This window comes from Corynebacterium glutamicum ATCC 13032, assembly GCF_000011325.1.
GTDB classification, from domain to species: domain Bacteria; phylum Actinomycetota; class Actinomycetes; order Mycobacteriales; family Mycobacteriaceae; genus Corynebacterium; species Corynebacterium glutamicum.
Window position 1 is genome coordinate 574390 of sequence record NC_003450.3, and the last position, 57671, is coordinate 632060.

The following is a 57671-nucleotide window of genomic DNA, read 5'->3' on the forward strand; positions in this document are numbered from 1 at the left end:
TCAGATGGCTGCAGAGAACGCTGCCCGCAAGGCAATGGATCACGGCATGAAGAAGGTTGACGTTTTCGTCAAGGGCCCAGGATCAGGCCGCGAGACTGCAATCCGTTCCCTTCAGGCTGCAGGCCTGGAGATCGGTTCAATCTCCGACGTGACCCCACAGCCACACAACGGCTGCCGTCCACCAAAGCGTCGTCGCGTTTAATAGGGAAGGAAAGGTAATACAAAATGGCTCGTTATACCGGCCCAGCAACCCGTAAATCCCGTCGTCTGCGCGTCGACCTTGTTGGTGGAGACATGGCGTTTGAGCGCCGTCCTTACCCTCCAGGACAGGCAGGCCGTGCACGCATCAAGGAGTCCGAGTACCTGCTGCAGCTCCAGGAGAAGCAGAAGGCTCGTTTCATCTACGGCGTCATGGAAAAGCAGTTCCGTCGTTACTACGCCGAGGCTAACCGTCGCGCAGGCAAGACCGGTGAGAACCTGGTCGTCCTGCTCGAGTCCCGCCTCGACAACGTCGTGTACCGCGCAGGTCTGGCAAACACCCGTCGCCAGGCTCGTCAGCTTGTTTCCCACGGTCACTTCACCGTGAACGGCAAGGCAATCGACGTTCCATCTTTCCGCGTTTCTCAGTACGACATCATCAATGTTCGTGAGAAGTCCCAGAAGATGAACTGGTTCGAAGAGGCTCAGGACAACCTGGCCGACGCAGTCGTCCCAGCTTGGCTCCAGGTCGTTCCTGAGAACCTTCGTATCCTCGTGCACCAGCTCCCAGAGCGCGCACAGATCGATATCCCACTGCAAGAGCAGCTCATCGTCGAGTTCTACTCGAAGTAGTTTTTGCTTACCCGGCTGCCCCGGGTGCACAGGAATCTTTCGATTTTCCAAACATCCTTCATGGTTTTAGAAACCTTTACCGACGTCAAATAGCGGTCGTCACTCAAGGAGAGTTCAATGCTCATTTCACAGCGCCCAACCATCACCGAGGAATTTGTTAATAACGCACGTTCCCGGTTTGTCATCGAGCCACTGGAGCCAGGTTTTGGCTACACCCTCGGTAACTCCCTGCGCCGTACCCTGCTGTCCTCCATTCCTGGAGCAGCAGTAACCAGCGTCAAGATTGACGGTGTACTCCACGAGTTCACCACCATCAGCGGTGTTAAGGAAGATGTCTCTGACATCATCTTGAACATCAAGGGATTGGTTTTGTCTTCTGATTCCGATGAGCCAGTTGTTATGCAGCTGGTCAAGGAAGGCCCAGGAGTTGTAACTGCAGGTGACATTCAGCCACCAGCAGGCGTGGAGATCCACAACCCGGATCTGCACATTGCAACCCTGAACGAGACCGCCAAGATTGAGATCGAGCTCATCGTCGAGCGTGGACGTGGCTACGTTCCCGCAACTGTTACTGCAACCGGTGGAGAGATCGGCCGCATTCCGGTCGATCAGATCTACTCCCCAGTACTGAAGGTCAGCTACAAGGTTGAAGCTACTCGTGTTGAGCAGCGCACCGACTTTGACAAGCTGGTCATCGACGTTGAGACCAAGAACTCTATTACCGCACGTGACGCCCTGGCGTCGGCAGGTAAGACCCTGGTTGAGCTGTTCGGCCTCGCACGCGAGCTGAACATCGCAGCCGAGGGCATCGAGATCGGACCATCTCCTCAGGAGACCGAGTACATCGCTGCCTACAGCATGCCAATCGAGGATCTGGACTTCTCTGTCCGTTCCTACAACTGCCTCAAGCGCGAAGACATCCACACCGTGGGTGAACTCGCAGAGCGCGCTGAGTCCGATTTGCTGGATATCCGCAACTTCGGACAGAAGTCGATCAACGAGGTAAAGATCAAGCTTGCTGGCCTGGGTCTGACCCTGAAGGATGCTCCTGAAGACTTCGATCCTTCAACTCTTGAAGGTTATGACGCCGAAACTGGTGGCTACATCGATGTCGAGGCGGAAGATTCCGAGTAAGTCGCATGGTCCAATTCATGGGCCGCGCTAAATCAACGTACAAGGAGTACATCTAATGCCTACCCCTAAGAAGGGCGCCCGCCTCGGCGGATCCGCAAGCCACCAGAAGAAGATCCTCTCTAACCTGGCTGCATCTCTGTTCGAGCATGGCGCAATCAAGACCACCGATGCTAAGGCAAAGGCTCTGCGTCCATACGCTGAGAAGCTGATCACCAAGGCTAAGTCCGGTTCCGTTGCAGATCGTCGTAACGTTCTCGCACTGGTTCCTAACAAGGAAATCGTGGCTTACCTGTTCAACGAACTTGCTCCTAAGTTCGAGAACCGTCCAGGTGGTTACACCCGCATCATCAAGCTGGAGAACCGTAAGGGCGACAACGCTCCTATGTCCCAGATCTCCCTCGTTCTCGAGGAGACCGTCTCCGCAGAAGCATCCCGCGCAACCCGCGCATCTGCTTCCAAGAAGGCTGCTGAAGAGGCTGAGACCGAAGAGGTAGTCGAGGCTCCAGCTGAGGAGACCGCAACCGAAGAGGCTGCAGAAGAGAAGTAAATTTCTCTAACTCCGCATAGAATGCCCGCAGTGAACATTGTTTACTGCGGGCATTTTACGTATCTGCACCCCGCCCGGCTGCGCTGAGCAGCCGTAAAGCGTGGGGCGTGACGTCGAAAAGCAAAAAATGAAAGGCAGACATGGACAATTCAACGGTGCGAATCCGGCTGGATCTAGCGTATGACGGCACGGATTTTCATGGCTGGGCGAAGCAGGGGACCAGCGATCTACGCACCGTGCAAAAAGTGTTGGAAGACAATTTGAGCATGGTGCTGCGTGAGACTGTTGAATTGACTGTGGCCGGGCGAACCGATGCGGGGGTGCATGCGGCGGGCCAGGTGGCGCACTTTGATATTCCGGCACACGCTTTAGAGCAGCGCAGTATTGATGGCGATCCAAGCAAGTTGGTTCGGCGCTTGGGTCGGTTGCTGCCCGATGATATTCGGGTGCATGGCGTACGTTTTGCCGAGCCCGGGTTTGATGCGCGATTTTCCGCGATGCGCAGGCACTACGTTTATCGCATTACGACGCATCCCGCCGGCGCGCTGCCTACGCGCCGCCACGACACGGCGCAGTGGCCAAAACCTGTCGAACTAGAGCGGATGCAATTAGCCGCCGATGCACTGCTGGGGCTGCATGATTTTGTGGCGTTTTGCAAAGCTAAGCCACATGCGACGACGGTGCGTGAACTACAAAAATTTGCGTGGAAAGACGTCTCCACTGACATCGAACCGCAGGTGTATGAAGCACACGTGGTGGCCGATGCTTTTTGCTGGTCGATGGTGCGCTCGCTGGTCGGCTCCTGCATGGCCGTGGGCGAAGGACGCCGCGGATCAGGGTTTACTGCAGAATTGCTTGATGCAAGCGAACGCAGCCCCATGGTTCCAGTAGCACCTGCGAAAGGTTTGAGCTTGGTTGGCGTGGATTATCCTTCCGCTGATAAGTTACAGGAAAGAGCGCTGGAAACCCGAGCTGTTCGCGAGTTTCCGGACGCGTCCGCGAGCCTAAAACTAGATGATGAGTAAAAGGGACTAAACTCGTCTCTCGTATCTTTCAGTCATTTATGTCTGATAAGCAGGCGCGTGCGCCACACAATTGGCACAATCACAAGAAAGTGAAGTGGGAACCTAGATGCTGACGACACTATGGATTGCGGTGTTGGTATTTACCGTTCCAGGATTGGTCGTCTCGTGGGTTTCTGGCCTTAAAGTGCCCTGGGCTATCGCAGCCTCCATCCCAGCCACCTTCGGTATTTACGGCCTGTCCGCCTGGTTGCTGGGCTTGTGGGAGATGCGTTTTGATCTCCATTCTGTAGTTATTTCCACATTGGTTTTCGCTGCGGTTGCTTTGGTATGGCGCTTGTTTTTTGTCGGTGGTTGGCTTGTACGTCGGCGTAAAGCACGTATCCGCAGGCAGACGCTCGCGGATGAAGAGCGGGCAGAAAATGCTGAGGTATCTGCAGGGGAGCCTGCCGAATCGAGCACAAACGAAGCAGCCGAATCTGAATCTGAAACCTCGGAGCGTCGCGGAATCTGGCGCGTGATCTTTGATTACATGCGCGACGGTGGCATCTTGGATCACCGTTGGCTGCTGCCTGCCGCAGGTGCTATCACTGGTGCGTGGCTGATCATTGATCGTGCCGTTGATCTGCTCTTGAGCACCGAGCATGGTTTGGGCGATATCGTCCAAGGCTGGGATGTCCATTGGCATGCTTCGACTGTCCGTTTTATAGATGAGACCGGCATTGCGTCATCCACGATGATGGGGCAGCTGCGCAATATTGAAACGCAGCAAGATCTGTTCTACCCAAGCGCATGGCATGCTGGTGCATGGGTGCTGTCGGATGTCGGAAATCTGACGATTGTTGAAGCCACCAACCTCACTGGCATTGTGCTGTCCGGATTGTTGCTGCCGTTAGCTGTTGCACTGATTGCATGGCGGATGATCAACAATCGTGGACTGACCGCGCAGATTGGTGCGGGCTTTGCTGGACTGATCACCATTGCCTCTCCGGTACTGTTCTGGGTTGGTAACTACGTGGGTGCGTGGCCTTATGTTGCTGCGATCGGTGCTTCAGGTGTGGTGCTTGCGCTGTTTATGTCCACTCCGTCTGTGCCGGTAAGAATCTTTGCCGCAGCATTGGCGTTCATGGGTATGTTCCAGCTGCATCCAGCCCCATCCACCATCGTGATCATGGTGTTGCTGCTGTGGTGGCTGCTCAAACTCGTGGTGGTTCCAAGCCAGAAAGTGAAGGGCTGGAAGGCGGGCATCGGTATCCGTTTGAAGGATGTCGGCATCCTGGCCATCACGGGCATCATCGGTGTGCTCTTCATGCTGCCTCAGGTGATTTCAGGTTCCGAACAAACCGAAGATGTGCTGTCATATTCTGCTGAGGAACAAGTCACCCGCAGCGAGTCCTGGTTGGTGTCTATTTTCATGGAGACCCGCCATGTTGATTTCTTCGGAAATATTGACATCGTCCCAGTGCTGGTATTCGCAGCAATCGGTGGCGTGGTTGCTTTGGTGTGGCGCGGAAACTTGTGGGCGCCGGTGTTTTACTTCGCCAGCGTTGCGTTGACCGCTAACTCGCTGAAGCCTTTTGAAGAGCCGTGGGGTGATTGGCTCAACATCGTGGGCGGTCTGCATTACTCCACAGGACACCGTTTGATCATGCCTGTCGCCATGTTCACTTTTGCTGCCGCAGGTATCGGCGCTGCCGCAGTGATCCGTTTGATCTGCTTGGGACCAATAAAGAAGTTCACCACTGTTTCCGGTGTTGTTTCTGTGGTGATGGCTCTTGTTGTGGCTGTGCCATTGCAGACTTGGGCGAAGGATTTTGTAGAGGAAGGATCCGAAACCACAATCCTTGCGCCACACAATGATGAACGTATGGTGAGCAACAACGACTTGGCTGCCTGGGACTGGTTAATCCAACAGCCAGGTGGAGCTGACATGAACATCATGGGTGACCCCGCAGATGGTAACGGCTGGATGTATGCCTACAACGGCTTGCACTCCGTGGCCCGCCACTATGCATGGCCAGCAGCAGGCGAAGGCTCTGCCACCGCGATGCTGTTCTGGTGGCCTCAACTTCTAGGTGTGGGCACCGATGAAAACCCAGATCAAGTCAACGATGTGGATCAGGCTGCTCGTGATCTCAACGTCGGCTACTTCATGATCAGTCCGTGGACGTTCTGGGATTTCCAGATCCCCAACTTCCGCCAGATCGATCTGCTGTGGCAAACCCCAGGCGTGACACCGGTGTACAAGAAGGGCGACTCGGTGATCTTCGCAGTCAACGATATGTTCACTGACGCCGAACTGGATCAGATGCGTGCACCTGGTAATTCTCCAGAACCACTGCCAGAGCTTCCTACCTTGGGCGAGCTTGGGTTGGCTGAAACTGAAGACGAGGTAGATCAGACTTATTACCATCGTCCAACGGTTCCTGCTGGTGTGAACTCAGAGATGCCTTCAGCCGAAACTCTGTATGCACCGGATCCAACGAAGCCGCATACGGTCCCTAACTAATCACAAAGAGTATTCAGTAAATCGACCGCAGTCGGTGAATCCTAGTTTGCGATAAACGGGCTCACCATCTTCGGAAGCTTGCAACACGGCGGTGTCACACCCTGCGTTACGTGCGGTATGCAACGTGGCTAAGGTGATGGCTCCGCCGTAGCCACGCCGGCGTTTGTGCTCAAGGGTGGAGATATTGTAGATTCCAACTACGCTCGCGTGTATGAATGCTTCCGCAGAACACACTGCGCGGTTGCCCGCATAACCCACCAGATAAAGTGCGGGCGAGTTCTTTCTCAGTGCGTATTCAGCTGCTTCGGTATAGAAACGCTGCACAGTTTCGGCGGGTGGATTCCAATTCGCAGAAAGAACTGCAGCGTAATCTGCCAGCTCTTCGGGAGATTTAACCACCCGGATCTCTAAGCCCTCAGCGCAAGCTTCGGGCAGCGGTTCGGTTAAGTCTTTCCACATGCCTGTTTCTGTTTCGGAGGCATTTCATTGGGCCTCAACGAGCAGCTCTCCGATATTTCTAGGGCTGGATGCGGGGCCGACCCACCAGGAAAACGGACGGAGTGCATGTTCTACAAAAGCGGTGGTTTCAGCAATCCGCGCAGCTGCAATCTCAGGGGTAAAGCGTGCGCCCGCAATAATGTTGAACGTGTCATCGTCGAGGCTACTGTCTGCGATGAGCAGGCCATCGGTGTGCGTGATTGTTGCGGATGCAAGATGCCGGTGGAGATGGCAGAAATGCTCCGCTAAGTTCTCTTCGATTGCGCGTTGTAATTTACCGAGGTCCTTCATAAAACTTCATTTTAGGTATCACAAAGGTGCCATAAGTCGCACCCTTTGTTAGACTGCAAAACTCGCCTTTTGGTTCCCTCAAAAGCAAATCTGAGAATCTTCCCACTTTCACTAGTCTTATCCCGGACCAGCGCACTACAGTTCCTGGATTAGGGGATGTAAAGATCTAAAGCTGGGGGAATACATGGCTGAAGGCATGTTGATGCCCACGACATCGGCGCAGGTGTCGGGGCATAAATTTCTGGTGCGGCGCATCGAACATGGGTTGGTGATGGGCGATGTGCGCATGATTCATGATCCACTTGGTAGGCGCCGGCGGGCGTTGGTGTTTGGGGTGGTGGCGTGCGTGATGTTGGCGGTGGGATCATTGGCGTTGGCTATTTTTCGACCCGCGAAGGATCCGGCCGATGCGCCGTTGATCCGCTCTGAATCCGGCGCGCTCTTTGTGCAGCTGGATGGGTCGGTGCATCCGGTGGCTAATGTGGCCTCGGCTCGGTTGATTGTGGGGGAGCCGGTGGATCCGGTGAACGCCAGCGATGCGATCATCGCGGGCATGCCGCGCGGAGTGCCGGTGGGGGTTCCTGATGCGCCGGGGCTTTTCAGCAGCACCGAAGAACCCGAGCAAGATTGGTTTGTGTGCCAGGATGTCGGCACTGGGGATCTACACATTACGGTTCCTAGGGGCGGACTAGGGCCCACCCTGATTGCGGAAGGAAATGGGTGGCTGGGGGCGTCGAAAAGCGAAACCGGCGAGGTCACCTGGAACCTGATTACCGCGGACGGGCGCCGCGAACTGCCGGCGTGGGGCAGCGAACATGGGCGCATTATGCGCCGCCACCTGGGGATTTCCGAGGACACCCCGCGCGTATACCTGACCACTGAGCTGCTCAACGCGATCCCCGAGCACGACGCGGTCCGCTTCCCAGCCCCGCTGCCCGAGCTTGTCGACGCCTCCACCCGCAACTGGTTACGGCTCGACGGGGCGCTCGCCGAAATCACGCCGCTACAGCGCGGGTTGCTTATCGACGCCGGTTCCGGTGTTTTCCCCGACCCCACCGCGCTTCTTGGTGTGCATGAAGAAACAGCCAACACCTTGACGCTGCCCGAGCAAACAGTTTCTTGGCAAGATCTGGACGGTGGTTTTGCCTGCGCGGATGGTGAAGGCCAGATCGGTTTCCTGGAAACTCTGGAATCGGGGGTGGCGCTATCTGGTGATTCCAGGGCGAAAAGTTTCAGCACAAACGCTGGTGGGGCAGTGGGCGTGGACAGTGGCTTTGGCTACTATGTGGTCTCTGATTTTGGGCTGATGCACCCTGTTTCTACTGGTGAATCGATGGTTGCCCTAGGAATCACTGACGTGCAGGTCGTGCCGTGGAGCGTGCTGCGATTGTTGCCGCAGGGAAGTGAATTAGCAAAAGAGACAGCGCTCGCGCCCACCTATTAAGGAGTATGGTGGCCTTACATGAGCGGATTAGTTGACCCGGATAGTACTTTTTTAAAGACCATCGGAAAACTGAGCAACAGCTTGTCCATTGGTCGTGGAGTAGATCAAAAAGAGGTAATCCCCAAAGGCTGGAACGCCCATTGGGAGGCAATTACAAAGCTTAAGAGAAGCTTTGACGCGATTCCTGCTGGGGAGCGGGTGCGTTTAGCTAAGAAAACCTCCAACCTGTTCCGTGGACGCTCCGATGCAGGTCACGGCCTAGATGTGGCAGCGCTTGGGGGAGTGATTGCCATTGATCCGGTCAATGCCACCGCCGATGTACAGGGCATGTGCACGTATGAAGACCTGGTAGATGCCACTTTAAGTTATGGTCTGATGCCGTTGGTTGTGCCTCAACTGAAAACCATCACGCTTGGTGGCGCAGTGACCGGAATGGGCGTGGAATCCACATCCTTCCGCAACGGTTTGCCACACGAATCAGTGCTGGAGATGGATATTTTTACCGGCACTGGTGAGATCGTGACTTGCTCGCCCACAGAAAATGTCGACCTTTACAGAGGTTTTCCCAACTCTTATGGTTCGCTGGGATACGCGGTGCGGCTAAAAATTGAGCTGGAACCAGTGCAAGATTACGTCCAGCTGCGCCACGTGCGCTTCAACGATTTAGAGTCTTTGACCAAAGCGATTGAGGAAGTCGCGTCTTCTCTGGAGTTTGATAACCAACCCGTCGATTACCTTGACGGCGTGGTGTTTTCACCCACGGAAGCCTACTTAGTTCTTGGCACGCAAACCTCACAACCTGGCCCCACCAGCGATTACACCAGGGATTTAAGCTACTACCGCTCCCTGCAACACCCAGAGGGCATCACCTATGACCGCCTGACAATCCGCGATTACATCTGGCGCTGGGACACCGACTGGTTCTGGTGTTCACGCGCATTCGGCACCCAAAACCCCGTGGTGCGCAAACTCTGGCCCAGGGATCTGCTGCGCTCGAGTTTCTATTGGAAGATCATCGGCTGGGATCGAAAATACTCCATCGCTGATCGCCTGGAAGAGCGCAAAGGCCGCCCGGCTAGGGAACGGGTGGTCCAAGACGTGGAAGTTACGATTGATAAACTGCCAGAATTTTTGAAATGGTTCTTTGAAAGCAGCGACATCGAGCCGCTGTGGCTGTGCCCGATCAAGCTTCGGGAGGTACCAGGTAGTTCGGTTGGTGCTGGAGAAATTTTGAGCTCCGCTGAAGCAATCGACTCCGGTGCTGCTGAACACCCTTGGCCGCTGTATCCCTTGAAGAAGGACGTGCTGTGGGTCAACATCGGATTCTGGTCCTCAGTGCCGGTTGATCTGATGGGCTCCGATGCACCAGAGGGAGCATTTAACAGAGAAATCGAACGCGTCATGGCAGAGCTAGGCGGACATAAATCGCTGTACTCCGAAGCGTTCTACACCAGGGAAGACTTTGAAAAACTTTATGGCGGAACCATCCCGGCGCTGCTAAAAAAGCAGTGGGATCCCCACAGCCGATTCCCCGGTTTGTATGAAAAGACAGTAAAAGGCGCCTAGGATCGCTCACTGTAGGTAGAGGCTTGTGGTCACTACTTGTGGCCACATTTTAAAAAAATGCACAAGAAGAGAAAGCAAAGCATTATGAGTAACGCCGTAGCGCAGGACCTCATGACCATCGCCGACATCGTCGAGGCCACGACCACTGCACCCATCCCATTCCACATCACTGCCTTCGATGGAAGCTTCACTGGCCCTGAAGATGCTCCCTACCAGCTGTTTGTTGCCAACACGGATGCAGTATCCTACATCGCAACAGCGCCAGGAGATTTGGGTTTGGCACGTGCCTACCTCATGGGAGACCTCATCGTGGAAGGTGAGCATCCCGGCCATCCTTATGGGATCTTTGATGCGTTGAAGGAGTTCTACCGCTGCTTCAAACGCCCAGATGCATCCACCACCTTGCAGATCATGTGGACTCTGCGGAAAATGAATGCCTTAAAATTCCAGGAAATTCCACCAATGGAACAAGCCCCTGCATGGCGTAAAGCACTGATCAACGGGCTAGCATCCAGGCACTCGAAATCCCGCGACAAGAAAGCCATTAGCTACCACTACGACGTGGGCAATGAGTTCTACTCCCTGTTTTTAGATGATTCCATGACCTATACCTGCGCGTATTATCCAACGCCAGAATCAAGTTTGGAAGAAGCCCAAGAAAACAAATACCGCCTCATCTTTGAAAAACTGCGTCTGAAAGAAGGCGATCGCCTCCTAGACGTGGGATGCGGTTGGGGAGGCATGGTCCGCTACGCCGCCAAACACGGTGTGAAAGCCATCGGAGTTACGCTGTCTGAACAGCAATATGAGTGGGGTCAAGCAGAGATCAAACGCCAAGGTTTGGAAGACCTCGCGGAAATTCGCTTCATGGATTACCGCGATGTTCCAGAAACTGGATTCGATGCGATCTCAGCAATCGGCATCATTGAACACATCGGTGTGAACAACTATCCCGACTACTTTGAATTGCTCAGCAGCAAACTCAAAACAGGCGGACTGATGCTCAACCACAGCATCACCTACCCAGACAACCGCCCCCGCCACGCAGGTGCATTTATTGATCGCTACATTTTCCCCGACGGTGAACTCACTGGCTCTGGCACCCTGATCAAGCACATGCAGGACAACGGTTTCGAAGTGCTGCACGAAGAAAACCTCCGCTTTGATTACCAACGCACCCTGCACGCGTGGTGCGAAAACCTCAAAGAAAATTGGGAGGAAGCAGTTGAACTCGCCGGTGAACCCACTGCACGACTCTTTGGCCTGTACATGGCAGGTTCGGAATGGGGATTTGCCCACAACATCGTCCAGCTGCACCAAGTACTGGGTGTGAAACTCGATGAGCAGGGAAGTCGCGGAGAAGTTCCTGAAAGAATGTGGTGGACTATCTAAAGAAACAATGTTTCTTTTTAAGGTTCCCTAGGGGCAGGAGTTAATTGTAGGTAAACTCGACTAGCAATTAGCGACTGTCCCATTTCCCACCTGCTTTTGCGGATTTCAACACTTTCAGGATGCATCTGTAACTATGCCCATGCCACACCCCATGTTTATCGATGTCTCCTTCCCACCCGCGGAGACCTGTAGTTAACCCATGGGCACGATGCGAGAAATGGTCAGTGACCGCATTGACCGACTACAAGAAGCACACGCGCGATCAAAGCAGAAGAAGTTCGGCTTCTTAGTTCGGCCAGGCACCCTGATCCTTGGATGGTTGGTCACGATCATCGGTCTGATCACCATTCCACTTCCCGGCCAAGGCTGGCTGACCACCTTCATTGGTGTGGGCATTTTGTCTCTGGAGCTTAAATGGGCGAAGAACCTCCTGGCCTGGGGAGTGCATCAGTATGATCGCTTCTTCACCTGGTACGGCAAGAAATCATTCCGCTTCCGCATGGCGATGTTGGCACTGATGATTCTGCTGATTTGGGTGGTGTTCATCGTGACATTTTGGTTGATGTGGCACGCCGGAACTATCCCGTGGGCAGATGAGTTCTTCACCTGGCTTGGGTTGAGCCGCTAGCAACTATTCGCTTTGAAGGCGATCCATTAATTCGGAGCGCCTGGAAAAGATCTCATCCAAGGCATGCGATACAGATTCCTGAGTCGTTTGTGTAGTTGGTTTGGGCTCTTGCGGTTGATGGGATTCTGAACGGTGCCTCATAGATTAAGTGATAACACTTGAGCTAGCTTTTTGAAAGGCCGAGTGATGATGAATTCGGCGTAGTCCCATCAGCACAGCTAACACTGCGAGCAACCCAACAATGATTGCGGTAACTAGGATGCCCCGCTCCCGTGGAGAATCATCCGGCGGCGTGGGAACACTTAGTGCGATCTCATGAACCAGGGGAGTGGTGGGATAGATTTCTTGAGTAAGTGCCAGGTAGGGATCAATAGCGCCTCTTGCAGGGTCGATGCTGTTGAAGATTCGTGCACGAATTTCATAGGGTGTGGCAAAGGGAAAATGCTGGCGAAGCAGTGCAGCTGTGGCGCTGACAACTGGAGCGGCAAAACTGGTGCCCTCGAAGGGGCTTTCGCCAGCGGTGGTGATCATGTGGCTGGCGAAGCCGTCGCCACGCGGTGATAGACCAGCCTGAATGTGGCTTGGTGCAGAGAGGATTTGTTGGTTGCCAGGCATGGAATATTCTGCAAGCGTGTGAGAATCAAAACGTGCCGACACAGAGAGCACAGTGTCTGAATGTGCAGGATAAACGGTAGATCCAACTGGACAATCCTGCCCGAGGTTTCCTGCTGCTGCCACCACTATCACCCCTTGAAGTTCTGCTCTGTTAAGAGCATCCGTCAGAGGCTGGAACGATGCGGCCTCGTCGGGTGATTGGGGCAAACAGGACACCACGGAAATATTGATCACGTGGGCACCGGAATCGAGAGCTCGGTGGATGGATTCCGCCAGGGTGCTCAGCGTTCCGACGTTGGAATCTTCACGAGTACGCACATATGAGCTGGTTTGTTTAATGGAGATGATTCCGGAATCTGGGGCGACACCGATATAAGGATCGGAGCTGCCGTCATATGGCCAGCCGGTGCCGGGGTTTCCTTGGGAGGCGATGATTCCGGCGACGATGGTGCCGTGGCCGTCGCAATCGATAAGTTCACCTGGCACATCGGGGCTTTGGTGGGCGCCCACGAAATCACCGCCGGGAATTAAGTGGGGCAGACGTGGATGCAGGGATACTCCGGTGTCGATGACTGCCACCATCACACCGGCGCCAGTTGCTAGTTGGTGAGCTTGGGATAATGACTGCGAAAGGTGTTCATCTAAAACTGCGGAGGAAGGATCGGCGATCGCTACCTCGGGGCAAGCGAGAGCTTCTACTTCCTGTGCCCTCGTCGCTGGAGTGGAAGCCAACATAAACAGAGCGGCCAAGCTAACCGCGATGAGTCTGCGCATCTTATCCACCGAATCCAATATCAAGACCGCGCAGCATTCCAAATACATCCAGCAAATGCAGTGCGAGTGGCAGACTAGCTGCAAGACACAGTGATTCCAACCTTTCAAGCCACACAATGGTGGTGGGTTCCAGCGTGGGGACTGTACTGATCCACAATGCCACGCTGACCAGCACAGCGATGATAACCACAGAACCGATCAGTGCAATTAGTGAACCTGATCGGCTTGCGGATAACGCCATGGAAATGAAACCAAGGGCAGATAACCCCATCAATGTCCACGTGGGAATTGGTGCTTGATGACGATTAGCGTGAAGCAGCGAAGCCACCGCGATGCATAAACTAAAAACGGTGGTTGTCCAGGTGCCCGGGGTAACCGACAACAACGCCAAAGGCCCGCTCAAAACGCCAAGGCCAAGGATCTGGGCGTCGAAAAGCGTCTTTGTTGTTTTTATTCTTTTCTCGGGATCAGTCATGGTGAGGTCGCTGACGGAGAGATCTTCGCCGGCGGTGGGAAGCGATGGGACGCGCAGGCCTGCTAGCGATGCTGCGATTTTCGGGGCGAAGCACATGGTGATGGTGGAAGCGGTGACCGTGATCGCTGCTGGACCGCTGAAATCTTCGGTAGCTTTGAGCTTCCACAGAGTGGTGGTTGCTGCAAGGACTAAGAGACCGAGCCCCAATGTGGACAGTGTTGCCACCAGAAGAATTGCTGGACGATACACCACATGAACCAGCAGCGAACTGGCAAGAATAGTGCACGCGCCAGCGAAAATCGTCCAGGTAAGCGCGCCGGGAGAAGTCCCAGAAGTGCCTGCAACCAGCACTGATACCGCTCCGCCTGCGCCCAAGATCAGGGTAATCGGCAGGACGTTTCGAAGGATCGGGGTGTGCGCGGGTGGGAGCCACAGAAGCAGTAGAGCGCAGATTGCGACGAAGATTCCCATGCGGCCGGGCACAATAATTCCGGAGGCAGCAGGACTTGTCATTAACACGGCAGCCCCGATGAGCCCCGCGAAAGTCATCAATTCCACGAGGTGCCCGGCGCGGTTCGTGGAAGAAAACTCCACCAACGCTTCGGCGACATCACGCAACACGGGGGCTTCCAAGTCCCTTTCGGGTGAAAGGACCACCACGCTGCCTTGTTCCACTTGTGTTTCTGCAAGCGGAATCCCGCAATCAATGGGACTTCCCGCAGCAGTGTGAGCCACCCACGGCCTGGAAATCCGGGGTGCATCGGTGAGTTCTAAAATTTCATCCAAAATGTCCGCCAGACTCGAACCTGCAGGTAGCGCCACATCAGCCACAGCAGCGGGCGCATCGCCAACGGTGAGATCTATGCGGATGCTCACGCGCAGCGCATTATCGATTGCCAAAATAACCAACCCCCAAAATTGTCCCCCAACAAATGTGTCTTTGAGTATGCCAGCAAAAGGGGACGGGGAGCAGCGTTGGTGAGAATTCCCCTAATTTCACATTCAAGGGAACCTTTTGGCCGTTTTTCCAGTCAAACACTTATTGACAGCCTTTTCTTTTTTAGATGACTTTCTAAAAAGCACGACACTAGGCAAGACAAGAAGAACTCGGGGGAGTTAGAAAATGACAACATCAGTGGAGCGACAAGAACAATCACCAACTGGTTACATCGTGGAACCGGTGACGTGGCCAGAACGCGATCCGGCGCCACCGCTGCCAACGGAGCCGCTGATCGCTGAAGCTGTGCCACAAGCGGTACGTCCAGCGCCGAAACCACTGCTCAAAGTATTGATGCCTGTGATCATGGTGGCCATGGTGGCCATGGTGCTGGCGATGGTGGCGCTGATGATCCTTACCAGTGGGCAGTTAAATCCTATGGTCTTGATTTTTCCAATGATGATGGGTATGAGCGTCCTGATGATGTTCGCCCCACCTGAAGGTGACGATACTGATGAGGTTCGGCGCACCTATTTACGTCACCTGGGTGCATTGCGGGCGAAAGCGACAGATCACGCGGCGATGCAGCGCAGGCATGAATGGCACAGGCATCCTGATCCAGCAACCTTGTGGTCCACGTTGGGGACTCGGCGGATGTGGGAGCGCACCCAAGATGATCAAGATTGTTTGGAAATCCGTTTTGGTTTGGGCGTGACCAGGCTTGATCCGGCTATTAACGTGAGTGATTCGGGTGCGCCGGAGGATCTTGATCCGGTATGTGCGGTGTCGTTGCGTCACACCATTCGGGATGTGGGGTCGGTGCAGAGCATGCCGGTGTCGGTTCAGTTGCAGGCGTTTCGATTCATTGGGCTCAACGGTGCGGGCGCACATGATCTGGCGCGGGCGCTGGTTGTGCAGTTGTTGTACCACCACGGACCGGAGGTGGTGGGTATCAAAGCGATCGGGGAGTCGGGTTGGGAGTGGCTGAAATGGGTACCGCACACCCGCGATCCGGAGAAGGCAGCCTTTCGGATTTTGCTGGTGGATTCCGTGTTGACCAACGGCACCGAAAGCTTCATTGATGACCCCCAATGGACCACGATCATCAACGTTGGCGCGCAGACCAGCACCGCATTGGGCCAGCTGGCAGAGGATGAAGGGCTGCTGTTGCACGTCGATAAGCGTCTGCATGTGGCTACCGCGCACGGCGCGGAGGAGCTGGGCACGCCGGATGCGGTTAGCGCTGAGCTTGCGGAGGTTTTTGGCCGCCGTTTGACTGCTTTTCGACGCACAACCACAGCACACGCGGCGAGCTCTGGTGAATTGCTGTCCCTTTTGGGGATTGATGACGTGGAGCATTTAACTCCAGAAACCTTATGGATGAACAAGCGCACGCAGCCTAAAACTCGTTTGGCGGTGCCCTTGGGTTTGAACGCGTCCGGTCGGCCGATGGTACTGGATCTGAAGGAATCGGCGCACGGCGGAATGGGACCACATGGGCTGTGCATCGGCGCTACTGGCAGCGGAAAATCCGAACTTTTAAGAACACTTGTTCTAGGTTTGACGATCACCCATTCGCCTGAGGAATTGAATCTGGTGTTGGTGGATTTTAAAGGTGGCGCCACCTTTTTGGGCTTCGAGCAGCTGCCTCACACGTCCGCGGTGATCACCAACTTGGAGGAAGAGTCCGTGCTGGTGGAGCGCATGCATGATGCGATTTCGGGTGAGATGAACCGCAGGCAAGAAGCCCTTCGGCAGGCAGGTGGCTGCGCCAATGTGGATGAATACAACCAGCGTGATGGTGTGAAACCGATGCCCGCGCTGCTCATTGTGATCGATGAATTCTCGGAGTTGCTTGGCCAACATCCCGATTTCGCAGACCTATTCGTCGCCGTCGGACGCTTGGGCCGTTCCTTACACATCCATTTGTTGCTCGCTAGCCAACGTCTGGAAGAGGGGCGGTTGCGCGGATTGGATTCCCACTTGTCCTACCGGATCGGCTTAAAAACCTTTTCCGCATCCGAATCGCGCCAGGTATTAGGCATCACTGACGCATATCAATTACCCAGCCAACCCGGCGCAGGTTTCCTCAAATCCGACGTCGACACCGTCACCCGCTTCCAAGCAAGTTATGTATCCGGCCCCATCATGCGTCGCCATCACCTCGCACCAACGCAGTCCCGGGTGCGCCTTTTTACCAGCTGGGAGGAACCCAAAGAGGAGGTGATTGTCGAGCAAAGCACCGAGACGCTTATCGACGCCGTGGTTGCGCGCGCCATCAGCGCCGCGAAGTTGCGGGGGTTAAGCGCTCATCGCATCTGGTTGCCACCGTTGCCGGCAGAAGTTTCGATTGGTGCTTTGGCTGATGATGTCGGTGAGCTAAGCGCCGTGATCGGGATGATCGATAGACCCTATCAACAGCGACAAGATCCATTGCTGATTGATTTTTCTCTCAACGGTGGAAGCGGACACTGGGCTATTTGTGGTGGGCCCCAAACCGGAAAGTCCACGGCATTGCGCAGCATCGTGATCTCCATGGCAGCAACGCATAGCACAGAAAACATCCGCTTTTACGTGCTGGATTTATCTGGAACCTCCCTGGAAAATCTCTCCCGGCTGCCTCATGTTGCAGGCGTGGCAGGACGCAAAGATCCAGAGAAAGTCCGCCGAGTTGTCGATGAAGTACGAGGCCTGATCAACCACCCTGAACAACGCCACACCTTCCTTATTGTGGACGGCTGGCACACCATCACCCAAGAATTCGACGAGCTTTTCGACGCCTTCGTAGACATCGCCGCCAACGGCCTTGCCTCGCGGGTGCATTTAGTTTTAAGCACTCAACGCTGGAGTTCCATCCGCCCCGCGGTCCGCGATCTGGTGACTGGCAGAATCGAATTGAAACTCGGCGAAGCCATGGATTCGGTGATTGATCGTAAAGCTCAGCTTCGGATCCCGTCGAAACCTGGGCGTGGCCTCAACCTGGATAAAGAACACATCCTTATTGCTCATGCGTCTGGCCAAGACATCGCCCAGGTATGCGTCATGGCCGATGGGCAAGGATGGCAGCAGGTCCCACAATTAAGCGTGCTGCCTGCGCATATCCTGCTTCACGAGCTTGAGCTTTCTGCGACACCTGGCATCCCGATTGCACGGGGAGGTGCTGAACTATCCACGCTGACGTGGGATCCAGAATCCAGCCGCCACCTTCTAGCTTTTGGTTCTCAAGGTTGTGGCAAATCCTCGCTGATCCGCACGATTGTCACGGGTCTGACAATTGTGGGGCGGGAGAAAGCACGCTTGGTATTTTTCGACCTTCGACGCACCCACCTAGGCCTGGTCCCCGAAGACATGTTGGCTGCTTATTGTGCTACTTCCACAGCAGTCCACAACACCATCAAAGACATGGTGGCTACGCTATCCGCCAGACTTCCAGGACCTGATATCACCGCCCAAGAACTCCGCGATCGTTCCTGGTGGCAGGGGCCCGACATTTATTTAGTTATCGATGATTATGATTTGCTCCCCGCCGGCACCCTGCACCCGCTGCGCGAGATCATCCCGCATGCAAGAGACGTAGGCCTGCACATCGTGCTCACCCGCAAAGCCGGTGGCGCCTCGCGTGCGCTCTACGATCCGGTCATGTCCGAGATCAAGGACCAATCACCGCACGTCGTGCTTTTCGACGCCGACCGCGACGAAGGCGCTATCCTAGGCATCAAACCCACAGCACAACCACCAGGACGTGCCACGATGTCCATCCGTGGTGAAAACATCGGTGTTGCACAGATGGCACGCATAGGTGATGACTCATGAGCACCCAAACAATCACCATCACAGTCCTAGAAACCGCCACCATCTTTGACGGCCCTGAAACCATCTACCGCTATGACCTGGCTGCCGAAGGCATCCTTGATGGATGGGCTCACTCTGCTGTGCTGGATCAAGTGAAACAAATAGCAGGTGAAAACTGGCCGACTGTTGAGATCGTGGTGGATGGCACCGACAACGTAGTCAATGCACTCACCTCCATGTTTGCTTCCAAAGGCGTGACCTGCGGTGGGGTTGGAGTAGAAGCACCTCCCGTTGCGGAGGAACCACCGAAAATTAAACGGCCCACGAGTGGAAAACAAGTCCGCCAGTTCTACGGCATCAAGCCACTACACCTGTTGTTGGTCAGCATATTGGTTGGTTCTATTGCTGGTATTTGGGTGATTTCGGGTTTCACTGGGCCAGTGGACTCACGGCCGGTAGATAAGGTGGCGGAGATTTCAACGCAGGGGGAGACGTCGATAAGCAATCAACCCCAACCCCAGCCCACCGTGCTCGTGACCGAGGACCTGCTTATTGAGGCGCCATTTGGTTTTGAAATGCGAAGCGACGAACAGTCGCGCTACCTGGAAGGCCCCGACCCGAATCTGCGCATCCACGTGGGCGTCGATCCGCTGCACGGCGCGGACGCCGCGCTGGTTGCCGAAGAGCTGCGCCGCCTGATCACCGAGGATCCTTCGCTGGAGGAAATTCCCGCAGGGGAGTGGGGCGAGAAAACCACCATCGACTACCGCGAAACACCCGGCGATGGCTCTCATGTGCTGTGGGTGACCTGGTTTGACACCGACCGACAACTCAACGTTGGGTGCCATAGCAAAGCCGCCGAAACCCTTGTTCACAAGGCACAATGCCGAAATGTGATTGAGCATCTGACGCTGAAATGATGCCGGTTTCTATCCGGAATAGGGCCGGAATAAAAAAGTTTTGAAAAATAGGGAACCAAAACGCGACTTTCACAGTCCAACATAAATAGGAAAGGCAAAAAGCTTTTCCGGGGGAACACCAGAGAAACTGGTGAACTTTAAAATCATTTCGTTCGAGGAGGGGCGAACCAATGTCAAATCTTTTCAGGACAGAATCCGATGTGATGCTCGCGACGGCGAGCCAGGTAGACGACATTAACGATCAAGTTCAGGGCGAACTGAGCCGACTTCGCGGAGTTGTTGATTCCGTACGCGGCAGCTGGGCCGGCCAAGCACAGGTCAGCTTCGACTCCCTGATGAACCGCTGGAACTCATCAGCACGCCAACTGCAGGAAGCACTGGCGTCCATCTCTGACAACATCCGCCACAACGCGCGCAGCTTCGAAAACACTGAAGCCGACAACTCCCAGGCATTCAACGCTGTCGGTGCTGGCGACGGCGCTGGACTCCCACTGTAAAACTCTCAAAGAAGAATAAGGAACCAAGAACATGGACATGATCCGCTATGAATTCGGTGCCATCCAAGGTGCCGCAACCGACATCAACTCCACCTCAGGTCGAATCAACTCTCTACTTGATGGCCTGAAATCTCAACTGCAGCCGATGGTAGCCAGCTGGGAGGGCGAATCCAGCGAAGCATACAGCGAGGCGCAGCTGAAGTGGGACCGCGCAGCAGCAGAACTCAACACCATCCTTGCCACCATCTCCAACACCGTTGCCCAAGGCGCTGAACGTATGTCTGATGTGAACCGCCGCGCAGCAGCAAGCTGGGGTGCATAAGGGCTAGTTGTAAAGGCTGGCTTTGATTGCTAGCGGGGTTGCTGCACTTTTTAAAAAGGCAAAAAATAGCGAAAACACACCCCAGGTTTTTCCCGTAACCCCGCTAGGCTATGCAATTTCGGTTTAACCCAGTTTTTCAAAGAAGGTCACTAGCTTTTCCGCTGGTCACCTTCTTTTTGGTTTTTCAACGCAGAGATAGTACACTTTACTCTTTGTGTGTGGAGTCAAACCTCCCCTTTAAGGGGTGCGCTTGGACAGCAGGACAAATTCGGGTCACCACCGGCCGCCGAATTTAGCTTCCTTCCGAACATATTCCTGGCTGGCAGTTCTAGACCGACTAATTCAAGGAGTCATTGTGTCTACTTACCACCCGAAGAGCGGTGACATCACCCGTAAGTGGTACGTCATCGACGCCACTGACGTGGTTCTGGGTCGCCTGGCAACCCACGCCGCTGACCTACTTCGCGGCAAGGGCAAGCCTTTGTACGCACCTAACGTTGACTGCGGCGACCACGTAATCGTGATCAACGCTGACAAGGTTGCAGTTACCTCCAACAAGCGCGAGCGCGAAATGCGTTACCGCCACTCCGGTTACCCTGGTGGCCTGAAGTCCATGACCCTGGGTCGTTCCCTGGATCTGCACCCAGAGCGCACCATCGAGGATTCCATCGTCGGCATGATGCCACACAACAAGCTCACTGCTGCTTCCGCAAAGAAGCTGCACGTTTTCTCCGGCTCCGAGCACCCATACGCTGCTCAGAAGCCTGAGGCCTACGAGATCAAGAAGGTGGCCCAGTAATGTCAGAGCCTATCCAGAACGAGAACGTAGAGAGCAACGTCGCAGACGCTGCTGACATCGCTGCAGCAACCGCTGCAACCGAGGAGTTCACCAACACCATCGGCGATGCAATTGCTACTGCTTCCGAAGAAGAGACCATCGAGGCTGCACCAGTAGTACTCGACGGCCCAATCCAGACCGTTGGTCGCCGTAAGCGCGCCATCGTTCGCGTCCGCCTTGTAGCTGGCTCCGGCGAGTTCAAGTGCAACGGTCGCACCCTGGAAGAGTACTTCCCTAACAAGCTGCACCAGCAGCTGATCAAGGCTCCTTTGGTCCTCCTGGACCGCGAGAACCAGTTCGACATCGTTGCAACCCTGAAGGGTGGTGGCCCAACCGGACAGGCTGGCGCATTCCGCCTCGCAATTGCACGTGCACTGAACGCATACAACCCAGCAGAGCGCGGCGAGCTGAAGAAGGCTGGCTTCCTCACTCGTGACGCTCGTGCAGTTGAGCGTAAGAAGGCTGGTCTGCACAAGGCACGTCGTGCACCTCAGTACTCCAAGCGTTGATATTTACTCAACGTTTGCGCAAACCCGTTTCGCCGAATTTCTCGGTGGGGCGGGTTTTCCGCATTCTTGGGGTTTCTTGTGACTTAGGGACTTGGGTTTACACAGCTCAACCGAAGAAAAATTGTTCAATAGAGTTTTGAACAATGCGATCTTGGCCAGGCCGTGCATAATTAATCGCATGACTCGACTATTTGGAACTGATGGCGTCCGCGGACTAGCCAATGAAGTACTCACCGCACCTTTGGCCTTGAAGCTGGGGGCCGCTGCAGCTCACGTACTTACCGCAGAGAAACGGGTAGATGGACGTCGCCCGGTTGCGATCGTTGGTAGGGATCCTCGAGTCTCTGGAGAGATGCTCGCGGCAGCACTTTCAGCAGGCATGGCCAGCCAGGGTGTTGATGTCATTCGTGTTGGTGTCATCCCAACCCCTGCTGTTGCATTCCTCACCGATGATTATGGCGCTGACATGGGCGTGATGATTTCTGCATCCCACAACCCAATGCCGGACAACGGAATCAAGTTCTTCTCTGCAGGTGGACACAAGCTTCCAGACCATGTGGAAGACGAGATTGAGCGTGTTATGGACAGCTTGCCAGCAGAAGGCCCAACAGGGCATGGAGTTGGCCGTGTCATCGAAGAAGCAACCGATGCACAGGACCGTTACCTAGAGCACCTGAAGGAAGCTGTTCCTACGTCACTTGAAGGCATCAAGATTGTTGTGGATGCAGCCAATGGTGCGGCAAGTGTTGTAGCTCCAACGGCTTATGAGGCTGCGGGTGCAACTGTAATTGCTATTCATAACAAGCCAGACTCATACAACATCAACATGGACTGCGGTTCCACCCACATTGATCAGGTGCAGGCGGCAGTCCTGAAGCACGGTGCTGACCTTGGACTCGCGCATGACGGTGATGCTGACCGTTGTTTGGCTGTGGACAAGGATGGCAACCTTGTTGATGGTGACCAAATCATGGCGCTGTTAGCCATTGCGATGAAAGAAAACGGCGAGCTGCGCAAGAACACCCTCGTGGGCACTGTCATGAGCAACCTGGGATTGAAGATTGCTATGGATGAAGCCGGAATTACACTGCGTACCACCAAGGTAGGAGACCGCTACGTGCTGGAAGACCTCAATGCAGGTGGATTCAGCCTGGGCGGCGAGCAATCTGGCCACATTGTTCTTCCAGATCATGGCACCACTGGCGATGGAACTTTGACTGGTCTTTCCATCATGGCGCGCATGGCTGAAACCGGAAAGTCCTTGGGCGAGTTGGCACAAGCTATGACGGTGCTGCCACAGGTTCTGATCAATGTGCCAGTTTCGGATAAGTCCACCATCGTGAGCCACCCAAGCGTTGTGGCTGCGATCGCGGAAGCAGAAGCTGAGTTGGGCGCCACCGGTCGCGTTCTTCTTCGTGCTTCTGGCACCGAAGAGCTTTTCCGCGTGATGGTTGAGGCTGGAGACAAGGAACAAGCTCGTCGTATCGCGGGACGTCTTGCTGCAGTGGTTGCAGAAGTCTAATTCACTTCAGTCACAGCGCAACGCGATCTGCGGGGTCGAACCTGCCCAAAGGCTACTTATATCGAATTAGGCAGGTTTGACGCTTGAGGGGCCACATATAGCATCACCAAATGTGCATATGTGACCCCTTTTTCTCGCCTGTTAACTTGCTGGTCAAGGATCCGTCCCCGGGGAAGTGGGAAATGCTAAAATGGAACGAGCATTCGCATAATGGTCATAAATTAGCGCGAATATTCGATCAATTTTGGCGGAAAGTTCAGAAAATGATCGAGAATTTGCATTGCCAGTCCTGCGCAGGACTGGAACACACATCCTTCGAGAAAAGTTTCCCCAAATTGGGAACCTAAACGCCTTTGAGACAGTCAAACCATAGTGGAGGGCAAAAATACTGCCACGAAACTGACATTGGTTGACACATCTTAAAAAGGGGGACTTTTAGGTGTCTGGATTCGAACTTAAAATTGGGGAATCTTTAGCGACACTGCGCGGGCTTCTGGGGGAAACCGCGCAGCAACACAGCATTCACCGGCAACGCGTGCCTTACTATTCACCTTCGGCCTCTGGCCGAGGATTTAGCGCGCACGGCGTGGCCTTGGCGGACATGTTTGAGGGGCTGCACAGGGGCGTCGAGAAGCGTATCGACGCTTTTACCCAAACAACCCAAGCCGCCGAGGAAGAAGTTAAACGATTCGACAATACCGACAAAGTTTTTGGTGCCGGATTTGATGGGATTGATCCGAAGTGAATGATCCTTTAGCCGGCTACGGAGCAGTGATCTCCGCACTACAAGGCGCCAGTGGTGGGATGTATCGCGGACCGGCGAAATCCGAAGGCCAGTTGCGCGAGATGTACCAAACCATCGAAGGGCTAGACACCAGCTCGTTGCGCGAAGCTGCCGAAGCAGCAGTGGGCGGAACGAACGAAGCCAGAATACAAGGGTGGGTCGGCCCGCTCTTGAAATTCTTCGGGACGGTTGGCGGGGGAATGATCGCCACGGAGATAGCTGAACGGGCAGTCGATTGGTTCAAAAACCGTAATGATGTGGAAGAAGTCAGCGAAGCCGCTGATAAAGCCGCCGATGCGATCGACTCCACTGTCACAGAGTCCGACCAGGGCATGATGCACATTATCCAGCAGCTCTTGGACATTGTGTCTACGTTGACGCAGATTCTTGGCAGCATGGATCGGGGGAAATTTCCTCAAGAATTCCGGGACTGTGTCCAAACTGGAGCTGATCTTATTGACCAGGCAGGGGACATGCTTGAAGGATTGTGCGCTGATCGAGATGATGCGATTTCACAGTGTTTCTCCGCGTTGACCGATCATGGAAAACAAGTTTGTGAAACTGAGCCAAAGCCGTTGTGTAGTGCAGCTTCTGGGGGTTCATCTGGTGGAGCGACTTCTTCGGCTGCGGCCTCTTCAGGTGGTTCAAGCTCGAGCACTGCTAGCTCTGGGAGTTCTGGCGGATCGAGCAGTGCTGCGGATAGTTCGACGTCGACCAATGCTGAATCCAGTGTTGAAAAGGAAAAGACCACACCTGCTGCCGTTGAGAAACCTGACGAGAAACCAGTGGAGAAGCCGGTTGAAAAGACGCCAGAAAAGCCGGTAGAAAAACCTGTCGAGAAGCAAGAGTGTGAAGAAAAGCCTGACCCTGACCCGGAAAAATGCAAAACAGAGCCGGTCGAGTGTGAGCCAACACCGAAACCTGAAACAGAGCCTGAACCAAAACCGACACCCACGCCCACACCCGGAACACCAACACCAATACCTGAGCTAGAGACTGAGGATTGTGAACCTGGCAAGGAGACGGGCACAGACTCAGAATCTGAATCGGAAGAGTGCGCCCCCGAGCTCAATGACGTTCCAGAAGAGTCGGATCTGATTGGGCAACTCATCAAGGGAGCAATCGGTATTGGGATTGTTGTTGTAGGCGTTGGGCTGTTGGTGAATTTCCTGGAGCAGTGCGTCCCTGTGATTGAAGAAGTACCTGTGCCGGAGCCCGAGCCTATACCTGAACCCGCTCCGCAGCCTGAGCCAACTTCAGTGAAACCACCAGAGTCTGAACTAGATAAGGTGGCTGAGCCTGCGCCGAAGCCAATTCCACAAGCTAATTACACTGCTGCTGCAGCAACTAACTATTCCGCTCCCGCGCACGCTCCCGTTGTCCCAATTACGCCGGCAGCACCTGAAGTTCCGGCAGCACCAGAAGTGCCTGCACCGGCGGTTAATCTTCACAAGGCCGGCGGGTGGTAGCGGTGGAGTATGCGGAATTTCTCCAGCAGTTTCGGGAGCGCACAGCTAAGCGGATGGAAGAGTTCGAAAAGGCGATCGCTTCGACTCAACGAAAGCTTGATGATGTGGCGGAAGAGGTGGAAAAGAAGAAACAGCCTGTTGTGGTTGAGTCTCTGGAAAAACCGATTCGGATGGCAAGGCGACAACAGAGAGGTCGGGGGCCTGTGAAATCGGTACTGCGGGAAGCCTAAAACTAGAAAGGGGTGATTTTGGTTGGTACAAAACCGCAAGACCGCGTTAGTACCAAACAAAATCACCCACTAAGAAAAGCGAACTACTTCTCGTTAAGGAACGCGAATGGGGACGTGTCCTTAGGGAAGGCATGTTCCTGCAGCTCCTGGCCGAAGTAGGAGACAACTTTCTTAGCTTCAGCGTCTGGTTCGGAGAATGCTTTGTATTTCTTTTCTCCGGCAAGTTGGTGGAGAAGGAATCCGGTGAGGAGGCCGCGGACGGTTTCTTGAGCTCCGGTTTGTGGGCTGCCGATTCCTGCGACAAGTTTGAACATGGTGTCTTCAGAGAAGCCCTGTTGGTTGCCTTTTTCTGATTCGCGGTAGCAGACATCGCCGGCCCAGTTGGCTGCGAGTTTTGCTGGCTCGCCGGATTCAAAGAGGCCGAGGCTGGAGGATCCGATGACTAGGCCTGGGGCTTTGACAGCGAAGGCGGCGTCGATTGCTGAGGGGGAGGTTTTCGCTGGGTAGATTGCTCCGACTGCGCGCACGAGGTCGCGGTTTGCTGCGGATAGTACTGCAGCCCCAGCACCCATGCCGTGGCCTACTACACCGAGGCAGGCTGGGTTGACGGTGACGTTTCCGGAGCCGAGTTTTACGCCGCCGAGAATCTGAATGGAGGATTCGAGGTCAGAGGCGAAACCTTTGTGGTCTGGCATGAAGCCATTTTCGGTGTCTGGGGCGGCAACAGCGATGCCCCAGGACGCGAGGTGTCGCAAAGTTTGGTGGTAGTACTTGATGGATTTCATCCAGTCGTGGCCGAAAGCTACACCTGGGATGCCGTCGCCTTCTGCTGGGGTGTAGATTTTGCCCGGGATGCCGGCGTAGTTCATATCGCCTACCAGCACGCGGTGCGGTCCGCGCTTGGACAGTTTGGACAGGTGTTTGTTCAGATTCTCAGCCACGTGTTTAAGGATAGTTGAAAGCGTGGGGCAATACTGGCACTAACCCCGGCACCAATCGTATTTCTGTCCGCGGTTGGTGGCACAATAGTTCAACATGAACTTGCTGACCACCAAAATTGACCTGGATGCCATCGCCCATAACACGAGGGTGCTTAAACAAATGGCGGGTCCGGCGAAGCTGATGGCGGTGGTGAAGGCGAATGCATATAACCATGGCGTAGAGAAGGTCGCTCCGGTTATTGCTGCTCATGGTGCGGATGCGTTTGGTGTGGCAACTCTTGCGGAGGCTATGCAGTTGCGTGATATCGGCATCAGCCAAGAGGTTTTGTGTTGGATTTGGACACCGGAGCAGGATTTCCGCGCCGCCATTGATCGCAATATTGATTTGGCTGTTATTTCTCCCGCGCATGCCAAAGCCTTGATCGAAACTGATGCGGAGCATATTCGGGTGTCCATCAAGATTGATTCTGGGTTGCATCGTTCGGGTGTGGATGAGCAGGAGTGGGAGGGCGTGTTCAGCGCGTTGGCTGCTGCCCCGCACATTGAGGTCACGGGCATGTTCACGCACTTGGCGTGCGCGGATGAGCCAGAGAATCCGGAAACTGATCGCCAAATTATTGCTTTTCGACGCGCCCTTGCGCTCGCCCGCAAGCACGGGCTTGAGTGCCCGGTCAACCACGTATGCAACTCACCTGCATTCTTGACTCGATCTGATTTACACATGGAGATGGTCCGACCGGGTTTGGCCTTTTATGGGTTGGAACCCGTGGCGGGACTGGAGCATGGTTTGAAGCCGGCGATGACGTGGGAGGCGAAGGTGAGCGTCGTAAAGCAAATTGAAGCTGGACAAGGCACTTCCTATGGCCTGACCTGGCGCGCTGAGGATCGCGGCTTTGTGGCTGTGGTGCCTGCGGGCTATGCCGATGGCATGCCGCGGCATGCCCAGGGGAAATTCTCCGTCACGATTGATGGCCTGGACTATCCGCAGGTTGGGCGCGTATGCATGGATCAGTTCGTTATTTCTTTGGGCGACAATCCACACGGCGTGGAAGCTGGGGCGAAGGCCGTGATATTCGGTGAGAATGGGCATGACGCAACTGATTTTGCGGAGCGTTTAGACACCATTAACTATGAGGTAGTGTGCCGACCAACCGGCCGAACTGTCCGCGCATATGTTTAAGTGAATACGTTTAAGGAGCAGCAATGAAATCTGAGTTTCCGGTATCCGGCACGAGGCGTTTTGAGCATGCCGCAGATACCCAAAATTTTGGGGAAGAATTAGGCAGGCATCTAGAAGCTGGCGATGTGGTGATTTTGGACGGCCCGCTGGGTGCTGGAAAAACCACATTTACTCAAGGTATCGCTCGTGGATTGCAGGTGAAGGGGCGGGTGACATCGCCGACGTTTGTGATCGCGAGGGAACACCGCTCGGAAATCGGTGGGCCAGATCTGATCCACATGGATGCCTACCGATTGCTGGGCGAAGACAGCGAGGATGCTGATCCGATCGGTGCGCTGGACTCTTTGGATTTGGATACCGATTTGGACTTGGCTGTGGTTGTTGCGGAATGGGGCGGTGGCTTGGTGGAGCAGATCGCTGACTCGTATCTTTTGATTACCATTGATCGAGAGACCGCTGTGCAGGAAGACCCGGAATCTGAGGCTCGAATTTTCCATTGGGAATGGCGCGAAGGCCGCTGAGAAAGTTTTCCACGCTAAAATAGTGTGATTCTGTCCGAATCTGTTGTTTTAGTTTTGAAACTGCGGGATCATGGAAAGTAGTGAAAAGTGAATTTTAGTTCTGTGCTTTCTCTGCCCTTTAAGTGAACCTTTTGTTGGATCTTGCATTGAAAAAATGAAAACCTCGTCGGGAATGCAACTTGGGATCACGTCTCGGGCAAGAAACGTCCTTAAAAAAAGGGGAGTGATTGTGAGTGCTTGATTTCTTAGCTGCGAACCCGCTGATTGCGCTGGTGGTTATTTTGGCCGTTGGTTTAGCAATTGGTCAGATTAGGGTCTTTGGCCTTTCTTTAGGTGCCGCCGCGGTGCTGTTTGTGGCCCTGGTGGTTTCAACTGCAAATACCGACATCGTCATCCCCATGATTGTTTATCAGCTGGGCTTGGCGATGTTCGTTTATGTCATCGGTTTGTCCGCCGGACCAGCATTTTTCAGTGAGTTCGCTAAAAAGGGCTGGAAGCTCACCATCTTTATGCTCCTGCTGCTGGCAACACTGATTGGTTTGGCGTGGGTGCTTATTAAGTCACTGGGGCTTGATGCAGCGATCGGTACCGGTATGTTCACCGGCGCGCTGACCTCGACTCCCGGTATGGCAGCGGTCGTGGAATTGATTGAAGGAATCGATCCAAGCCTTGCCAGTGAACCTGTTATTGGTTATTCCTTGGCATATCCGGGAGCCGTGCTGGGATCCATTGTGGTGGCCGCGGTTGGAGCGAAACTGCTCAAAGTAAATCACCGGGAAGATGCTCGAAAAGAAGGCATGATCACCGCACCGCTGGTGTGGAAGGGTGTGCAGCTCAAACCTGGAATCACAGGCAGGGTGGGAGATCTTCCACGCCTTGCAGGTGAAAGTATCATCGCAACCCGCATTGTGGATGATCCACATACACACCGCCTCGCGGATCCAGATCTGCCGATTACTGAAGGCATGGAACTGTTGATCAACGGCACTGAAGAAGCCGTGGATCGGGCAATTAAGGCGTTGGGTGAAGAACGCGAAACCAAAATTGAGGACACAGAGCTGATCTACACCCGCCTGACGGTATCTAGCCCTGAGGTTGCAGGTAGAACCGTTGCTGAGCTTGATACTGTAGCTCACGGATTCATGATTGCCCGTATCCGCCAGGGCGATTCTGAGGTAGTGCCTAAACCTGACACCGTGATCAACTACTCTGACCGCATCCGCGTGGTGGTTGCTCCTGGTCGTGTGGCTGAAGTGCGACGATTCTTAGGGGACTCTGAAAAGTCCCTTGCTGATGTTAATCTGCTGCCTTTAGCCATCGGATTATCTCTTGGCCTGTTGTTGGGCGCGATCCCGATTCCTCTTCCAGGCGGCACCACGATGTCCCTTGGCTTTGGTGGCGGCCCGATTATTGCCGGCCTGATTTTGGGAGCACTCAAGCACACAGGACCGCTGACGTGGCAGATGCCGTTCCACGCCAACCGCACGATCTCCACCTTGGGCCTGGCGCTGTTTTTGGCTGGTGTGGGTACCTCTGCAGGTGCAGGATTTAGAGCTGCGCTTACCGATTCCTCCTCCTTGATCTACATGGCCGGTGGCTTGGTGATCACCTTGGCCTCTGCGCTGCTGTGTGCTGTGATCGGCATGTGGGTACTCAGGTTGAGGTGGGATGAAGCCATGGGTGTTGCCGCTGGCACCACCACAAATCCTGCAATTATTTCCTATCTGAATGGGCAAACCGGAACGGATCTTGCCAACAGGGGATATGCCACTGTGTACCCCACGGCGATGATCGGTAAAATCCTCGGCGCGCAGATATTGTTCTTGCTGCTCTAAGGTGATTTTTGGGCAGTGGTGGGGGTGGTGTCCACCCCTGCGCGTAACCTGGGAAGCATGACTAAAACACTTGGTTCCCTTCAGCTGGAAGAAATCACGCTGACCCTCCCTCTGACTGAAGATGTGGCCGATGAACGCACCATTGATGTGTTCGCACGCATTGCCACACGCGTCGGTGGGGAAGACCTTCCATATTTAGTATTCCTGCAGGGTGGGCCTGGCAATGAAGCTCCACGTCCAAGCCTTAATCCCCTCAACCCCAATTGGTTGGGCGTGGCCTTGGAGGAATACCGCGTGGTCATGTTGGATCAACGTGGCACCGGCCGTTCCACCCCAGTGGGTAATGATATTTTGGAAAAACCCACAGCAGAAGTAGTGGAGTACTTATCCCACCTGCGCGCAGATGGCATTGTGCGAGATGCTGAAGCCCTGCGTAAGCATTTGGGTGTGAATCAGTGGAACCTTTTAGGCCAGTCCTTCGGAGGTTTCACCACCCTGCATTACTTGTCCCGGCACGCCGATTCCTTGGACAACGTGTTTATTACCGGCGGTCTCAGCGCTATTGATCGCCCAGCAGAAGACGTGTATGCCAACTGTTACAACCGCATGCGCCGAAACTCTGAGGAATTCTACCGTCGCTTCCCGCAATTACGGGAAACTTTCCGAGGGTTGGTTAATCGTGCTCGCGCCGGGGAGATTGTGCTTCCCACCGGCGAAGTTGTGTCAGAAACCAGGCTGCGATCCCTTGGTCACTTGTTGGGTAGCAATGACGGCTGGTTTGATCTGTACAACCTGCTGGAATTAGATCCCACCTCCAACGCTTTTGTCCATGACCTGGCAGGACTTTTGCCTTTCGGCAACCGCAACCCAATTTATTACGTGCTCCATGAGTCCTCTTACGCCGACGGTGTGGTGACAAATTGGGCAGCAGAGCGTGTGCTTCCAGAGGATTTCCGCGAGGATCCAACACTGCTCACCGGTGAGCACGTGTTCCAGGAGTGGACAGACACCGTGCCGTCGCTCAAGCCGTGGAAGGACGTTGCCCTGGCATTGGCTCAGCAGGAATGGCCCAAGCTTTATGATGCGAAGGCATTGGAAAACTCACAGGCCAAGGGCGCTGCAGCAGTGTATGCCAATGACGTTTTCGTCCCAGTGGATTACTCTCTGGAAACCGCACAACACCTGCCCGGTGTGCAGCTGTTTATCACCAGCCAGCATGAACACAATGGACTTCGTGCCAGCTCAGGCGCAGTACTGAAGCACCTTTTCGATCTGGCCCACGGCCGAGAGGTACGCTGATTCCTCGTGTTAGTACTAGCCCTAGACACCTCAACCCCTGACCTGATCGTCGGCGTCGTCGACTCCGACACCGGAAACACCCGCGCCGAAACCATCATCGAGGACACCCGCGCACACAACGAGCAGCTCACGCCCACCGTCCAGAAGACGCTTCTCGACGCCAACTTGAGCTTTTCAGATATCGACGCGATCGTCGTGGGTTGCGGCCCGGGACCGTTCACTGGACTTCGAGTAGGCATGGTGTCCGGCGCAGCGTTCGGTGATGCCCTGGGAATCCCTGTCTATGGAGTCTGCTCACTCGACGCGATCGCTCACAATATTGGTGCACGCAACATCCCGCACGCATTAGTTGCCACTGATGCGCGCCGCCGTGAAATCTACTGGGCAACCTACCGCTCCGGCGAACGTGATCAGGGACCAGATGTCATCGCACCAGCAAACATCCAGATCAGCGGCGCTGTAGACACCATTTCGATTCCTGAGCACCTGGTGGAAAAACTCCCAGAAGAACTCCAGAATGTCACCATGCATAGCGGCAAACCTGCCCCCGCAAGCTTGGTGGCAGTGGCTGATTTCAGTGTGGAACCACAACCATTGGTTCCTCTTTACCTGCGCCGCCCAGATGCCAAAGAACCAAAACCAAAACCTAAATCTGCAGCCATCCCCGAGGTGGATCTTTCATGAGTGAACAATTCGAGCTACGGGAACTCCGCAGGGAAGACGCGGGGCGCTGCGCCGACCTGGAGCAAATCCTGTTCCCAGGTGATAACCCCTGGCCACGTGATGTCTTTGCCGTGGAGTTTTCCCACCCCACCAATTTCTACATCGGCGCTTTCGACGAAGGATACTTGGTGGCGTACGCAGGTCTTGCCATGATGGGACCTGCGGATGATCCAGAGTTTGAAATCCACACCATTGGTGTCGATCCGGAATTCCAAAGAAAAGGCTTGGGACGCGTACTCATGGATCAAATGATGCATGCAGCGGACAGCCACGACGGTCCAGTTTTCTTGGAAGTCCGCACCGACAACGTACCCGCGATTTCCATGTACGAGGCTTTCGGCTTTAAAACCTTGGCCGTGCGCAAAAACTACTACCGGCCATCCGGAGCTGACGCCTACACCATGCAACGCCCACGCTTGAGCGATCGCAAAGATCAACAGACAGACACAGAGGGGACACCCAGCTAAACCATGATCGTTTTGGGAATTGAAAGCTCCTGCGATGAAACAGGCGTAGGCGTAGTCAAACTTGACGGCGAAGGAAACCTAGAGATCCTCGCCGACTCAGTGGCCTCCTCCATGCAAGAACATGCCCGCTTTGGTGGCGTCGTGCCAGAAATCGCCTCCCGGGCGCACCTGGAATCTATGGTCCCCGTGATGCGTGAAGCGTTGAGGCAGGCGGGCGTCGACAGGCCAGATGCTGTGGCTGCAACCGTGGGCCCTGGTTTGGCGGGCGCGCTGCTCGTTGGAGCCAGCGCTGCGAAGGCGTATGCCGCTGCGTGGGGAGTTCCGTTTTACGCGGTCAACCACCTGGGCGGACACGTCGCCGTGGCCAATCTGGAAGGTGAAACTCTTCCACACGCGGTGGCTTTGCTGGTTTCCGGCGGACACACTCAATTGTTGGAAGTCGACGCGGTGGGATTACCCATGAAGGAATTGGGATCCACCCTCGACGATGCCGCTGGCGAAGCCTATGACAAAGTCTCAAGGCTGTTGGGATTGGGCTACCCAGGCGGCCCCATCATTGATAAATTGGCGCGCCGGGGTAATCCAGAGGCCATTGCTTTCCCCCGCGGATTGATGAAAAAGTCGGATTCTCGGCATGATTTCAGCTTTTCCGGTTTGAAAACCTCCGTTGCCCGCTACGTGGAAGCTGCGGAAAGAAACGGTGAAGTTATTTCCGTGGAGGACGTCTGCGCATCATTCCAAGAAGCGGTGTGTGATGTGTTGACGTTTAAGGCCGTGCGTGCGTGCCGCGATGTCGGTGCGAAGGTGCTGCTGTTGGGTGGAGGAGTGGCTGCCAACTCTCGTCTGCGGGAGCTTGCTCAAGAACGTTGCGATAAAGCCGACATCGAACTCCGGGTTCCTCGTTTCAATTTGTGCACCGATAATGGTGTCATGATTGCAGCGTTGGCGGCTCAAAGAATCCACGAAGGTGCCCAAGAATCACCAATTTCGGTCGGAACTGATCCTTCTTTGTCCGTTGAGACCCCACAGGTGTTTTAAACATTTAGTATTAGTTCCATGAAACCAGTCTTCTCCGTTGACCAAATCCGACGCGCAGAAAACACCCTTTTTGAGCTTCAGGCAGATCCGGATGAGCTGATGATCTCCGCGGCATCGGCGGTGGCCGATGTCGCGTTGGCAATGGTGGACGGCCCCGCTCCAGCGGTCTCCAGTGAGGAGTCAATCCTGCTGCTGGTCGGCCCCGGTGGCAACGGTGGCGACGCCTTGTATGCAGGCGCGTTCCTTGCAGAAGAAGGCCACCACGTTGATGCTTTGCTGTTGGGAAACGGCAAAGTCCATCAATCAGCATTGGCATATTATGAGTCTTTGGGCGGGCAGATCATTTCCGATTTTCCCCCTCACTACCTCTACCGCCTGGTGATTGATGGTTTGTTTGGCATCGGTGGTCGGGGAGGGCTCACCCCAGAGCTGGCCAGTTTGGTGGAGTCTTTTTCCGCTTCAGGTATCCCCATTTTGGCGATTGATGTGCCGTCTGGCGTGCATGCCGATAGTGGTGAACTGCCGCCCGGCGTGATGGTGACGGTGGAAGGATTTGATAATGATGCACCGATGGCGCGTCAGAAAATTCCGGCACACATTGACGCTGATGTCACGATCACGTTTGGCGGTTTGAGACGCGCCCACGCGGTCAGTCCTGCGTGTGGTGAAGTGCTCTGTGCTGATATCAACATCGCTGGTGGCGGCGGAAAATCGCTGTCCGCTGAGTTGAGTCAGGTGCAGGCAGAAGACGCGACCCCGCAGATGTTTGCCTCCAAGGCGTATCAACGGAAAGATTCGCTTTTTGAGCGCGCGAATCTCAAAGCTACGGCGCCACATATCCATAGGATCGGCCAGCACTTTACCGTGTTGAACATGGAGCCTGGCCCGGATCATGATAAATACAGTGGCGGAATTGTCGGCATTGTTGCAGGTAGTGGCACCTATCCAGGTGCTGCTGTGCTGTCGGTGAAGGCGGCTGTCAGGGCCACAAGCGCCATGGTTCGATACGTTGGCCCTGCGTTAAATTTTGTCATCCAGTCGCTGCCGGAGGTCGTCGCAACGCAATCACTTGCCACCGCCGGCCGCGTGCAAGCGTGGGTGCACGGCCCCGGACGCGGGCTGGAGGCTGAGCAATCAGCCGAGCTTGCGGAGCTTTTGAGCCGGCCTGAGCCTGTGCTTATCGACGCCGACAGCCTCTCATTACTCCAGCTCTCAGCGGAGCTTCGGCAGGCGTTGCGCGAGCGAAAAGCACCAACGGTGCTCACTCCGCACAAGGGCGAATTTGAACGCATCGCAGCAGAATTACGCTCTGAAGGCGTCGAGATTCCCCAAGCGGACAAAGATCCCATTGGTGCTGCGCAAGCGTTAGCTAAAGAATTTGATTGTTGCGTACTGCTCAAGGGGAAATACACCGTCATTGCAGCTCACGACTTTGTGCATGCGATCAACGCTGGGCATTCCTGGTTGGCTACACCTGGCTCTGGCGATGTGTTGTCAGGTCTTGTCGGTGCACACTTGGCTCAAAGCTACGCAGAATTAAACCGCTTGCCGGAGTTTTTCCCCGATGTGACCTTGTCTGATTCGGCGATTTACACCCAGATTGCACCTGCTGCGACCATCCACGCGGTTGCTGCTGGGTTGGCCGCACGAACCGAATTTGGGTTTGCGCCGACCTCCGCAAGTTTGATCGCTGATGCCATCCCTGCAGCGACCGCCAAGGTGGATTTGAAGCGAATTGTCTAGCTCTGCATGAATTCCGTATGAATTCTTTTCTTTCAAGTGGCCGAGATGTGAAGCGCACGGTTAATTGAGAGGCATGACCTACGGATTTCTTGTCAACACAGATCTCACCCACCGCGCGATTGACTTTGATTTAGAAAACGCTGCGAAGTTCCTCGGCGGTGCCGATGATGGCCGCGTCGCTGTCGCTTTCCAAGAGGATGGCACCTTGTACGCCGCTCTCTACAGCGCCAGCGCAAAAGATGAGGGTGCCGCAGCAAACCCAGTAGCATCCCTTGGCCGCAACGCCGCTGCTACCGGTGATGGCTCCTTCTTCTCTGATCCGACCACTGCAATCTGTGGCCCTGTGATCTTCGTGGGGGCCGAAGGCGAAGACATCACGTTGGATGAAATTGAGCGAATTAAGGACGGCATTCGCGCCGCTCGTAACTACCGCGATGATTATCCAGAGGAATTCAACCTGTGGCGCAACGCTGTATATAACCTGCGTACGGCTTAAAGTTTGGCTGCCATGTGAATTTTTAGCACCCTCAACAGTTGAGTGCTGGCACTCTCGGGGGTAGAGTGCCAAATAGGTTGTTTGACACACAGTTGTTCACCCGCGACGACGGCTGTGCTGGAAACCCACAACCGGCACACACAAAATTTTTCTCATGGAGGGATTCATCGTGGCAAACGTCAACATCAAGCCGCTTGAGGACAAGATCCTCGTTCAGATCAACGAAGCAGAGACCACCACCGCTTCCGGCCTGGTCATTCCAGATTCCGCTAAGGAAAAGCCACAAGAGGCAACCGTTATCGCAGTTGGCCCAGGCCGCTTCGATGACAAGGGTAACCGCATCCCACTGGACATCAAGGAAGATGACGTTGTGATCTTCTCCCGTTACGGCGGCACCGAGATCAAGTTCGGTGGCGTGGAGTACTTGCTTCTCTCCGCTCGTGACATCCTCGCAATCGTCGAGAAGTAGGGGATAAGTTCATGGCAAAGCTCATTGCTTTTGACCAGGACGCCCGCGAAGGCATTCTCCGGGGCGTTGACGCTCTGGCAAACGCTGTCAAGGTAACCCTCGGCCCACGCGGCCGTAACGTGGTTCTTGATAAGGCATTCGGCGGACCTCTGGTCACCAACGACGGTGTCACCATTGCCCGCGACATCGACCTTGAGGATCCTTTTGAGAACCTCGGTGCGCAGCTGGTGAAGTCCGTTGCTGTTAAGACCAACGACATCGCTGGTGACGGCACCACGACTGCAACTCTGCTTGCTCAGGCACTCATTGCTGAAGGCCTGCGCAACGTTGCTGCTGGCGCAAACCCAATGGAGCTCAACAAGGGTATTTCTGCAGCTGCAGAAAAGACCTTGGAAGAGTTGAAGGCACGCGCAACCGAGGTGTCTGACACCAAGGAAATCGCAAACGTCGCTACCGTTTCATCCCGCGATGAAGTTGTCGGCGAGATCGTTGCTGCAGCGATGGAAAAGGTTGGCAAGGACGGTGTCGTCACCGTTGAGGAGTCCCAGTCCATCGAGACTGCTCTCGAGGTCACCGAAGGTATTTCTTTCGACAAGGGCTACCTTTCCCCTTATTTCATCAACGACAACGACACTCAGCAGGCTGTCCTGGACAACCCTGCAGTGCTGCTTGTTCGCAACAAGATTTCTTCCCTCCCAGACTTCCTCCCATTGCTGGAGAAGGTTGTGGAGTCCAACCGTCCTTTGCTGATCATCGCAGAAGACGTCGAGGGCGAGCCTTTGCAGACCCTGGTTGTGAACTCCATCCGCAAGACCATCAAGGTCGTTGCAGTGAAGTCCCCTTACTTCGGTGACCGACGCAAGGCGTTCATGGATGACCTGGCTATTGTCACCAAGGCAACTGTCGTGGATCCAGAAGTGGGCATCAACCTCAACGAAGCTGGCGAAGAAGTTTTCGGTACCGCACGCCGCATCACCGTTTCCAAGGACGAAACCATCATCGTTGATGGTGCAGGTTCCGCAGAAGACGTTGAAGCACGTCGCGGCCAGATCCGTCGCGAAATCGCCAACACCGATTCCACCTGGGATCGCGAAAAGGCAGAAGAGCGTTTGGCTAAGCTCTCCGGTGGTATTGCTGTCATCCGCGTTGGTGCAGCAACTGAAACCGAAGTCAACGACCGCAAGCTGCGTGTCGAAGATGCCATCAACGCTGCTCGCGCAGCAGCACAAGAAGGCGTTATCGCTGGTGGCGGTTCCGCTTTGGTTCAGATCGCTGAGACTCTGAAGGCTTACGCCGAAGAGTTCGAAGGCGACCAGAAGGTCGGCGTTCGCGCACTGGCTACTGCTTTGGGCAAGCCAGCGTACTGGATCGCCTCCAACGCAGGTCTTGACGGCTCTGTTGTTGTTGCACGCACTGCTGCTCTGCCAAACGGCGAGGGCTTCAACGCTGCAACTTTGGAATACGGAAACCTGATCAACGACGGTGTCATCGACCCAGTCAAGGTCACCCATTCCGCAGTAGTGAATGCAACCTCTGTTGCACGCATGGTTCTGACCACTGAGGCTTCTGTTGTTGAGAAGCCTGCAGAAGAAGCAGCCGATGCACATGCAGGACATCATCACCACTAAAGTTCTGTGAAAAACACCGTGGGGCAGTTTCTGCTTCGCGGTGTTTTTTATTTGTGGGGCAGAAGTGCTGGTTAGAGTTACTGTGCAAAAGAGCTCTGCATAAGAATAAAGACCCGGTCTGGTGACCGGGTCTGCTCTTTTAAACTGCTACTGGTTGCTTGCGCTCGTTGTTGCGAAGGATAACCAGTCGTTCGGACTCTGAAAGTCCGCCCCATACTCCATAAGGCTCTGCTACAGCTAGTGCATGCTTGCGGCAGGATTCCAATACTGGGCATGCTGCACAGATGGCCTTTGCGCGCAGCTCCCGACGCTGGCGAGCACGACCGCGCTCGCCGTCCGGGTGATAGAACACGTCGGAGGTCTCGCCGCGGCACGTTCCGTGCAACTGCCAGTCCCAGAAGTCTGCATTTGGCCCGGGAAGCTGGTGAGGCAATGTCATCTTCAAATACTCCCTATTGTCAGCTACTTTTTATAGCTTTGATCGCGTTCTCTGATGTGGGGTGTTCGCCCGAGACAACAGTGTCGACCGCAATGATGAACAGATTGTGACTTGTTAGTGAAGCAAAGCTGACTAAATGGCCATATGCAGGCGAACTCCTGCTAGTACGCCCGTTCTGACCTGCGGTTATGTGTCGAGGTGAATCTCCGGTGAATTCTTATAGATAACTTGTTTTTGCAGGTCAGGACGGGGTTAAGGGGATGGGTGTTATCTGTCAGTATGTGAGGAGATCAAGGTGTTGGGGGTTCTAGTTGCTAAGATGGTGAAAACCCGTGAGGCCAAAATCCAACTGGGTGAATTACCCCTGCATAAATGCATGAGGGCTTTATACTTGTCTTATTATTAAACTTTTAGGGTTTTGATGCAGGAAGGTGCGAGAACTTGGCTGATACTGAGCGCGAGCTCGCTGACCTGGTACCGCAGGCAACGGCGGGCGATCGTCGGGCATTGCAAAGAATAATGGAGATTATTCACCCCATTGTTTTGCGTTATGCTCGCGCTCGTATTGGAGGTGGACGCCAGCCAACGGCAGAAGACGTTGCTCAAGAAATCTGCCTGGCGGTAGCCACCTCCATTAGGAACTTTGTCGACCAGGGTAGGCCGTTCATGGCGTTTGTCTACGGCATTGCATCTAACAAGGTCGCAGATGCTCACAGGGCGATGTCGAGGGATAAATCGACTCCTATTGAGGAAGTCCCAGAAACTTCACCAGATACTTTTACCCCCGAAGACTTTGCGCTGGTCAGCGATGGAAGTAACAGAGTTAGGGAACTTCTCGATCTACTGAGTGAAAAGGCACGCGACATTCTTATCTTGAGAGTTATCGTTGGTCTTTCCGCAGAAGAAACTGCAGAGATGGTGGGCAGCACCCCAGGTGCTGTACGAGTTGCCCAACACAGGGCACTCACGACACTTCGAAGCACACTTGAGCAGCAGGAGAACAAGTAATGACTCGACGTCTACATGGTGGTGAGCAGGATGGCCAGGAACACGTTAAAGGACAGCTAAAGCAGCTGTTCGACGACGACGCGTTCTTGACTGACCTGTCCCGCGGCGTTGATCCCTCAGAGGGCGATGACGCCCTCGCTGGCCTCCTCCTCGATTTAACAAAGGAAGCTCAGGAGCCGCCGGCAACAATGCCGGATTGGTCTACTTTGCTCCCTGGAATTTTGGATCAGGATCAGGATTTGCCAGTGGAATCCACTTCGGACACCACGGTTATGCAGGCATCAAACCCTGCAACCCAAGAATTCGCACCTGTTTCTATTTCTGATACCCCCAACACTGCAACTAATTCAGCTGATGCAGATGAGTCCGCAACTGTTGTTCCACTTGCAGCACGCCGTGAGAAGCGTGCCAAGAGCGGATCAAGCGGGGTTCATTCACTGGATGCTTCGGCAACCCAGCGCAAATCTCACCCATTCCTTAGCGGTTTGGTGGGTGCTGCAGCTGCAACTCTAGTCATCGCAGGCGGTGGAGCAGCAGTGTACAACGCTGATGAAAACTCCCCGTTGTATGGCATGAATCAGCAGCTGTTTGGCAATCAAGATTCTCCAAGCGTGGTGGAGCTTGCCTCCACGCTGGAAGAAGTTGATAGTCGTACAGCTAGTGGCGATGTGGAAGGGGCACGTGCTCTACTCGAGCAGGCTCGAGCAATGCTGGATGGCATGGCACCTCCTCGAAAGGCGCCGTCGGAGGCAACCCGAACGGTTGAATCTGAACCAGGTACTCAGACGTTGACTGCAACGGTTACTGAATCCGCAAGTCCGGAACCACCGGTCACGGAAACTCAAACTGTTACCTCCACCGAGGTACAGACAGTGACAACCACTGCGGTTGCTCCACCGGTCTGGACTCCTAATCCAGAGCCAACAACCACAGCTGCCCCGACTTCTACGCCTTCAACTGGTGGCGGTGAGGGAACCGGCAATGATGGTGACTCTGGACTTGTGCCACCTCAGACTCCTGGAAACTAGGTAAAAATATAAAAACTGCTAGCAACGTATCTTTAGTTGCTAGCAGTTTTTATTTGGCTTCAAGTCCGTCTAGGTAACCAATGCAGTAGTCCCACGGCACATAGGCATCAATATTGGGTTGCGCACTTGGTTCATGCACGGGGCTGAGTTCCCCAGCCAAGGTGGCGCGCATGTTTGCTGCCATGATGTCCCAGTCGTAGTAGTGGAACTCTTCGCAGTCTTCGCACATGAAGAACACGCCTTCGATTCCTCGGGGACCTAAAACTTTTTTAAATTCCATCACGAGGCGAAGGTCTTGGCTCACGTGGATTCGCTCTTCTTCAGAAAGCGGTTCGGGATGATCATAAGGGTCATCGTCGGTAATAAACGATGCCGGGTCATTGGGATCATCGGCAAACGGGTCGCGGGGCATCATCGCATCAAAGTTCACATCTTCCACCCTATTGGCAGAGGTTGCTAAAACCCAATACACTGCCAGATTTCCGGTTGTGGAATAGCGTGTGAGCTGCAGCGGTTATCCGATTTAAGGACAAGCTACTAAAGTTTAGATAATTGTGGACACACTATGAGGAGGAACTGTCGCACATGACAACCCAGAGCCGAGTTTCTACCGGAGGAGACAACCCAAACAAGGTTGCCCTTGTTGGATTAACCTTTGATGACGTACTTTTGCTTCCAGATGCGTCGGACGTTGTTCCTTCAGAGGTAGATACCTCGACGCAGTTAACACGTAATATTCGCCTTAACACCCCTATTCTTTCTGCCGCAATGGATACTGTCACCGAGGCTCGCATGGCTATCGGCATGGCACGCCATGGCGGCATTGGTGTTTTGCACCGCAACCTGTCTATTCAAGAGCAGGCAGAAAACGTTGAGCTGGTGAAGCGTTCTGAGTCTGGAATGGTCACTGATCCTGTTACCTGTACTCCTGACATGAGCATCCAAGAAGTGGATGATCTGTGTGCACGCTTCCGCATTTCCGGTCTGCCTGTTGTTGATGAGGCCGGAAAGTTGGTTGGTATTTGCACCAACCGCGATATGCGTTTTGAAAGCGACATGAACCGTCGTGTCGCTGAAGTTATGACCCCAATGCCTTTGGTTGTTGCTGAAGAGGGCGTCACCAAGGAGCAGGCTCTTGCTTTGCTGTCTGCAAACAAGGTGGAGAAGCTTCCTATCATCGCAAAGGACGGCAAGCTTGTCGGTCTGATCACGGTGAAGGACTTCGTTAAGACTGAGCAGCACCCGAACGCATCCAAGGATGCATCAGGTCGTCTGCTGGTTGCGGCTGGCATCGGCACGGGCGAGGAGTCATTCCAGCGAGCTGGTGCGCTTGCCGACGCCGGCGTCGACATTTTGGTCGTAGACTCTGCACACGCCCATAGCCGTGGAGTTTTGGACATGGTGTCCCGCGTGAAGAAGTCGTTCCCCAAGGTCGATATCGTTGGCGGCAACTTGGCGACCCGCGAGGCTGCGCAGGCCATGATTGAAGCTGGCGCAGACGCTATCAAGGTGGGTATTGGCCCAGGTTCTATTTGCACCACTCGCGTTGTCGCAGGTGTCGGTGCACCTCAGATCACTGCGATCATGGAGGCAGCTGTTCCAGCTCACAAGGCTGGCGTTCCTATCATCGCCGATGGCGGCATGCAGTTCTCTGGTGATATCGCTAAGGCTTTGGCTGCTGGCGCTAACTCCGTGATGCTGGGCTCCATGCTGGCTGGTACCGCTGAGGCTCCTGGTGAGACCATCACCATCAACGGCAAGCAGTACAAGCGTTACCGCGGCATGGGCTCCATGGGCGCTATGCAGGGCCGTGGACTTAGTGGTGAGAAGCGTTCCTACTCCAAGGACCGTTACTTCCAGTCTGACGTTAAGAGCGAAGACAAGCTCGTTCCAGAAGGCATCGAAGGTCGCGTGCCTTTCCGCGGTCCCATCGGAGACATCATTCACCAGCAGGTCGGTGGACTTCGTGCAGCAATGGGCTACACCGGTTCCTCCACCATTGAAGAGCTGCACAACGCTCGTTTCGTGCAGATCACCAGCGCGGGTCTGAAGGAATCCCACCCGCACCACATCCAGCAGACTGTGGAAGCTCCTAACTACCACTAGATTTTGCTCACTTAAACAGCCCGATTTCTTCATTGAAATCGGGCTGTTTCTGGTTGTGTCGCGTATCTCGGGTAAAGTCTTCGTCGTATACGACCATTTAAGGGAGGCCCGTCACAATGCGTGACCACGTTGAAATCGGTATCGGCCGTGAGGCACGACGCACCTACAGCTTGGACGATATTTCTGTCGTTTCTAGCCGCCGCACCCGTTCATCCAAAGATGTCGACACCACTTGGCATATTGACGCCTACAAGTTTGATCTGCCGTTCATGAATCACCCAAGTGATGCATTGGCAAGCCCTGAGTTTGTCATTGAAATGGGCAAGCAGGGTGGCCTTGGCGTGATCAACGCTGAGGGTCTGTGGGGTCGCCATGCTGATCTCGATGAGGCGATCGCAAAGGTGATTGCTGCGTATGAGGAAGGCGACCAGGCTGCAGCCACTCGCACTCTTCAGGAGCTGCACGCAGCGCCACTGGATACTGAGCTGCTGAGTGAGCGCATTGCGCAGGTTCGTGATTCCGGTGAGATCGTTGCTGTGCGCGTGTCTCCACAAAATGTTCGTGAGATCGCACCAATCGTCATCAAGGCAGGTGCTGATCTGCTGGTTATCCAGGGCACCCTGATCTCTGCAGAGCACGTCAACACCGGTGGAGAGGCCCTGAACCTAAAGGAATTCATCGGTTCTTTGGATGTTCCTGTCATCGCTGGTGGCGTGAACGATTACACCACCGCGTTGCACATGATGCGTACCGGTGCTGTGGGCATCATCGTCGGTGGCGGCGAGAACACCAACAGCCTAGCATTGGGCATGGAGGTATCCATGGCCACTGCGATTGCTGATGTCGCTGCGGCACGTCGTGATTACCTGGATGAGACCGGTGGACGTTACGTGCACATCATTGCAGATGGAAGCATTGAAAACTCCGGTGATGTAGTCAAGGCTATTGCCTGTGGCGCAGATGCTGTGGTGCTGGGTTCACCGTTGGCTCGCGCTGAAGAAGCTGCTGGAAAGGGCTACTTCTGGCCAGCAGTGGCAGCGCACCCTCGTTTCCCACGCGGTGTGGTTACTGAGTCCGTGGACTTGGATGAGGCAGCACCAAGCTTGGAGCAGATTCTGCATGGTCCGTCTACGATGCCGTGGGGTGTGGAAAACTTCGAAGGTGGATTAAAGCGTGCGCTGGCTAAGTGTGGCTACACCGATTTGAAGAGCTTCCAAAAGGTAAGCCTGCACGTTAACTAGGTGTGTGTACTCGCCTCTTCGCGTTGCATTTTGAGTGGAGGGGCGCGTCGACAAGCATCTTTTTAGGCTCCCACGTGACGCCGATGCTGGCCGCGATGACAAGGATGATCGCGGCCCACTTGAGCGCGGTGGGGGTTTGATCAAGCAGGATCCAGCCGACGGCGGCGGCGAATGCCGGTTCGAGGCTGAGCAGAATACTGAAAATGGGGGCGGGGAGTCGGCGCAGTGCCGATAATTCCAGCGAATAGGGGATAAGCGACCCGAGAAGTGCTGTGCCAAGCGCCAGGATGAGTAGGGTTGGGGTCTGGAAAATCGGGCCCATGTGTGTAGCACCCAGTGGAAATACTGCCACTGCGCCGATAATCAGTGCGACGGCCAGGCCGCTTGTTCCGGGGATGAGTTGGCCGATTTTCTTTGATGCCAGGATGTAGCACACCCAGAAGATTCCTGCGACGGCTGCGAAAATGACGCCGAGTGGGTCAAGGGTTTCGCCGCTGAGGGAATCGATACCCAGTAGTGCCATGCCGAGAAACGCTAAAGCCACGCACAATCCGTTTTTCAGCGTGCGGGCTAACACCGCGGAGAAAATCAGGGGGCCGAGGAACTCAATGGTCACGGCGGTACCCAGCGGGATGAGTTCGATGGATGCGTAAAACAGGCTGTTCATTCCGCCAAGAGATAATCCCAACAGCAGCACGGCGATCCATTGTTTTTTAGTCCAGGAACGAAGTCGCGGGCGGATCACCAGGCACATGATCAAGCCTGCGATGAACAGCCTTAAAGAGGTGACAGCCCAGGGGCCGTTGAGGGGGAAAAGCTGCGTTCCAATGGCAGCACCAAATTGCAGGGATAGGGCGGAACCCATCACCATCAACACTGCAGCGGACTGTTTATTCATGCCCTTGATTATTGCCAAAGAAACCTTTAAGGACTAGATCGAAAAACAGCCAACTATAGTTAAGTAATACTGAACAATTTTGGAGGTGTCGTGCTCAATCTCAACCGCTTACACATCCTGCAGGAATTCCACCGCCTGGGAACGATTACAGCAGTGGCGGAATCCATGAACTACAGCCGCTCTGCCATCTCCCAACAAATGGCGCTGCTGGAAAAAGAAATTGGTGTGAAACTCTTTGAAAAAAGCGGCCGAAACCTCTACTTCACAGAACAAGGCGAAGTGTTGGCCTCAGAAACACATGCGATCATGGCAGCAGTCGACCATGCCCGCGCAGCCGTTCTAGATTCGCTGTCTGAAGTGTCCGGAACGCTGAAAGTCACCTCCTTCCAATCCCTGCTGTTCACCCTTGCCCCGAAAGCCATCGCGCGCCTGACCGAGAAATACCCACACCTGCAAGTAGAAATCTCCCAACTAGAAGTCACCGCAGCGCTCGAAGAACTCCGCGCCCGCCGCGTCGACGTCGCACTCGGCGAGGAATACCCCGTGGAAGTCCCCCTTGTTGAGGCCAGCATTCACCGCGAAGTCCTCTTCGAAGACCCCATGCTGCTCGTCACCCCAGCAAGCGGCCCATACTCTGGCCTCACCCTGCCAGAACTCCGCGACATCCCCATCGCCATCGATCCACCCGACCTTCCCGCGGGCGAATGGGTCCATAGGCTCTGCCGGCGCGCCGGGTTTGAGCCCCGCGTGACCTTTGAAACCAGCGATCCCATGCTCCAAGCACACCTCGTGCGTAGCGGCTTGGCCGTGACATTTTCCCCCACACTGCTCACCCCGATGCTGGAAAGCGTGCACATCCAGCCGCTGCCCGGCAACCCCACGCGCACGCTCTACACCGCGGTCAGGGAAGGGCGCCAGGGGCATCCAGCCATTAAAGCTTTTCGACGAGCCCTCGCCCATGTGGCCAAAGAATCTTATTTGGAGGCTCGTCTAGTAGAGTGAGTTCTTGTGAGCCTTCAGACAAATCATCGCCCAGTACTCGTCGTTGACTTCGGCGCACAGTACGCGCAGCTGATCGCACGTCGTGTGCGTGAGGCCGGCATCTACTCCGAAGTCATCCCGCACACCGCCACCGCAGACGATGTGCGCGCTAAAAATGCAGCAGCCCTCGTCCTTTCCGGTGGCCCATCCTCCGTGTATGCCGAGGGAGCACCATCCCTTGACGCTGAGATTCTTGATCTCGGATTGCCAGTATTTGGCATTTGCTACGGCTTCCAAGCCATGACCCACGCGCTTGGTGGCACCGTTGCCAACACCGGTAAGCGCGAATACGGACGCACCGACATCAACGTTGCCGGTGGCGTCCTCCACGAAGGCCTCGAAGCCTGCCACAAGGTGTGGATGAGCCACGGCGACGCCGTCTCTGAAGCCCCAGAAGGTTTCGTAGTCACCGCGTCCTCCGAAGGTGCGCCTGTCGCAGCTTTCGAAAACAAGGAACGCAAAATGGCTGGCGTGCAGTACCACCCAGAGGTATTGCACTCACCACACGGCCAGGCAGTTCTGACCCGCTTCCTCACTGAGATCGCAGGTCTAGAGCAGAACTGGACCGCAGCAAACATCGCTGAAGAACTCATCGAAAAGGTCCGCGAGCAGATCGGCGAAGATGGCCGCGCTATTTGTGGCCTATCCGGTGGTGTGGACTCCGCTGTTGCCGGTGCTTTGGTGCAGCGCGCCATTGGTGACCGTTTGACCTGTGTCTTTGTTGACCACGGTCTGCTGCGTGCCGGTGAGCGCGAGCAGGTGGAAAAAGACTTCGTCGCAGCAACCGGCGCCAAGCTGGTTACCGTTGATGAGCGCCAGGCATTCCTATCCAAGCTGGCCGGAGTTACCGAACCAGAAGCAAAGCGCAAGGCTATCGGCGCTGAGTTCATCCGCTCCTTCGAGCGCGCAGTTGCCGGTGTGCTGGAAGAAGCTCCAGAAGGTTCCACCGTGGACTTCCTGGTTCAGGGCACCCTGTACCCAGACGTCGTGGAATCCGGTGGTGGATCTGGTACCGCAAACATCAAGAGCCACCACAACGTCGGTGGACTGCCAGACGATGTGGAATTCAAGCTTGTTGAGCCACTGCGTGACCTCTTCAAAGACGAAGTCCGTGCCGTTGGCCGTGAACTTGGCCTGCCTGAGGAAATCGTTGGCCGCCAGCCATTCCCAGGACCAGGACTTGGTATCCGCATCATCGGTGAAGTCACCGAAGATCGCCTAGAAACCCTCCGCCACGCTGACCTGATCGCCCGCACCGAGCTCACCGAAGCCGGACTTGACGGCGTGATCTGGCAGTGCCCAGTAGTCCTCCTGGCAGATGTCCGCTCTGTTGGTGTTCAAGGCGATGGCCGCACCTACGGACACCCAATCGTGCTGCGCCCAGTGTCTTCCGAAGACGCAATGACCGCCGACTGGACCCGCCTGCCATACGAGGTTCTGGAGAAGATCTCCACCCGCATCACCAACGAAGTTCCAGATGTGAACCGCGTGGTGCTGGACGTAACCTCCAAGCCACCAGGAACCATCGAATGGGAGTAGGCCTTAAATGAGCCTTCGTTAAGCGGCAATCACCTTATTGGAGATTGTCGCTTTTCCCATTTCTCCGGGTTTTCTGGAACTTTTTGGGCGTATGCTGGGAATGATTCTATTATTGCCAAATCAGAAAGCAGGAGAGACCCGATGAGCGAAATCCTAGAAACCTATTGGGCACCCCACTTTGGAAAAACCGAAGAAGCCACAGCACTCGTTTCATACCTGGCACAAGCTTCCGGCGATCCCATTGAGGTTCACACCCTGTTCGGGGATTTAGGTTTAGACGGACTCTCTGGAAACTACACCGACACTGAGATTGACGGCTACGGCGACGCATTCCTGCTGGTTGCAGCGCTATCCGTGTTGATGGCTGAAAACAAAGCAACAGGTGGCGTGAATCTGGGTGAGCTTGGGGGAGCTGATAAATCGATCCGGCTGCATGTTGAATCCAAGGAGAACACCCAAATCAACACCGCATTGAAGTATTTTGCGCTCTCCCCAGAAGACCACGCAGCAGCAGATCGCTTCGATGAGGATGACCTGTCTGAGCTTGCCAACTTGAGTGAAGAGCTGCGCGGACAGCTGGACTAATTGTCTCCCATTTAAGGAGTCCGATTCTTCAGTTGAGTAGATGCCTCCAAGTGAGGCTGGGAGGCTCTTAGAATCGATTCTGAGAGGGCACTTTTTATCGGCCCTGGGGTGGAATTTTTGATTGTTTTTGCAAAACCAGACAGGCGTGCCAAAGGTCCTCAAAAATCTGAATCTTTGGCACGTGTGTTTGGTTATGGGGACTTGGAACCAGACAGGCGTGCCAAAACTTCAAGCAAAAGGAAGTTCTTGGCACGCGTGTCTGGTTTTGCTAAATCGACTACTCACATAGGGTCGGGCTAGTCATTCTGATCAGCGAACTCCACCTTCACATCGCCGATTCCAGAATTTACAACCAGATTCAACATCGGACCTTCCAAATCAGCATTGTGGGCGGCGAGGTCTCCAACATCACAGCGCGCTGTGCCCACACCGGCGGAGCAACTCAAGCTTACTGGCACGTCATCAGGCAGGGTCACCATGACTTCACCGATACCTGAGGTGATTTGAACGTTTTGTTCCTGATCAAGTTGGGTGAGGTTGCTGAAATCTAGGTTCATTTCGCCCACACCAGAGGTGTAGCTGCTGAGGAGTTCATCGTTGGTGGGGATGAGATTGACATCGCCGATTCCAGGGTCGTCTTCAAAGTAGATGGGATCGATATTTGAAATAAACAGGCCTGCGAGGGCGCTCATGACAACTCCGGTACCAACTACACCGCCGACAATCCATGGCCACACATGGCGCTTTTTCTGAGGCTTTTGTGGAGGGACTTGTACATCCCAGGTGTTGTATTGGTTTTGGGCAAGTGGATCCCAATGAGGCGCTTCGGGGGTTTGTTGCGCGAAGGGTGCATAGTAGCCCTCAACGGGGGTGATAGTGCTTAGATCTGGTTGGGGTCGTGGGTAGAGATCTTCGTTTTTCATGGTGGCATCCTCAGAAACAGTGAATTCAGTGGTGAGTAGTCCGCGGGGTGGAAGTGGTTGTTTCTTATGCAACGCCCACCACATGGCTAAAAGGCAAAGGTAAGTAATGGCTGCTGCTGGGCCGGATATTCCTCCAGCGCCGGAGGATAAAACACCTGAGAACATAAAGAACGCGATGACCAGCCACCAGCCGTGGTTGCGGTCTTTGGTGTGGCCCGGGGTCCAGAGAGCTTCGATGGGGGAGACCGGAACGGAGTAGCGGGGCATGCACAGCCATGCAATGAGATAGGCTGCGACACCGGCGCCGAAGACACCAGTGACCACGAAAAATAGACGAATGAGCACCGGGTCGATTTGATAACGCACACCAATGCCTTCACAGACACCAGCTACTTTGGCGTGACCACCTTGCTTGGCAGGGATGCGTGCGGGGCGGGTCTGCCACATTTGCTGAAAAGTACCAGTTGCAAGGTGTGGTGTTGGAGCTTCATAACCAGGTTGGGCAAAAGGGATGAATCCCTGGTTGTGGTGGGGCTCCTGAAAAGTACTCATAGACTCTATTGTGGAGTGTTGAGGCTGATAAGTGAATGGGGGAAAGCCCTGAAAAGGTGGCGTTCAGGGTCTTCCCTGATGGTTTGGTGTCGCAGGGGCATGACATGATCGAAGATATGAGTAACACACCTGCGCCTTATACCCCGCAGCCTGCGGGGCAAGCGGTGCCTTTATATCCCACGTTTACCCGGTCAAGAGATGGTCGGGTTGTTGCGGGTGTCGCATCGGGGCTGGCAAAGCATCTTAATGTGTCGGTGTTTTGGGTTCGTGCGCTGCTGATTTTTGCGGCGTTGCTGAGCGGTGCGGGTCTTTTTGCGTATGCCTTGATTTGGATTTTTACGCGCATTGAGAAAAAGGGGAGTGGGGAGGCGTCGACAAGCAAGCGCTGGGTGTCGTGGTGCCTGGTGCTGCTCGCTATCGGTGGTGCTGCGGCGTCGGTGATGCTGAGCACCGGCTTCGCGGTGGGCACGTTGGTGCCCATCGGCGTGGTCGGTGTGGGCCTGTTGATGGTGTGGCTGGCGTATGACCGCGGGGTGGAATCCGGCCCGAATCTGCTGATTATTGCCACCGGCGGTGTGTTGATGCTGGTGGCGATCGTGCTGATCGTGATGAATTGGAACACCCAGGACGGCTTCGTCATGGCGCTGGTGGCCGTGGTGCTCACGCTGGTGGGTGTGGCTGCGCTGGGCGTTCCGCTGTGGGTGCGGATGTGGGATCAGCTGGGCGAGGAGCGCGCGGAAAAAGCCGCAGCTGCTGAGCGCGCAGATATTGCTTCCCGCCTGCATGATTCGGTACTGCAGACCTTGGCGCTGATTCAAAAGCGTGCCGACGACCCCGCCGAAGTCGCCCGCCTGGCCCGCGGGCAGGAACGCGAGCTGCGTCAATGGCTGTTTGATTCCCAAGATAAAACACCTCAAACAACCGGCACTGTCTTTACTGCGTTGGAGCGCGCCTGCGGTGAAGTCGAGGATATTTACGCTCTGCGTATCGTGCCTGTGACCGTGGGAACCGATGAAGCGCTGACTGAGAAAACGCAGGCAGCGGTGATGGCAGTCCGCGAAGCACTCGTGAACGTGGCCAAGCATGCCGGCGTGGAAACCGCCGATGTGTACGCCGAAATTATGCTCGGCGAACTGAACATTTTCGTCCGCGACCGCGGTGCAGGATTCGACCCCGACAACATCCCCGACGGGCACCACGGGCTCGCCGAATCCGTCCAAGGCCGCGTCGAACGAGCCGGCGGAAAAGTACGCATCAAATCTGAAATCGGCGAAGGCACCGAAGTGGCAATCACCATGGATGTGTAGTTGGTCGTACGCGCGTGTCTTCGGGGCTGTAACCTGAAAGGCATGGTTGATGTGTTTTTGGTCGATGACCACTCCGTGTTTCGCTCCGGCGTCAAAGCAGAACTAGGCAACGCCGTCACAGTAGTCGGCGAAGCAGGGACGGTGGCCGACGCCGTAGCCGGCATCAAGGCAAGCAAACCAGAGGTAGTGCTTCTCGACGTCCACATGCCCGACGGCGGCGGCCTCGCAGTGCTCCAGCAGATCAACGACTCCGATGTGGACACCATTTTCTTGGCACTCAGTGTCTCTGATGCTGCGGAAGATGTCATCGCCATCATCCGTGGCGGTGCCAGGGGATACGTGACCAAATCAATCTCCGGTGAAGAACTCATCGAAGCCATCAACCGCGTGAAATCCGGCGACGCATTCTTCTCACCACGCCTGGCAGGCTTCGTCCTCGACGCCTTCGCCGCCCCCGATTCCGCAGCTGGCGCAGGCATTGTCGACGCACCCGAAAAAGACGCCGCCGTAGAATCCGGAAAAATCCTCGACGACCCAGTTGTCGACGCCCTCACCCGCCGCGAACTCGAAGTCCTCCGCCTACTAGCCCGCGGCTACACCTACAAAGAAATCGGCAAAGAACTGTTCATTTCCGTCAAAACCGTGGAAACCCACGCCTCAAACATTCTGCGGAAAACCCAACAATCCAACCGCCACGCGTTGACCCGGTGGGCTCACTCGAGGGATCTTGACTAATGGCGGCTAAAAAGAGTGGCGCTGGTTCTCGGGGTGGGGCTGGGAGGTCAGCTTCGGCTGATAAACAGATCGATCAAAGCCAAGCGAAATTCACCTTCCAACCCACCCGAACACTGCTGTTCAGTGTTATTTTCACCGTCTTGGTGATGTGGCAATCCGGTTTCTCATACTGGTACGCGATCCCTATTTTGTTCTTCATCTGGGCGATTTTCATCCTCGGCCACAGCTTCTACAACTGGGCAAACCTCAAGTTGATCGAAATGGGGCGCCGCAACAAACAGGTCCTAGAAGAACAAGAAAAGCAGAAAAAGAAGAGGGGCTTCTAGGCTCTGTTTGGGGTTGAGCTGTAGTGGAGCGGACTGCTTAGGTCGATTTCCTGGGTGGTCCGTTTAGGTGTTTCGGCGGGGGCCTTCAGCGAACGCCAGCTTCCGGCTGCCATCCACGTGGGGGAACGTTAAATACATCCAGCCGGTAGCTGCCAGGAACACTAGAATCGTTGCCCACAATGGCGCTCCTGAAATAATCGGTGCAAGCATCAGCGCCAGCCATGTGAAAAATAGTGGCATCACCTGGCCAATGGTGGGGACTGGTGAAATATTGTTTTGGAAGCGGTACATCCTCATCTCCCCACGGTAAGGATGCGCAAAAGCGATGAGCAGCGCGAGTGCCAGACCAACTCCAGTGACAGAAAACTTTACGGCCGGGGCTAGATCAGTGGTTAATGAAGCGATGGCAGCACCTACTAATACCGAGCTACTCAGCCGCACGCTCACCGGCGTTGGAATTGGGGTGACGTGGGACTTCATGGTGTTGTAGCTGTTCATCGGATCCATAATTTCTAAGAGTATCGCCTTCCCAAAACCCATGCTGCAGGAGTGCACTCTTTGATTTTAGATTTATGGCCCATAGACCCATTGTCCGCCTGAGCACATCATTATATTTCCAGAAGCATCTTGCCCACCGGCCTCGTATCCTTCGCATGCCCCACCCGGTGTAGCAGTCCCGACTCCGAGAGGTTCTGGGCCGTAGACCCAGATTGGGTTGGGGGTTCCTGCATAAATGCAGACCAAAGCTGAACCATCTGCAGCTTGACTTGGCTGCTGGAGCATCGAGACAGGGCAAGAAGCGCCATAAGCAGGTACCGCAGGAGCAGGGGCTACAGGAGTTTCAATGGTGTTTTGTGAGATCACAGTTTCCTGTACTGGAGTTTGCTGAGGGGTGCTCGGATCGATTGCTGCTTCGTCTCGCATAGTTGATTCAGTAGCTGGCTCCGAATTACTCAAATCATTGAGTGCAATCCAAGTTAGTTTCCCATCACCGAGCTCACTATGTGTGAATCCAAATCGCTCCGCAGTGGCATCTTTAGGGATTTGAAATACCCAAGTCATTGGTGCGTCGAAACCGGATCCTAGATTATGGTTGCATTCCGGGTTTCCTGGGATGAGGAATAAATCGCGTATTGGTTGGTATACGGCCTCTTGATTAGTGGAGATTTCTGCATAGACAGTTGAACCAGTGGATGCACAGGTGATGTCCATATCTGCTCCACTCTCGTTCTTTATAGTGGTTTCGACTACGACAAAGATTCCGTCTTCTCTAGACATCTCGGGTTGGATGTCGCCAGAAGGTCTGTCTAGGGATTCCATTTCTACAGAGTCTGTCGTGAAGGCAGAATCGATAGTGATCGTCACGCCGTCTGCTGATACTGCGGAGTTCATTTCAGGCAGAGTCGAGGTTGTTTTCGTTGCAACACTAGACACTGTCGTCTCCGATATAGCGGTATCTTCCGTAGTAGAGCAGGAAGATAGCCCTAGGCCCAAGGCGATTAATGCTGTGGCGAAAGCACGGGAGCGTTTAGACATGATTCGACTTTTCCTCAGCCTTTATTTGATTTCGTTTCGAGTAAAAATTAAATCTAGCAGGTTTCATTTTCATGGACGTTGAAATGGTTTTTGAAAAGTAGATAAGGGGATAAGCCTTTGTTTGGGGCAGCTGTGGATTTTTCACAACCACCCCTTTTCTCACACCAGCCCCGCATGAACAGGCTGGTTGCACACCGTTGAAAATGAGTGTTTACTGGAACTCATGAGTGGAACAGGTGTTCGAAAGTTGTGGGGAGATGGCACTCCGGTGTCGCTCCCTGACCTTTCAGGATTAAGTAGAGCGGAGCGCATTGATGCGTTGCGTTCACGCATGTCCACCATGGGTGCTGCGGTGCCAAAGTTTGAGCCGTCGGTGGAAGAAAGTGCTGAACAAAAGCAGGATTCTCTCGCCGAAAAACAGGACATAGTTGCAGTTCCTTCCGCTTTTTCTGATCTTTTCCCTGGGGATGGTTTGCCGCGTCGTGCGGTTACTCAATTGGTTGAACAGCCACTTGTGGTGGTGGACTTCCTGGCTCATATTACTGCCCAGGGTGGACACGCTGCGGTGATTGGGTGGAAGGATTTAGCCTACGCCGGGGTGATTGATTCCGGAGGTGTGTGCGAGAACATCATTGCTATTCCAAATCCTGGTACGGAGCCACTGAATGTGGCAGCGGTGCTGTGTGAGGGGTTGGATGTGGTCGTGTACAAAGGCCCGGAGATTTCCCTGTCGCCAACCAGAGCGAGGCCGTTGCTGGGAAAGCTGAGGCAGGGGACTGCTGCCTTGGTGATGGTTGGCACGAAAGTAAGCTCACCGGCGCTGTCGGTGGATGCAGAGATCACTGATTATGTTGGCATTGGTGCAGGTAGTGGGCGTATTCGTGGCGTTGAGATGCAGGTGCGGGCTGTGTCGAAAACTCACGGTGTGCGCAGCGGAAAAGTCCTGATCAGTAGGCCTCAGGATGCAGCATTGCTTGAGCCTGAACAGCCAACAACGTTGCGGGCGGTCCCATGACGCGGGTGATGGCATTGTGGTTTCCGGATTGGCCTGTGCAGGCGGTTCATTTGGATGAAGATGCTCCCGCGCACAATAAACCTGTGGCGATTGCTGCGCATTACCGCATCCAGGTGTGTGGCGTGGCTGCGCGCAAGCGTGGGGTGCGTCGTGGGATGAAGGTTCGGCAGGCGCAGGCTGTGTGCCCTGAGCTGGAGGTTGTTGACGCGGATGCAGATCGTGATGCCCGGATGTTTGAGGGCATCGTGGCATCGCTCGGTGAGGTTGCCTCCAGCGTCGAGGTGCTTCGTCCGGGTCTGGTCGCGGTCGATGCGGGAGCTGCCGCGCGCTATTACGGTTCAGAGGACATCGCTGCTCAGATGCTTATCGACGCCGCCCTGCGCCAAGGCATCGACGTTTTCGCCGGGGTTGCGGATGAGATCACGACGGCCGTCATCGCGGCGAGGGCGAATGGTGGGACTGTGGTGAAGAGGGAGGCGTCGAGAAGCTTTTTACAGCAGCAACCCCTGGGCGTGCTGGCGGCCGAGGAAGCGCTGGGTTGTGAGGCGGAGGTGGTGCGCGCGCTGGCGGATCTGGGCATGCGCACGCTTGGTGAGCTGGCGGAACTGCCGGTAGAAGCCGTGGCGACGCGTTTCGGCAACGCTGGTCTGCGGTGTCACAACATTGCGCGTGCCAGGCACGATCGTAAGGTCGCGCCACCGATCACGCATGCAGATTGGGAGGTTTCGCATGTGCCGGAGGAGCCTATTTTGCGTGTCGACGCCGCCTCGTTTGTTGCGCGCAACCTTGCCTCGCGCCTGCATCAACTGCTGAGCAAAGGTGGCGTGGTGTGCCAATTGCTCAAGGTCACAGCCGATTTCAGTACTGGTGATACGGTGAGCAGAATTTGGCGTACCGGTGAACCTTTAACGGAACAGGCAACTGCGGATCGGGTGCGTTGGCAGTTGGATGGGTGGTTGACTGCGCGCGGTGTGCATTCCGATGATCCGAATGAGCACGATGGGATTACGGCGTTGTGGCTTATTCCTTTGGAATGTGTGCCACCGGATATGGCCAGCGGCGGATTGTGGGATACCGGGCGCAGCCAGCAGCATGTGGCCAGACAAGTCATTGAGCGTGTGCAATCAAGCTTGGGCGTGGATGCGGTGCTGCAGCCTGTTCCGGCTGGTGGTCGGGGAGTAGAAGAACGCATTCATTTTGTTCCCTATGGTGAAAAACGTGATGCTATCCGCAATCCAGCGGGGTCGTGGCCAGGGAAAATACCAGGTCCGCTGCCTGCTCGGTTGGGCGGTGGGATCAACCACCCGGCCTCGCAAGTGACCATGATTGATACAGAAGGGCAGCGTATTTACGTCACCGCAGAGGCATTGCTCAGCTCGTCGCCGTATGCCTTGTCCTGGGGGCCGGCCCGCTATTTGATCACTGGCTGGGCTGGGCCATGGCCGGTGGATGATCGATGGTGGGAGAAAAACGGCACAAAATATGCCCGCCTCCAAGTGGTGGGACGGGCAGTATCTGAAGAAAGGCAGCTCAGTGCGTGGCTGTTGATGTGGAAAGACAACAAGTGGCGGATTGAGGCCACATATTAGGAAACTACTGCGCTAAAACATCCACAACGAGACGGTGCGGATCCTGCAACTCAGTGACCGAGTAGCGGTGCTTGCCGTTGAGGCCGATGACGAACTGGGAGCGTCCCTCAAAAGTACCTGCGCTGACGACCTGGGTGACAATGCTGCCGGAGCCATCCACGGTGCCGATCTCTGGATCCTCAAGGCCCAAATCGAAAGGATAAACAGTACCGTCAATATTTACGTTCAGCGCTGTATCGCCCGTGAAGTTGATGGTGTTTCCGCTGCCCTGCTGGGTGGGATTGGAGGTGTAATCAATGAACCAACCAGGAGTTCCGGTGCCAGTGAGATCAAATACCACGCGGTCAAAGCCACTGTGAGAGCCAATCCGAACATCGGTGACCATGAGCTGTGCAGGCGCATCAGGTCGGAGAGTCTTCATTGCTACATCGGCTTCGCCCAATGCGGTTGGGCCGGTGGAAGCTTCGTTGGACAACTGTGCGCCATCCGCAGTTGCGGACATAGTTTGGGTTACAGAAGAAGCATCGTTGGTGGTGGAATTGGAGGTTCCACAACCCGCAAGAGTCAACGCGCTAGCGCCGACAATCGCTAGAGTCTTCAGGCGGGCACGATGCTTTGAATGAGAAGTTGGCTGCACAATCATGCACACACCGTAACCCTGGGTCACCCCCGAAACCTAAGCAAGACGCCCAATTTCGCTCAATCGTGAACGAATTGTTGTAATTCGTCTTAAAAACGCCAGGAGACGTGAAAATTACAGACACCCCAGACATCAGATGGAGGCGGCGATACTAGGGTAGAGGACATGACTCTTCGCTGTTCTGACGTCAATGTTGAACCCCTGCCGGGAACGGCAAAAACAGGTTCTGGGTTTGTTCTCCTTGAACATGCTGGCTCGTGGAGCCGTGATGTTTTAGACGGCGGAACATTTGATCCTGAGTTGACTGATCAATTGAAGAGGCACCTGAAAGCTTCCGGAATGGGTCTGCAATTAATTAGGAAGCCGGGAAGGGAGGGTCGAAACGTCGAAAAGCATAATCTTTTTCTCGTTTTTGCTGAGGCCTCAATTATTGAGCACCTGGTGGTGGACGCGCCGGCTGATGTTTTGGATCTTGATTTAAGCGGGCCGGGCAAAAACAATGCGCAGCGCATGGATGATCCGATGCTGCTGATTTGTACGCATTCGAAGCGCGATGTGTGCTGCGCGATCAAGGGGCGTCCGCTGGCAGCTGCCGTGGAGCCACAATTTGGGCCGCTGCATGTGTGGGAGGCTTCGCACACCAAGGGCCACCGTTTTGCGCCATCGATGCTGCTCATGCCGTGGAATTACTCTTATGGCCTACTTGATGAGGCCGAAACCGTGCAGCTTTTCCAAGGCGCGTTGGACAACAAACTCTTCCTGCCGGGCAACCGTGGCCGAGGAACCTTAGATGCTCGTGGCCAGGTTGCAGAAATTGCCGTGGCGGAAGCTTTCGGCGAGGCGGTTGCTCCTGCGAGTTTGCAGGTTGAATTCGAAGATGATTCTGTTTTGGTTACTCATCCCGATGGGCGCACGTGGGTTGTGGAGCTTGAACGCATCGAGGTCGACGGCGTGGTGTCCTCGTGTGGTGATCAGCCGAAAACTGGAAAAGCGTGGGTGGCTAGGCAAGTTACAGAACTGATCGGATAAAAGCAGAGTTATATCTGATGAATTGCTATTAGCAGTATCGTTATCACAGCACCAACAAAGTAGTTCAGCCACAGGAAAACTTTCCAACTGCGATTAGCCTGTTCACAACTGGCATCTGTAATGTTCCAAAATCGTGCGGCATTAAATACGTAAGTTAGAATCGCAATCCCGATGATCCACGCCGGATTAGGCAAAGTAGTGACTAACACAGCAGCTAGTAAATAAAGTACTACTGAAAGCCGAATGGC

At 54.9% G+C, this 57671-nt stretch carries 57 protein-coding genes (2 of these 57 only partly in view); 44 read left to right on the forward strand and 13 right to left on the reverse strand.

Features of this window, described 5'->3' with window-relative positions; genetic code table 11:
- The 6 genes from rpsK to CGL_RS02855 all read left to right on the forward strand — a co-directional run.
- Positions 1–202 carry the final stretch of a 30S ribosomal protein S11 gene (rpsK, locus tag CGL_RS02830; RefSeq protein ID WP_003854428.1) on the forward strand. 203 nt of this gene lie to the left of the window's left edge, so the window shows 202 of its 405 coding nt (coding positions 204–405); its start codon lies off the left edge, out of view; it ends in the stop codon at positions 200–202.
- Between the two features lie 23 nt (positions 203–225).
- Positions 226–831 (forward strand): 30S ribosomal protein S4, encoded by a 606-nt coding sequence (gene rpsD / locus CGL_RS02835; RefSeq protein WP_011013730.1) that lies wholly within the window; start codon positions 226–228, stop codon positions 829–831.
- Positions 832–948: 117 nt separating this feature from the next.
- Positions 949–1965, forward strand: coding sequence for a DNA-directed RNA polymerase subunit alpha (locus CGL_RS02840; protein WP_011013731.1), 1017 nt, complete (start codon positions 949–951; stop codon positions 1963–1965).
- Between the two features lie 55 nt (positions 1966–2020).
- Positions 2021–2512, forward strand: coding sequence for a 50S ribosomal protein L17 (gene rplQ / locus CGL_RS02845; RefSeq protein ID WP_011013732.1), 492 nt, complete (start codon positions 2021–2023; stop codon positions 2510–2512).
- 140 nt (positions 2513–2652) lie between these two features.
- Positions 2653–3537: a tRNA pseudouridine(38-40) synthase TruA gene (truA, locus tag CGL_RS02850; RefSeq protein ID WP_003860639.1), complete on the forward strand. Its 885-nt coding sequence runs from the start codon at positions 2653–2655 to the stop codon at positions 3535–3537.
- A gap of 106 nt (positions 3538–3643) precedes the next feature.
- Complete coding sequence (locus tag CGL_RS02855; protein WP_011013733.1) at positions 3644–6043, forward strand: DUF6541 family protein; 2400 nt, start codon at positions 3644–3646, stop codon at positions 6041–6043.
- On the opposite strand, the gene CGL_RS02860 is transcribed toward CGL_RS02855, so the two are convergent.
- Positions 6044–6502, reverse strand: a complete 459-nt coding sequence (locus CGL_RS02860; protein WP_011013734.1) for a GNAT family N-acetyltransferase — start codon at positions 6500–6502, stop codon at positions 6044–6046.
- 24 nt (positions 6503–6526) lie between these two features.
- Positions 6527–6832, reverse strand: a complete 306-nt coding sequence (locus CGL_RS02865) for a hypothetical protein (protein WP_011013735.1) — start codon at positions 6830–6832, stop codon at positions 6527–6529.
- Positions 6833–7016: 184 nt separating this feature from the next.
- Between CGL_RS02865 and eccB the strand changes: the two genes are divergently transcribed.
- From eccB to CGL_RS02885, 4 genes are all read left to right on the forward strand, one after another.
- The gene (eccB, locus tag CGL_RS02870) at positions 7017–8276 is read left to right on the forward strand and encodes a type VII secretion protein EccB (RefSeq protein WP_011013736.1); all 1260 of its coding nucleotides are present in this window, start codon (positions 7017–7019) and stop codon (positions 8274–8276) included.
- 18 nt (positions 8277–8294) lie between these two features.
- On the forward strand, positions 8295–9842 hold the full coding sequence (locus tag CGL_RS02875; RefSeq protein ID WP_011013737.1) for an FAD-binding oxidoreductase: 1548 nt from the start codon (positions 8295–8297) through the stop codon (positions 9840–9842).
- An 84-nt stretch (positions 9843–9926) separates the two neighbouring features.
- Positions 9927–11234 (forward strand): SAM-dependent methyltransferase, encoded by a 1308-nt coding sequence (locus CGL_RS02880; protein ID WP_011013738.1) that lies wholly within the window; start codon positions 9927–9929, stop codon positions 11232–11234.
- Positions 11235–11433: 199 nt separating this feature from the next.
- The gene (locus tag CGL_RS02885; RefSeq protein ID WP_003860653.1) at positions 11434–11862 is read left to right on the forward strand and encodes a TIGR02611 family protein; all 429 of its coding nucleotides are present in this window, start codon (positions 11434–11436) and stop codon (positions 11860–11862) included.
- Between the two features lie 144 nt (positions 11863–12006).
- On the opposite strand, the gene mycP is transcribed toward CGL_RS02885, so the two are convergent.
- Positions 12007–13251, reverse strand: coding sequence for a type VII secretion-associated serine protease mycosin (gene mycP, locus CGL_RS02890; protein WP_011013739.1), 1245 nt, complete (start codon positions 13249–13251; stop codon positions 12007–12009).
- 1 nt (position 13252) lies between these two features.
- Positions 13253–14635: a type VII secretion integral membrane protein EccD gene (eccD, locus tag CGL_RS02895; protein ID WP_011013740.1), complete on the reverse strand. Its 1383-nt coding sequence runs from the start codon at positions 14633–14635 to the stop codon at positions 13253–13255.
- Between the two features lie 214 nt (positions 14636–14849).
- On the opposite strand from eccD, the gene CGL_RS02900 reads away from it, so the two are divergent.
- From CGL_RS02900 to CGL_RS02945, 10 genes are all read left to right on the forward strand, one after another.
- Entirely contained in the window at positions 14850–18476 is a 3627-nt protein-coding gene (locus tag CGL_RS02900) for a type VII secretion protein EccC (RefSeq protein WP_011265582.1), read from the forward strand.
- Positions 18473–19375, forward strand: coding sequence for a type VII secretion-associated protein (locus CGL_RS02905; RefSeq protein ID WP_011013742.1), 903 nt, complete (start codon positions 18473–18475; stop codon positions 19373–19375). The genes CGL_RS02900 and CGL_RS02905 overlap by 4 nt, the downstream gene beginning before the upstream one ends.
- A 170-nt stretch (positions 19376–19545) precedes the next feature.
- A complete protein-coding gene (locus CGL_RS02910) occupies positions 19546–19872 on the forward strand; it encodes a WXG100 family type VII secretion target (RefSeq protein WP_011013743.1) in 327 nt (108 codons plus the stop codon).
- A 31-nt stretch (positions 19873–19903) separates the two neighbouring features.
- Positions 19904–20194 carry a WXG100 family type VII secretion target gene (locus CGL_RS02915; RefSeq protein WP_003854533.1) on the forward strand — a complete coding sequence of 97 codons (291 nt, stop codon included), beginning with the start codon at positions 19904–19906 and terminating at the stop codon, positions 20192–20194.
- Positions 20195–20549: 355 nt separating this feature from the next.
- Positions 20550–20993, forward strand: a complete 444-nt coding sequence (gene rplM, locus CGL_RS02920) for a 50S ribosomal protein L13 (RefSeq protein ID WP_003854535.1) — start codon at positions 20550–20552, stop codon at positions 20991–20993.
- Positions 20993–21541 (forward strand): 30S ribosomal protein S9, encoded by a 549-nt coding sequence (gene rpsI, locus CGL_RS02925; protein ID WP_003854537.1) that lies wholly within the window; start codon positions 20993–20995, stop codon positions 21539–21541. Before rplM ends, rpsI begins: the two co-directional genes overlap by 1 nt.
- A 178-nt stretch (positions 21542–21719) precedes the next feature.
- Positions 21720–23063, forward strand: a complete 1344-nt coding sequence (glmM, locus tag CGL_RS02930; RefSeq protein ID WP_011013744.1) for a phosphoglucosamine mutase — start codon at positions 21720–21722, stop codon at positions 23061–23063.
- A 439-nt stretch (positions 23064–23502) separates the two neighbouring features.
- Positions 23503–23808, forward strand: a complete 306-nt coding sequence (locus CGL_RS02935; protein ID WP_003860674.1) for a hypothetical protein — start codon at positions 23503–23505, stop codon at positions 23806–23808.
- Positions 23805–25316, forward strand: coding sequence for a hypothetical protein (locus CGL_RS02940; RefSeq protein ID WP_011013745.1), 1512 nt, complete (start codon positions 23805–23807; stop codon positions 25314–25316). The genes CGL_RS02935 and CGL_RS02940 overlap by 4 nt, the downstream gene beginning before the upstream one ends.
- A gap of 53 nt (positions 25317–25369) precedes the next feature.
- A complete protein-coding gene (locus tag CGL_RS02945) occupies positions 25370–25546 on the forward strand; it encodes a hypothetical protein (RefSeq protein WP_020948518.1) in 177 nt (58 codons plus the stop codon).
- An 83-nt stretch (positions 25547–25629) separates the two neighbouring features.
- Here CGL_RS02945 and CGL_RS02950 read toward each other — a convergent pair whose 3' ends face one another.
- The gene (locus CGL_RS02950) at positions 25630–26487 is read right to left on the reverse strand and encodes a dienelactone hydrolase family protein (protein WP_011013747.1); all 858 of its coding nucleotides are present in this window, start codon (positions 26485–26487) and stop codon (positions 25630–25632) included.
- Positions 26488–26581: 94 nt separating this feature from the next.
- On the opposite strand from CGL_RS02950, the gene alr reads away from it, so the two are divergent.
- The 11 genes from alr (at position 26582) to groL (ending at position 37886) form a co-directional block, all read left to right on the forward strand.
- The gene (gene alr / locus CGL_RS02955; protein ID WP_011013748.1) at positions 26582–27667 is read left to right on the forward strand and encodes an alanine racemase; all 1086 of its coding nucleotides are present in this window, start codon (positions 26582–26584) and stop codon (positions 27665–27667) included.
- A 23-nt stretch (positions 27668–27690) separates the two neighbouring features.
- Positions 27691–28188, forward strand: a complete 498-nt coding sequence (tsaE, locus tag CGL_RS02960) for a tRNA (adenosine(37)-N6)-threonylcarbamoyltransferase complex ATPase subunit type 1 TsaE (protein ID WP_003854549.1) — start codon at positions 27691–27693, stop codon at positions 28186–28188.
- A gap of 233 nt (positions 28189–28421) precedes the next feature.
- Positions 28422–30023, forward strand: coding sequence for an aspartate:alanine exchanger family transporter (locus CGL_RS02965; RefSeq protein ID WP_011013749.1), 1602 nt, complete (start codon positions 28422–28424; stop codon positions 30021–30023).
- A 15-nt stretch (positions 30024–30038) separates the two neighbouring features.
- Complete coding sequence (locus tag CGL_RS02970) at positions 30039–31322, forward strand: alpha/beta fold hydrolase (RefSeq protein WP_011013750.1); 1284 nt, start codon at positions 30039–30041, stop codon at positions 31320–31322.
- 6 nt (positions 31323–31328) lie between these two features.
- On the forward strand, positions 31329–32006 hold the full coding sequence (gene tsaB, locus CGL_RS02975; protein ID WP_011013751.1) for a tRNA (adenosine(37)-N6)-threonylcarbamoyltransferase complex dimerization subunit type 1 TsaB: 678 nt from the start codon (positions 31329–31331) through the stop codon (positions 32004–32006).
- The gene (gene rimI / locus CGL_RS02980) at positions 32003–32512 is read left to right on the forward strand and encodes a ribosomal protein S18-alanine N-acetyltransferase (protein ID WP_003860686.1); all 510 of its coding nucleotides are present in this window, start codon (positions 32003–32005) and stop codon (positions 32510–32512) included. The genes tsaB and rimI overlap by 4 nt, the downstream gene beginning before the upstream one ends.
- Before the next feature lie 3 nt (positions 32513–32515).
- Positions 32516–33550 carry a tRNA (adenosine(37)-N6)-threonylcarbamoyltransferase complex transferase subunit TsaD gene (gene tsaD, locus CGL_RS02985; protein ID WP_011013752.1) on the forward strand — a complete coding sequence of 345 codons (1035 nt, stop codon included), beginning with the start codon at positions 32516–32518 and terminating at the stop codon, positions 33548–33550.
- An 18-nt stretch (positions 33551–33568) separates the two neighbouring features.
- On the forward strand, positions 33569–35293 hold the full coding sequence (locus CGL_RS02990; RefSeq protein WP_011013753.1) for an NAD(P)H-hydrate dehydratase: 1725 nt from the start codon (positions 33569–33571) through the stop codon (positions 35291–35293).
- A gap of 73 nt (positions 35294–35366) precedes the next feature.
- Positions 35367–35789 (forward strand): hypothetical protein, encoded by a 423-nt coding sequence (locus tag CGL_RS02995; protein WP_003860693.1) that lies wholly within the window; start codon positions 35367–35369, stop codon positions 35787–35789.
- Positions 35790–35958: 169 nt separating this feature from the next.
- The gene (groES, locus tag CGL_RS03000) at positions 35959–36258 is read left to right on the forward strand and encodes a co-chaperone GroES (protein WP_003854559.1); all 300 of its coding nucleotides are present in this window, start codon (positions 35959–35961) and stop codon (positions 36256–36258) included.
- Between the two features lie 11 nt (positions 36259–36269).
- Complete coding sequence (groL, locus tag CGL_RS03005) at positions 36270–37886, forward strand: chaperonin GroEL (protein ID WP_011013754.1); 1617 nt, start codon at positions 36270–36272, stop codon at positions 37884–37886.
- A gap of 139 nt (positions 37887–38025) precedes the next feature.
- On the opposite strand, the gene whcB is transcribed toward groL, so the two are convergent.
- Positions 38026–38325, reverse strand: coding sequence for a WhiB family transcriptional regulator WhcB (gene whcB / locus CGL_RS03010; RefSeq protein WP_003854562.1), 300 nt, complete (start codon positions 38323–38325; stop codon positions 38026–38028).
- Positions 38326–38766: 441 nt separating this feature from the next.
- On the opposite strand from whcB, the gene CGL_RS03015 reads away from it, so the two are divergent.
- Both CGL_RS03015 and CGL_RS03020 read left to right on the forward strand, forming a co-directional pair.
- Entirely contained in the window at positions 38767–39333 is a 567-nt protein-coding gene (locus CGL_RS03015; RefSeq protein WP_011013755.1) for a sigma-70 family RNA polymerase sigma factor, read from the forward strand.
- The gene (locus CGL_RS03020) at positions 39333–40361 is read left to right on the forward strand and encodes a hypothetical protein (protein ID WP_011013756.1); all 1029 of its coding nucleotides are present in this window, start codon (positions 39333–39335) and stop codon (positions 40359–40361) included. The genes CGL_RS03015 and CGL_RS03020 overlap by 1 nt, the downstream gene beginning before the upstream one ends.
- A gap of 49 nt (positions 40362–40410) precedes the next feature.
- On the opposite strand, the gene CGL_RS03025 is transcribed toward CGL_RS03020, so the two are convergent.
- The gene (locus CGL_RS03025) at positions 40411–40791 is read right to left on the reverse strand and encodes a DUF5319 domain-containing protein (RefSeq protein ID WP_011265586.1); all 381 of its coding nucleotides are present in this window, start codon (positions 40789–40791) and stop codon (positions 40411–40413) included.
- 155 nt (positions 40792–40946) lie between these two features.
- Between CGL_RS03025 and guaB the strand changes: the two genes are divergently transcribed.
- Both guaB and CGL_RS03035 read left to right on the forward strand, forming a co-directional pair.
- Positions 40947–42467, forward strand: a complete 1521-nt coding sequence (gene guaB / locus CGL_RS03030) for an IMP dehydrogenase (protein ID WP_011013757.1) — start codon at positions 40947–40949, stop codon at positions 42465–42467.
- A 116-nt stretch (positions 42468–42583) separates the two neighbouring features.
- Positions 42584–43708: a GuaB3 family IMP dehydrogenase-related protein gene (locus tag CGL_RS03035; protein ID WP_011013758.1), complete on the forward strand. Its 1125-nt coding sequence runs from the start codon at positions 42584–42586 to the stop codon at positions 43706–43708.
- Here CGL_RS03035 and CGL_RS03040 read toward each other — a convergent pair.
- Positions 43701–44606, reverse strand: coding sequence for an EamA family transporter (locus tag CGL_RS03040; RefSeq protein WP_011013759.1), 906 nt, complete (start codon positions 44604–44606; stop codon positions 43701–43703). The two genes, CGL_RS03035 and CGL_RS03040, sit on opposite strands and share 8 nt — an antisense overlap.
- A 90-nt stretch (positions 44607–44696) precedes the next feature.
- Here CGL_RS03040 and CGL_RS03045 point away from each other — a divergent pair, with 90 nt between their 5' ends.
- The 3 genes from CGL_RS03045 (at position 44697) to CGL_RS03055 (ending at position 47771) form a co-directional block, all read left to right on the forward strand.
- On the forward strand, positions 44697–45608 hold the full coding sequence (locus CGL_RS03045; RefSeq protein WP_011013760.1) for a serine-binding transcriptional regulator SerR: 912 nt from the start codon (positions 44697–44699) through the stop codon (positions 45606–45608).
- 6 nt (positions 45609–45614) lie between these two features.
- Positions 45615–47186: a glutamine-hydrolyzing GMP synthase gene (gene guaA, locus CGL_RS03050; RefSeq protein ID WP_011013761.1), complete on the forward strand. Its 1572-nt coding sequence runs from the start codon at positions 45615–45617 to the stop codon at positions 47184–47186.
- 141 nt (positions 47187–47327) lie between these two features.
- Entirely contained in the window at positions 47328–47771 is a 444-nt protein-coding gene (locus tag CGL_RS03055) for an imm68 putative immunity domain-containing protein (protein WP_003860713.1), read from the forward strand.
- A gap of 296 nt (positions 47772–48067) precedes the next feature.
- Here the strand turns inward: CGL_RS03055 and esrI are convergent, their stop codons facing one another.
- Positions 48068–49246: a two-component system EsrSR regulator EsrI gene (esrI, locus tag CGL_RS03060; RefSeq protein ID WP_011013762.1), complete on the reverse strand. Its 1179-nt coding sequence runs from the start codon at positions 49244–49246 to the stop codon at positions 48068–48070.
- 164 nt (positions 49247–49410) lie between these two features.
- Here esrI and esrS point away from each other — a divergent pair, with 164 nt between their 5' ends.
- The 3 genes from esrS to CGL_RS03075 are packed head-to-tail and all read left to right on the forward strand — an operon-like array spanning position 49411 to position 51614.
- Positions 49411–50553 (forward strand): two-component system sensor histidine kinase EsrS, encoded by a 1143-nt coding sequence (gene esrS / locus CGL_RS03065; RefSeq protein WP_101677580.1) that lies wholly within the window; start codon positions 49411–49413, stop codon positions 50551–50553.
- Positions 50554–50595: 42 nt separating this feature from the next.
- Complete coding sequence (esrR, locus tag CGL_RS03070; protein ID WP_003854586.1) at positions 50596–51288, forward strand: two-component system response regulator EsrR; 693 nt, start codon at positions 50596–50598, stop codon at positions 51286–51288.
- Positions 51288–51614: a hypothetical protein gene (locus CGL_RS03075; RefSeq protein ID WP_003860723.1), complete on the forward strand. Its 327-nt coding sequence runs from the start codon at positions 51288–51290 to the stop codon at positions 51612–51614. Before esrR ends, CGL_RS03075 begins: the two co-directional genes overlap by 1 nt.
- Positions 51615–51677: 63 nt before the next feature.
- On the opposite strand, the gene CGL_RS03080 is transcribed toward CGL_RS03075, so the two are convergent.
- Positions 51678–52121 (reverse strand): hypothetical protein, encoded by a 444-nt coding sequence (locus tag CGL_RS03080; RefSeq protein ID WP_011013764.1) that lies wholly within the window; start codon positions 52119–52121, stop codon positions 51678–51680.
- 63 nt (positions 52122–52184) lie between these two features.
- The gene (locus tag CGL_RS03085) at positions 52185–53150 is read right to left on the reverse strand and encodes a hypothetical protein (RefSeq protein ID WP_011265591.1); all 966 of its coding nucleotides are present in this window, start codon (positions 53148–53150) and stop codon (positions 52185–52187) included.
- Positions 53151–53373: 223 nt separating this feature from the next.
- Between CGL_RS03085 and CGL_RS03090 the strand changes: the two genes are divergently transcribed.
- Both CGL_RS03090 and CGL_RS03095 read left to right on the forward strand, forming a co-directional pair.
- A complete protein-coding gene (locus CGL_RS03090; RefSeq protein WP_011013766.1) occupies positions 53374–54165 on the forward strand; it encodes a hypothetical protein in 792 nt (263 codons plus the stop codon).
- An 8-nt stretch (positions 54166–54173) separates the two neighbouring features.
- Positions 54174–55754, forward strand: a complete 1581-nt coding sequence (locus CGL_RS03095; RefSeq protein WP_011013767.1) for a Y-family DNA polymerase — start codon at positions 54174–54176, stop codon at positions 55752–55754.
- Between the two features lie 4 nt (positions 55755–55758).
- Here the strand turns inward: CGL_RS03095 and CGL_RS03100 are convergent, their stop codons facing one another.
- On the reverse strand, positions 55759–56421 hold the full coding sequence (locus CGL_RS03100; protein ID WP_172796472.1) for an AMIN-like domain-containing (lipo)protein: 663 nt from the start codon (positions 56419–56421) through the stop codon (positions 55759–55761).
- A gap of 138 nt (positions 56422–56559) precedes the next feature.
- On the opposite strand from CGL_RS03100, the gene CGL_RS03105 reads away from it, so the two are divergent.
- Positions 56560–57423 carry a sucrase ferredoxin gene (locus CGL_RS03105; protein WP_011013769.1) on the forward strand — a complete coding sequence of 288 codons (864 nt, stop codon included), beginning with the start codon at positions 56560–56562 and terminating at the stop codon, positions 57421–57423.
- 8 nt (positions 57424–57431) lie between these two features.
- Here the strand turns inward: CGL_RS03105 and CGL_RS03110 are convergent, their stop codons facing one another.
- A protein-coding gene (locus CGL_RS03110) for a prenyltransferase (RefSeq protein ID WP_011013770.1) crosses the window boundary here: on the reverse strand, positions 57432–57671 show its 3' end. Its footprint extends 624 nt past the window's final position; only the last 240 of its 864 coding nucleotides appear in the window; the start codon falls outside the window, past its right edge — the gene reads right to left on this strand; its stop codon occupies positions 57432–57434.

Bases quoted from the DNA above. Each gene is read 5' to 3' on its own strand.
- rpsD (WP_011013730.1), top strand. From the start codon at position 226: ATGGCTCGTTATACCGGCCCAGCAACCCGTAAATCCCGTCGTCTGCGC.
- CGL_RS02840 (WP_011013731.1), top strand. From the start codon at position 949: ATGCTCATTTCACAGCGCCCAACCATCACCGAGGAATTTGTTAATAAC.
- rplQ (WP_011013732.1), top strand. From the start codon at position 2,021: ATGCCTACCCCTAAGAAGGGCGCCCGCCTCGGCGGATCCGCAAGCCAC.
- truA (WP_003860639.1), top strand. From the start codon at position 2,653: ATGGACAATTCAACGGTGCGAATCCGGCTGGATCTAGCGTATGACGGC.
- CGL_RS02855 (WP_011013733.1), top strand. From the start codon at position 3,644: ATGCTGACGACACTATGGATTGCGGTGTTGGTATTTACCGTTCCAGGA.
- CGL_RS02860 (WP_011013734.1), bottom strand. From the start codon at position 6,502: ATGTGGAAAGACTTAACCGAACCGCTGCCCGAAGCTTGCGCTGAGGGC.
- CGL_RS02865 (WP_011013735.1), bottom strand. From the start codon at position 6,832: ATGAAGGACCTCGGTAAATTACAACGCGCAATCGAAGAGAACTTAGCG.
- eccB (WP_011013736.1), top strand. From the start codon at position 7,017: ATGGCTGAAGGCATGTTGATGCCCACGACATCGGCGCAGGTGTCGGGG.
- CGL_RS02875 (WP_011013737.1), top strand. From the start codon at position 8,295: ATGAGCGGATTAGTTGACCCGGATAGTACTTTTTTAAAGACCATCGGA.
- CGL_RS02880 (WP_011013738.1), top strand. From the start codon at position 9,927: ATGAGTAACGCCGTAGCGCAGGACCTCATGACCATCGCCGACATCGTC.
- CGL_RS02885 (WP_003860653.1), top strand. From the start codon at position 11,434: ATGGGCACGATGCGAGAAATGGTCAGTGACCGCATTGACCGACTACAA.
- mycP (WP_011013739.1), bottom strand. From the start codon at position 13,251: ATGCGCAGACTCATCGCGGTTAGCTTGGCCGCTCTGTTTATGTTGGCT.
- CGL_RS02900 (WP_011265582.1), top strand. From the start codon at position 14,850: ATGACAACATCAGTGGAGCGACAAGAACAATCACCAACTGGTTACATC.
- CGL_RS02905 (WP_011013742.1), top strand. From the start codon at position 18,473: ATGAGCACCCAAACAATCACCATCACAGTCCTAGAAACCGCCACCATC.
- CGL_RS02910 (WP_011013743.1), top strand. From the start codon at position 19,546: ATGTCAAATCTTTTCAGGACAGAATCCGATGTGATGCTCGCGACGGCG.
- CGL_RS02915 (WP_003854533.1), top strand. From the start codon at position 19,904: ATGGACATGATCCGCTATGAATTCGGTGCCATCCAAGGTGCCGCAACC.
- rpsI (WP_003854537.1), top strand. From the start codon at position 20,993: ATGTCAGAGCCTATCCAGAACGAGAACGTAGAGAGCAACGTCGCAGAC.
- glmM (WP_011013744.1), top strand. From the start codon at position 21,720: ATGACTCGACTATTTGGAACTGATGGCGTCCGCGGACTAGCCAATGAA.
- CGL_RS02945 (WP_020948518.1), top strand. From the start codon at position 25,370: ATGGAAGAGTTCGAAAAGGCGATCGCTTCGACTCAACGAAAGCTTGAT.
- alr (WP_011013748.1), top strand. From the start codon at position 26,582: ATGAACTTGCTGACCACCAAAATTGACCTGGATGCCATCGCCCATAAC.
- tsaE (WP_003854549.1), top strand. From the start codon at position 27,691: ATGAAATCTGAGTTTCCGGTATCCGGCACGAGGCGTTTTGAGCATGCC.
- rimI (WP_003860686.1), top strand. From the start codon at position 32,003: ATGAGTGAACAATTCGAGCTACGGGAACTCCGCAGGGAAGACGCGGGG.
- tsaD (WP_011013752.1), top strand. From the start codon at position 32,516: ATGATCGTTTTGGGAATTGAAAGCTCCTGCGATGAAACAGGCGTAGGC.
- CGL_RS02990 (WP_011013753.1), top strand. From the start codon at position 33,569: ATGAAACCAGTCTTCTCCGTTGACCAAATCCGACGCGCAGAAAACACC.
- CGL_RS02995 (WP_003860693.1), top strand. From the start codon at position 35,367: ATGACCTACGGATTTCTTGTCAACACAGATCTCACCCACCGCGCGATT.
- groL (WP_011013754.1), top strand. From the start codon at position 36,270: ATGGCAAAGCTCATTGCTTTTGACCAGGACGCCCGCGAAGGCATTCTC.
- whcB (WP_003854562.1), bottom strand. From the start codon at position 38,325: ATGACATTGCCTCACCAGCTTCCCGGGCCAAATGCAGACTTCTGGGAC.
- CGL_RS03020 (WP_011013756.1), top strand. From the start codon at position 39,333: ATGACTCGACGTCTACATGGTGGTGAGCAGGATGGCCAGGAACACGTT.
- guaB (WP_011013757.1), top strand. From the start codon at position 40,947: ATGACAACCCAGAGCCGAGTTTCTACCGGAGGAGACAACCCAAACAAG.
- CGL_RS03035 (WP_011013758.1), top strand. From the start codon at position 42,584: ATGCGTGACCACGTTGAAATCGGTATCGGCCGTGAGGCACGACGCACC.
- CGL_RS03040 (WP_011013759.1), bottom strand. From the start codon at position 44,606: ATGAATAAACAGTCCGCTGCAGTGTTGATGGTGATGGGTTCCGCCCTA.
- CGL_RS03055 (WP_003860713.1), top strand. From the start codon at position 47,328: ATGAGCGAAATCCTAGAAACCTATTGGGCACCCCACTTTGGAAAAACC.
- esrI (WP_011013762.1), bottom strand. From the start codon at position 49,246: ATGAGTACTTTTCAGGAGCCCCACCACAACCAGGGATTCATCCCTTTT.
- esrR (WP_003854586.1), top strand. From the start codon at position 50,596: ATGGTTGATGTGTTTTTGGTCGATGACCACTCCGTGTTTCGCTCCGGC.
- CGL_RS03075 (WP_003860723.1), top strand. From the start codon at position 51,288: ATGGCGGCTAAAAAGAGTGGCGCTGGTTCTCGGGGTGGGGCTGGGAGG.
- CGL_RS03080 (WP_011013764.1), bottom strand. From the start codon at position 52,121: ATGGATCCGATGAACAGCTACAACACCATGAAGTCCCACGTCACCCCA.
- CGL_RS03085 (WP_011265591.1), bottom strand. From the start codon at position 53,150: ATGTCTAAACGCTCCCGTGCTTTCGCCACAGCATTAATCGCCTTGGGC.
- CGL_RS03090 (WP_011013766.1), top strand. From the start codon at position 53,374: ATGAGTGGAACAGGTGTTCGAAAGTTGTGGGGAGATGGCACTCCGGTG.
- CGL_RS03095 (WP_011013767.1), top strand. From the start codon at position 54,174: ATGGCATTGTGGTTTCCGGATTGGCCTGTGCAGGCGGTTCATTTGGAT.
- CGL_RS03105 (WP_011013769.1), top strand. From the start codon at position 56,560: ATGACTCTTCGCTGTTCTGACGTCAATGTTGAACCCCTGCCGGGAACG.